The sequence below is a fragment of the Enterococcus sp. AZ048 genome, from assembly GCF_051715125.1.
Classification (GTDB): domain Bacteria; phylum Bacillota; class Bacilli; order Lactobacillales; family Enterococcaceae; genus Enterococcus_A; species Enterococcus_A gilvus.
Window position 1 is genome coordinate 173,015 of sequence record NZ_JBIOTD010000002.1, and the last position, 56,384, is coordinate 229,398.

Sequence of the window (56,384 nt, forward strand, 5' to 3'; positions counted from 1 at the left end):
AGCAGATGTAGCGAAGAAATTGAATGACTCAGACGTCACGATCAAGAAGGATCACACATGGATCTATATTCTGATTGGTATTTTATTACTATTGTTGATTCTTTTGTTCTTAGTATGGCGCAAGAAAAAAAATGACAAAAAAACTGAGGATTAGCTTAATACTGATTTATTGTCTAGCGATTAGTTTCTTATTTTTACCATTCATGAAACAGGCACTGCTTATTTACAGAACGCAAGAGGTGACCATCAAGACAACTTATACGAGTGAAAAGGCGGCTGAAGTTCCCTTAGAGGCAGTACAGCCGCCAGATCTGGCAGATGTACTCGCCTTTCAGCGAAACCAGACATTTCAAGCATCTGGACAGCTTATCATTCCGAAGGTTGACATAGGGCTCCCCGTCTTTTCAGGTGTAACGAATCAAGAAATTTTAGTTGGTGCAGGAACCTTGTTTCCAGAACGAACGCCTGAAAATCACAATGTGGTCTTGATTGGTCACCATTTGGGAAAAGAGAGCTTATTATTTGGTAAGCTGCTGAAGGTAGCAATTGGAGATTCTATTTTTTTTGAAGATGCAAGCGGCTTTTATCAATACATTGTAAGTGAAACGAAAATTATTGATCAAACAGACCTGCGTGTTTTAGATGATCATGGGACGTCCGAGATCACTCTGATTACTTGTGACAAGCCGACGCAGACGAAGCAACGGTTTATCGTAAAGGGGCAGTTGTTTAAAAAACCAGGTCAATTGACGAGACAAAAAATAGTTCATGATAAACAGGAAATTATTAGGAAAAAGAAACAAAATAATAGGTTATATTGTATAATTGTCGTAGTTTCATTTTTATTTTGTTTATTAGTTGGTATCAAAATAATCACTAAAGTCAGTGATTAAGTTTCGGAAAAGGAGAGTGACAGAATGAAAAAAATGGTCACGCGATCAATGGTGTTCGCGTTGGGTGCATCGATTTTTCTTTTTTCTGAACACGTATTTGGCAATACGGTCATCTATGATCCTTTAGACCCTCAAAATACGATCACTCCAATCACTGAGCAAGAGGTATCTAGCGAAACGAGCGAAAGCGCAAAGATAGATGGGCAAATTGAATTAGAGGAAACAGAGACTACTAGCGCCCAAACGACTTCGGAGACAAAAAATACTTCGGAAAAAGAACAAGAGGAGACACACCAAGAGTATCCAGATCACCTGCATGTTCCGACACCTGAGCGGAAAAAGGAAAATAGACAATCGACAGATTTTCCCCCTGACGATCCCTATCTTCCTATGAAAAAGAGACATCCTGAAAATCAAGTATTGATTCTTAATGAGGCGTTCTTTTCACAAGAACAGGTGGTCACACCTCCAAACGGGGGCGATGGAGGAAGCGGCGCACCAAATGATTTTCCTGATATCGCGCAGAGTGCTTATCTTTTGTCTGGAGTCGTATTGTATGGGGAAGCAAATGGTAAATTAGAGGCGAGAGTGAGTGATCGTTTTGCTAGATAATTTTTTGGCAAAGGAAGAATGGCGGAAGTATCAATTGTTGAAAAAGGTCGAACGAAGCCCTTACTTTGCCTTGACAAAGAAGGAACTGTCCGATGACCTGGAAATGTCAAATTACGTCTTGAAAAGTACGATCGATCAATTGGTTCTTGATTTGGAGCGATTTGGCTTGGCGAAGGAGATCCACCTTTTTGTAGAGGAGCCTTTTGTTCAAGTCGAAAGTACTGGGACGGCGAATTCAGATACCTTGTTGGAAAATTATGTCAAAGAATCGATAAGCTTCCATATTTTATTAGGGGCGAGTTTAGAGAAGTTTAAATCTCTGAATGAATTCTCAGAAAAAGAAACGATCAGTTATCCGATCGCCCACAGCACGTATAAAAAATTGAATCACTACCTTAAGGATTTTGAGCTTCAGATTGATAAAAAGTTTCGATTAACAGGCAAGAGTGAGAAAAATATTCGTCTCTTCTTAACAGAACTCTTTGCACGGATATACAGAGGGCAGGAGGATATTTTCACTTCGTCTGACAGAAGTTTGATTCAAGCCAAGCTGCAGATGTTCGATAGCGCTCATTTTACGGTCCATGAAAAAAACAATTTGATGTACTATTTATATGTAACCAATTTGCGAATTCAACAGAAAAAGTACATCAGTGAAAAACGAACGGCCAATCTACTAATTGAAAATTTCAGTCAAGAGCTTTCCGATACATTTTTTAGAAGGGTTCCTGACACATTTCGCGAAGCAGAGGTCTACGCGTTTTTTTGCTATTATGCGACCTGTTCGGAATCGTTGGATCAAGAGTTATCGCCAGCGGACGATTCTTTGGTTACCGCTTGGAGCCAAGATCTGTTAGTCAGTCTATCGAAAGTATTTCCTAAAATTGCGAATAGCCTAGAAAATCAGAAGGCGTTTATGGCACGTAGCCGCTTTTTGCATTTTCAATTACTTGAGACAAGTTTGGCTTATGAAGCCATTCAACCAGAGATCAACATCATTTATTTTCAACAAAATTATCCCGCACTTTTGGAATTTTGTGGAACCTACGTGAAAGAAATGCAGCAAACGAATCCTGAGTTATATAGAAAAAAGAAACAGGTACTCTTCCAGTACTTATTTCTAATTTTGGATGCTTTCCCAAAGAATGTGCTGTTAGAAACCATCAAAGTATACGTTGATTTTTCCTTCGGGCATTTGTATAACCAATTTATTATGGAAAATATCGGTTTTTTCCACCAAGTCGGTGCTGAGATCACGACAACTATTACCGAGGCGGACATCCTGCTAACGGACTCCAGAGATCTAGGGAGCCTTTACAAGAAAGAATGCATCGTTTGGTTAGCACCGCCTAGACCGCTGGATTGGGCTAATTTGGGTCAAAAAATTATTCAAAAAAGAGCAGATACTGAGAGAGATAAATAAGACTAAACGATGACGAACATTGGATTTCTTTTCAGCAAGTAAACGAAAAAACCGCGCAGCGATCGTAGAGTTACTACTACGAGGCTGAGCGGTTTTTTTGTGGGTCCGTCCATAAGGCTGCACAACTATTTATAAATCATATTCCAATAGGGATCTTGAACTGCTACTTCATTGATCTTTTCCCAGCCTTCTTTTTCATAGAAGGCAAGAGCGGGGGTGTTTCGTGATAAACACTTTAAGGTCATCGGCAGATGCAAGGACTGCTTGGCTTTTTCTAACAGGAGATGACCAGTACCTTGTCCTTTGAATCGAGGATCAATGAATAAACAATGGATAAAATTATCTGGAGGATACAAAGAAATAAACCCAATAATTCGTTGGTCGAGCGCAGCAATAAAGACATGTTCTTCTTTGGTATCATGGTCAAAATCTGCTAGATGCATTGATTCTGGATCGCTCCAATAAAAGGCCACTCGGCGACTGTCTAGGTAAATTTGGCGCAGCGACGGTTTATCTGTTTCCTTCATTTCGCGAATATGGATCATTGAATTCCTGCTTTCTTTTTTAGTTAGGAGTCTAATTGTCTGTCATTTTAAGTTCTAGCGGCTAAACTGTCAACTGTTTGGATAGGTAAGGAGCCTCCATGTGTGAGAATAACGAAAAACTACTACCAAATGCTAAATAAAAATACTCCTTTAGGCCTATGACGAAAAGAGAAAAAAACGGCATACTATAGTCATAAGAGAAAGAGACCTAGTGAGTGGAACCTAGTGAGTGGAACTCGCTACTATAAATCGGGCCCCATCTATTTGGGAGAAAAAAGGAGAACTGATTCAGATGAAAAAAATGACGAAATCAAAAGATAACAAGGTATTGACAGGAACATTGGCAGGGATTGCGGAGTACTTCGGGATTGATCCTACGATTGCACGTGTGGTCTTTGTGTTATCCATCTTCCTTTTAGAAGGTTCGCCAATTATATTGTATCTTCTATTTGCCTTCTTTATTCCTTCAGCAGACAACAGCGAAAGAGCATCATATAAGAAAGCATATGCTCGACCTGCTGAAAGTCAGCCAAAACAAGCGGATGCGGTGGCAGATGATACATGGAGCGATTTCTAACAACCGGCAGTTTTAAACGAGCAACGAATGAGTTGCTTCTATAATAAATACAAAAAAGAAGCGGACCTTCAGAAGGGTTCGCTTCTTTTTTGTTTGAAGGGGAAAGACTCTTTCTTTTTCGCTTGGGAAAAAAATGTCGTTTTATCAGACAAAAGTGGTTCTTTTGAAGGGGAGGAAATGCCGTATTATTTCCTTATCAGCTAAACGAGGTGATCAAAATTGCAGGAATAAAAAAAACAAGCACCTTCACAAAAGATACAGAAAATACAAATGATAGAAAGAAGACGGTCTTCATGAAAAGCTTACTTGAATTTTGGACAGATATGTTCAAGTGGCAGTACACGGCTTCAAGAAAACAATACTGGCTTCCAACAATCGTATACAGTGTGTTGTTCGACAGCTTATTCTATCGTACAGGCATCGCATTGACAGGCTTTTCTTATATCACATTAGAAAATGCAAACATGTTTGTACTCAGCCTTGGAGTGGTTTTGTTCATCGCACAACTTTCCCTTACGATTCGTCGGTTACATGACACCAATCATTCCGGTGCCTGGCTATTGATGGGATTGATCCCGATCGTTGGTTGGCTCCTCTTGATCTACATGTTATGCCAACCGACCAATGAAGCAGCTGGTGCCAATTATTCAACCTATTTAAATCAATCAACTCGATAAAAGAAGGAGTGGTCATTATGACAAACTATGAAAACAAAGAAATGAAAACTGTAGAAGAAGTAGCTCAAACACTAGAAAAAATGGATAAAAAAATAGCGGAATTGAATTCATTGGATCAACAGCCTAAAAAACACACATTAAAAAAATGGGTGTTAGAAAAAGAAACGCTGCACGAGATCAAACACATTTTGCACGAAGCCGATCGTTATGAAAAATACGACGAAAAAGAAATGGCTGAATTTGAAAAGGAAATGGATTCATTCACTTTTTAATCACTAAAAAAAGAAAGAAGATGACGGTATGAAAAAGAATTTATTAAAAGCAGGAATCAGTTTTGGATTAGTCACATTAGGCATTCTCTATGCGGGTAAAAAAACAGGATTACTCGAAGATGACAGCTCACTGTACGATGAATACGATTCAACAAAAGAAATGAACCACTGAGAGGAGAAGGAAAAATGCAAAAAAAGAAAGCAATTATGATCGGTGCGGGAATCGCCAACATGGCGGCAGCCGTTTACCTTATTCAAGAAGGAAAATGGAACGGAGAAGATATCACGTTCTATTCTTTAGACAATCATGGATCAAATGATGGTGCGCCTACAGACACTGTCACAGATGAATACTGGAATAAAAATCATCCTATGGAAAATAGAAAAGGGTATGTTGCCCGCGGCGGACGTATGTTGAACTACCGCACGTATGTAGATCTTATGGATTTGTTGAGCCGTATCCCTTCAGCGACCGAACCAGGAATGACAGCGGAAGAAGATACTCGGGATTTCGATTCGAAACATCCGACATTTGACAAAGCTCGTTTATTAGAAGGCGAACACGGCATTTTAGATGCTGGAAAATTAGGCTTTAATCATTTGGATCGTAAATTGTTGACCGCGTTGATCGCGATGCCTGATTCAGAAGAGGAAAAACTGGATAATTTAACAATCGAAGACTATTTCAAAGACGATCCCCATATGTTTGAAACGAATTTTTGGTATATGTGGGAAACGACCTTCGCTTTTCGGACAAAAAGCTCCGCGCAGGAATTCCGTCGCTACATGCATCAAATGATTTACGAATTTACGCAAATCGAGCATTTAGTAGGTGTCAATCGGACGCGTTACAACCAATTTGAAAGCATCATGCTGCCGTTGATCCAATATTTGGAAGCGCAAGGCTGTAAGATCGTACTGGATCGTCTTGTGACGGACTTTGATTTTAAACAAACAAAAATGCAGGATGAGATCACTGTAACAGGAATCAAAATGATCAATACCTTGGATGACACTGAACAATACATCTCAGTGGATGAAGACACAGCGGTTCTATTTACGAACGGTTCCATTACAGATTCAGCAACATTAGGCGATTATGATACGCCGGCTCCTGAAGATATGGACTATGGTGCTGCATCAAGCTTATGGAAGAATATTTCAAATGAATTTTATAATCTGGGAAATCCAGACAAATTCTTTGCGGACCGTGATGCCAGCGAATGGGTCAGCTTCACATTGACCTCAAAAGACCATGTATTGTTGAATGAGATCGTACGTATTACGACGCAGCAGCCGGGAAATGCCTTGAATTCATTTATTTCTACCGAGGCGATCACACCTTTAGGTCAGAAGGATGTTCGGATGTCGATCGTGGTCCATCATCAACCACATTTCACATCACAAAAAGAAAATGAAACTGTTATTTGGGGGTATTTCCTTTATCCTCGTCGCGAAGGTGAATTCATCAACAAACCCTACATTGATATGACTGGGAAAGAAATGGCGCAAGAATTGATCGGTCAATTGAGCAAAGTCGACCCTGGTCCAATCAATATTCGCGAAAAAGAAACGGAAATTTTGGAGGGGATCGTGAACTGTATTCCCGTATACATGCCGTATGCGTCTGCCCTGTTCAACAATCGTGCAAAAATCGATCGTCCGAAAGTGATCCCTGAACATTCAACAAACCTAGCCTTTACAGGTGAATTTGTGGAACAACCGTATCAAATGATCTTTACAGAACAAAGTGCAGTCCGTTCAGGTGAAATCGCCGCCTTCCACTTTGCTGGGGTACCGATGTCTAAGCTTGTAAAAACACCACGCTATGACAAGGACATTCCGACATTGTTAAGAGCCGGAAAAAAAATGTTTGATTAATAGAATGAGAAGGGGGGACTGCGTTCTTTCCCCCTTCGCTTTTTGTAAAGATATCACTTGATACATAGAATAGAGAGGAAATGAAGTCATGAAAAAACAACAGCGAAATAGAGAATACCACGTAGCATTAAATACAAAAGAGAATGAATTTATCGTTTACGATTCGTGTGATGCGTCTATCTACGCAACGGGCGTAACGATCGAAGAAGCCATCAAAAACTATACGCATTTAAAAAATCACACCCATTGACGCACGTTTGAAAGGAGTGTCCTATGAAAAATCATGTGAAAAAAACGCTAGAGAGAGTGACCATCCTCGTTATGCTGATTGTCTTTTTATTGGTATTTGGGCGAAAAGCGATCATTCGAGAAGATGTTCATCTGACTGCGGAGAGCTTTGTCAAAACCATAGAATTGGATCAAAACAACAAGCCGTCTGATTCGAGACCCAAGAAGGAAACAGCAGAGAAGATCCAACGTCTCTCATCCACTGCGTTGCCGCCGAAAGAGAATGAAGAAAATTACTATATTGATTGCACTTGGTCCGACAGCAACAATGAATCCGGAGATCGACCTAAGCAAGTGAGTCTAAACTTGGTCAATGAGGAAGAAACAGAAGTCTATTCTTATACCGTATCAGAAGGAGATGAATGGCTGAAGAAAACAGAGAAACCGCTGGCAACGAGCGATTACAAAGTTTCGGTTGATGTCCCGAAAGGATATGATTGTAGTTGTCAGAAGAAGCAGCGAAAAAATTATTGTCTGATCTCTCTTCTGTTAACACGCATTGAAGGGGAAAATCAGAACGTTGAAGCAGCGAATGCTGATCCAGAATACGAATGAAACGAGTAAAAACGTCAAGCGATGTTTTTACTCTTTTTTTTTGCTTTTTCTAAGAATAAAAAAATTGTCCAGTATTCCGACAAGATTCAGAAAAAAACATAAGGTGATTTGAACTAAACTATGTTTATAAAATAACTCGTTTGAGAGGGGAAAAGAAATGGATAAAAAACATATGATGTCTAAATTTGCCTTTTTTTCAATGACAGCTTCACTGTTTATTACGGTGTATGAATACCCGACATTTGCGACAGTTGGCAAGTCGTTGATATTTTTCTTATTGTTATGTGGATTAGGGTGGTTTTTACCGGTCGCGTTGTGTTCTGCGGAATTGGCGACGATCGAAGGGTATCAAGAAGGAGGAATCTACAGTTGGGTAGGAAAACCATTAGGAGAAAAGTATGGGTTTGCGGCCTTGTTTTTTCAATGGTTCCAAGTTACCGTCGGCTTTGTAACGATGATTTATTTTATCGTCGGAACGTTATCTTATGTATTGGAGATCCCAGCGATGAACGATGATCCCGTATTCAAATTTCTCTGTGTGGTAGGTATTTTTTGGCTGCTGACCTTGTTGCAGCTAAGAGGAACGGAAACGACGGCCAAGCTGGCGAAGTACGGCTTCAGTATCGGGATCGTTTTGCCCGTGCTTGTTTTATTTTTATGCTCGATTCATTACTTTGCGTCAGGGCATCAGGTTTCTCGAAGCTTTACGGAGTCCTCCTTTTTGCCAAGAGGAAAAGATATTGCAGCACTGACTTCTTTCGTGTTGGCCTATATGGGCGTGGAGGCTTCCGCGACACATTTCGCAGATTTGAAAGATGCGAAGCGCGCGTATCCTAAGCTGTTGATGGTCTTGGTCGTAGTAGGGATTCTAATGAGTACGATCGGCGGAAGCATCGTTTCGATGGTATTAAGCGGAAAAATTTCTTCAAACGAAGGTGTGATGGATACAGCGGCACAATTGATTTCTCCAGGACATATCGGATTAGGTGTAAAACTTATAGGCTTTTTGATTTCTTTTGGGATCTTAGCCCAGGTTAGTTCATGGATCGTTAGTCCTACTGAAGGGTTACAATTTGCTGCAACGAAAGGGTTGCTGCCAAAATCCTTGGCAGAAAAAAATAGAAACGATGTCCCTGTGAGAATTTTGATCATTCAAGCCATCGTTGTGACGCTTTGGGCGACCTTGTTAACATTAGGTTCAAGCAGCGGCGGCGGAAATGTCGGCTTTCAAACAGCCATTTCTTTAACAGTCGTGATCTATTTGAGTGCGTATATTTTGTTTTTTATTTCCTATTTTAAGGTACTGAAGAAAAAGAAAGCGTTGAAAAGAGAGTTTGAGATTCCTGGACCTGACTGGGTGAAACACCTCGTCGCAGGAGCCGGCTTAGTGATCTCGATCGCGGCTGTAGTCACAGCCTTTATCGTTCCGACAACGATCGATAAATCTGACAGCTCCATTTATTTAATGAGTTTGATTGTAGGTTTTGTTGTTACATTAGCAATTCCATTTCTCTTTTATCATTTTTACGCTGTACCAAACCGTCAGAAAGAAGAAAAAGTAAAGGAGGACTGGCTACGTGAAAATGGTAAAGAGAGAATTTAAAAACTTACTGAAGAATAAAATTTTATTGATCTCAGTGATCGCGATCACTTTTATTCCGATTATTTATACATCGATTTTCGACAAGTCTCTTTGGAATCCTTACGGCGGGATCAAAAACCTGCCAGTAGCGGTAGTAAATGAAGATGAGGACACCGAGCTAATGGGGCAGAAAGTCGCAATAGGCGATCAGGTCGTCGCGAATCTGAAAAAGAATCGGGCGCTGGATTGGCATTTTGTTTCTAAGAAAGAGGCAGAAAAAGGGATGAAAGAGATGGATTACTACATGATCATTACGCTTCCAAAGAACTTCTCCCAATCAGCAGCCAGCATCATCAACAATGATCCTGAAAAGATGGAGATCATTTATACTACCAATGATTCGTATAACTATATAGGAAAAGAAATTTCCGAAGTGGCCGCGAATGAACTGAAGATAAAAATTCGGGATCAAGTCGTCAAGGCCTACGCCAGTGCGGTGGATACAGAAGCCAATAAGATGCTGGCAGGGTTATCTCAGGCGGCGAATGGCTCAAATGAACTGTCCTCCGGGTCCGGTCAGTTGGCGACAGGGATCAAGGCCTACACGAATGGTGTCGGACAAGCCGAGGCGGGGGCTGGAAAGCTATCCAAAGGAACTGGCGAATTGGCGGAATCTGTGCAGCCTTTATCATCAGGTGTGGCACAATTGGATGCAGGTTCTCAGAAAATGAGTCAGGCATTAAACAAAGTGACCGACATGATCCAATCCAATCAGACAAAAATCTCTGAATTGGATGCTGGAGTGGCGACGTTATCGATCGCTGCCGATGACATGGCCAATGCACTGCAAAACTTTGAAAATCAGTTACCACCTAATGTCCGTACACAACTTTCTGGACAGATAGATGCGGTCTCTGCTCAGATGGAGGCGTTATTGACGAATGCCAGCGAGTTAAACAAATTGTCGATCGACTCTGCGCAATTAGAGAAAGAAGATCAAGAAATCTCACAAAAACTGATGCTTATGACCGAAGGATTGGCTGACGTCAACCAATCGATCGATACTCAAATCAGTGACTTGATCCGAAGCAACGAAGAAATCTCAGACAGCACGAAAGCGGCATTGATAAAAAATCTAAACGCGATCGTTGATGCAAATCTGACCAATTTAGAGAAGTCGATGACTGCGAAGGTCGAGGATATAAATAGAAATTTAGTTGTTTTATCAAAAACTGTCGCCGCCTTGGCGCAACAGGCGAATGAGATGAGCGCTGTCACCGAAGGGATGAGCAAGAATGCTGGAAATGTCCAGCAAACATTAAATGAAATAAAAAAAGGGAACCAGCAGGTCGAAGCAGCGTTGTCTGAAGTTCCAGCGTCTGAAAATGCTCAAACGATGGTTCGTCAATTAAAACAAGTCAGCGGCTCATTAAATACGGCAGCCAAAGACATTCCAACCGCGATCGCGGGAGTGGAAGAATTGGCATCCGGCAGCAATCAGTTGACCGGTGGGCTGAACGAGCTGCAAGGCAAGCTTCCAGAGCTAGACAGCGGTGTCGCGCAATTAAATTCGGGCGCAGGACAATTGTCTGACGGTCTCGATGAGCTGACGAGCAAATCACCTGAGCTTGTCTCGGGAATCAATCAATTAAAAGCCGGCGCGGCAGAATTATCCAGCGGATTAGATGCGGGTGTTGCGAAGGCAAAAGATGTAAAGGTGACCCACAAAACGATTGATCAATTCGTTGATCCTACAGGATTGAAGAACAAGCGCTACAGCAAAGTCAATAATTACGGTGAAGCCCTAGCTCCATACATCATGTCCTTGGCACTATTCGTAGGATGTATGCTGTTCAATTTCGTCTATCCAATCAGAAAAACAGCGATGGATGGCCAGTCCAGCAAAAATTGGTGGCTAAGCAAAGTAAGTTTGGGATTTGTCGTTTCTAGTTTGATGGCATTGATTCAAGTAACAGTGATGCTGTTGCTGGGATTGCCGGCCTACAGTATTGGCTTGCTTTACATTACGGCACTGATAACTGCATGGAGCTATATGTCGATCGTCATGTTCTTAGCGATGACATTTGATAACCCAGGACGGTTCGCAGCGATGATTCTATTGGTCTTGCAACTTGGTGGGGCTGCCGGAACATTCCCGATCCAAACACAAGGGGCCTTCTTCCAATTGATCCATCCGTACCTGCCGATGTCCTACTCGGTGTATGCCTTTAGAAATGCAATCGCAGGCGGGATCAGTCACCAATTAGTGACGAAGAGCTATACGATCCTACTTGTTTTAGCCGTGCTCTTTATCGCATTGCTGCGTGTCTCTATGAATTATCTGCAAAAAAATCATTTACACGATGTTTCGTTATTGAATGACAATCAAAGGCTGCTAGCGTTAGAACAAAATGATGAAGAACGTTTGTCTACTCAAGTTGCGCAAAATGTAGCGAAAGAAACGAAAGGAAAGGAGGAGAATCCATCATGAAAAAGATAAAAGACTGGGTAAAATCGTATCGGTTTTTGCAGATTTTGACAGGGATCATCTATTTGATCATGGCGTTATTGGCGATGCGTTATACAGATAATACGATCGTCGAGTCTATTCAATTAGTAGGGGGGTTCTCGTTGATAAAAGGCTTCTTCGAGATTATCAATCGCAATAAAATCTCTAAGCGCACGAAACACAATCAGTATTCGGCACTAGTGATCGGGTTTGTAGACTTGATGATCGGTATCGTACTAGTGGTGAATACGTCTCTCAATTTGACGATGCTTTCCATGTTGTTCGGCTTTTGGTTTATCTGCGATTCGGTTATTTCATTCTTTTTACTGGATCTGGCAAAATCGATCGCATTACCGTATTACTACCTTTCGTTGATCGTAGATTTGATTGGCTGTTTGATGGGGCTGTTGCTGCTGATTGGCGGCGGGTCGTTGATCGTCAATACACCATCTTTGATTGGAAATTACTTTTTACTATTTGGCTTTACAAAAATCATCGGCGGCGTTATCAATGTGGAAAATCTTCATTCCGTTCGCTGAGCCAATGGCACAAACGGACTACGATGTGTAAAAAACTGAATGAGGGAGCAAGGCGCATTTCTATAGGGATGCGTCTTGTTTTTTCATTCAAATCCAGTGAAAAGAGTTCCGTTATTTATAAAAATATTTTGTCGCGAAATACGACAAGATGCGTTAATTACTTAGGGGGTTTCTGCACTAGAATAAATAGTGTAATAAATAACCAAACAAGGAGAGATTCATTATGTGTACAAGTATTTTTATAACAACAAACGACAAGAAACATCTATTAGCTAGGACGATGGATTTTTCATATCCAATCGATGCGCAGCCTCTATATCTTCCAAGAGATTACAGTTGGGCATCTGCCAGCGATGGCAAAAAATGGACCAATCAGTTCGGCTTTTTAGGAACAGGTGCAGACCTTGGAGAAGATTACTTTGTGTGTGACGGCGTGAACGAAGCAGGGCTTTCGGTAGCGGAGCTTTACTTGCCGGGAGAGGCCGTTTATCAAGAAAAATCAAATCCTGAAAAGACAAACCTTTGTCCTCATGAATTCATCACATGGATTTTAGGAAACTTTTCTTCGATCGATGCATTAAGAGAGGCGATAGAAGATATCAATTTAGTAGATATTGCTGTACCTATCTTAGGATTCGTAACGCCGTTGCATTGGATCATCACAGATACAAACGGCAAGTCCGTTGTTATTGAACCAACCGAGGAAACACTTCATTTTAAAGAAGATCCCGTAAACGTTATGACGAATACGCCTCAATTGGAATGGCATTTAGAAAACTTGAGAAATTATTTGGATGTGCGTCCGAAGCAATATGAATCAAAAGAGTTTGATCATTTCCAAGCGACACCTTTTTCTCAAGGGACAGGAACTTCAGGCTTGCCAGGAGGGTATACACCGCCAGAACGATTCGTCCGGGCAACATTTTTCAAAGAACACATTGAAGATGCGAAGGATGAAGATGAAGGAGTCATGAACGCTTTAAATATCTTGGCCCCTGTGACGATTCCTAAAGGTGTCGTAATAAAAACAACAGGTGAGACCGATTATTCACAATTCATCAGCATTATGTGCAACGAAAGCAAAACGATCTATTACAAAGATTATGCGAGCAACGGTATTACAAAAGTAGTCATGTCCGACGAACTTTTGAATAACACAGAGGTTCAACGATTTGAGGTAGCGAAAGCACCTAAATATAACTAAACAAAGTGAAGAATTTAGAGGAGGAACGATCATGGATAACATTATTCCATTATTTGGATCAAAACAAGCAAGCGAGAACGTCATTATCGACAAGTTAAATAAGGAACCTGTATCACCAGACTGTGCCTATCGATTGGTGAAGGATCAGTTGATCGATGAAGGGAATGCGCGACAAAACATGGCAACCTTTTGCCAAACATATATGGAACCAGAAGCAACAAAACTGATGGCGGAGACGTTTGAAAAAAACGCGATCGACAAATCAGAATACCCCAGCACGGCAGAGGTCGAGCAAGCGTGTGTCAACATTATTGCGGATCTTTGGAACGCGCCGGATAAAGAAAAAATGATCGGCACATCTACCGTCGGCTCCAGCGAAGCATGCATGCTAGGCGGGATGGCGATGAAATTCAAATGGCGTGATGAAGCAGTGAAGCGCGGTGTTGATCTAACCAAACAACGTCCGAACTTGGTCATTTCTTCTGGCTATCAAGTCTGCTGGGAAAAATTCTGTGTCTACTGGGACATCGATTTGCGAACGGTACCGATGGATGAAGAACACATGAGTCTGGATGCAGAAAAAGTAATGGACTACGTGGATGAGTATACGATCGGTATCGTAGGGATCTTGGGCATCACTTATACAGGGAAATACGACGACATTCAAGCGTTAGATAAAAAGGTAGAAGCCTTTAATAAAGAAACGGGACGTGAACTCGGTATCCATGTGGATGCGGCAAGCGGCGGCATGTTCGCTCCCTTTGTCACACCAGAATTAGAATGGGATTTCCGATTGAAGAACGTGGTATCCATCAATACATCTGGACACAAGTATGGCTTGGTTTACCCCGGAATTGGTTGGATCATTTGGAAGGATCGAAAAGATTTACCGGAAAAGATGGTCTTCAATGTCAGCTACCTTGGTGGCGAAATGCCGACGATGGCGATCAATTTTTCTCGAAGCGCCAGTCAAATCATTGGGCAATACTATAATTTTTACCGATTTGGATTCGATGGCTATAAAGAGATCCATAAGCGGACCCGTAAAGTTGCGATGAAGGTGTCTGAAGCAATCGAACAAACAGACCTCTTTGACATTTACAACAACGGGGATAATATTCCGATTATTTGCTACAAGCTGAAGGAAGATGCGGACGTAAACTGGAACCTCTATGATTTAGCGGACAGATTACAAATGAGAGGTTGGCAGGTTCCGGCGTATCCGTTACCTGAAGATTTAGATAACATTATCATTCAACGATTTGTCTGTCGCGGCGATTTCGCGATGAATTCTGCCAATGCACTGATCAAAGATATCCATGCGGCGATCAAAGAGCTGAATGCAGCGAATGTCTCGATGCACGCGAATGAAGGAAAACACACACAAGGATTTACCCACTAAAACGTGAAGAAAGAAAGGAAGATTTACAATGAAAAAAATTGCATTGATCACTTATAAAAATAACTCAGATGCCTATGAAGCATTATCGAAATTAAAGACACTATCAAATGGGACCACAGTAGAAATCAAGCAGGCAGCGATCATTGAGAAAAGCTCTGACGAAAATGGTTTCTCCATCAAAGACAGCCTAGACTTTGAAAGCGGCAATCGAATTGCTACAGGCGGGTTGATCGGAGCGATCGTAGGGATTTTAGGCGGCCCATTAGGCGTATTGTGCGGCTGGGTCGTAGGTGATATTGCCGGTATCGGAACAAATTATGTAAAAACAAAAAGAAACAATACGATTTTCGACAAGGTCAGTCAACGTTTGAATCCAGGGGATCAAGGATTGCTTGTTTACATGGATGAAACCAATGAAGAGTTGGTCGACATCATGCTCGTTGATACCTTAGGCGGCGAGATTCGTCGTTACAGCTACCAAAATGTCAAAGAAGACATTCGCCATGCAACGAGCTGCTTGAAAGAAGAAGTCAATAACTAAGACGCGAAAAAAGTACACCTTACTAAGTGAATTTTGGTCACTTGATAGGGCGTACTTTTCTTTCATTTATTGAAGAAATCGGAAGGATCTGTACAGGCTAATCGTACAATCCTTCTAATGTCTCTTCAATCTTTCTTTCGACGACTAGAAAATCTTTTGGCCGCAAAGGCGGTTCAACAACACAAATATTTTCTGGATGATAGCCATTGATTGAAGGCATGTTGGTGATGACCAAACAATTGTCTTCAGAATTCCCGACCGATTCGACCATCTCTAAATTGTATTTTCCTTCAAAACGACGCTGAAGCATTTTTTTCAGGCGTTCTCTTACTAAAAAGGACATATCTGAATCAATCGCAACAGTTATTTTTGGCTCATAGGCGACCCAGTTTTCAAAAAAGGAAAAAAGCAAGAGGTATCGTTTTACTAAAAGCTCTTCTTCATCAAAAATATCACTATTCGTAGAGGCTTTCATTTCTTTGACGAAGGCGTTCAGTTTTCGAACGAGATTTTTAGGGACATTCGTATCCTCTAAAGAATCATAGCCGTCTAAATCAAAATAGACGCCGGGAAAAATCTTGCTTTGGAGATGGGTACAAAAAAAGTACGTGTAAAAGACATCTAATTTTTCTTCGGGAATACGGAAAAAGTCTTCTTGAAATTTTTCAAAGGCCAAATTTGTTGCCTGAAGAATGTCTGTATTGTTTTTTTTATGATAATTCAAGATACGATCTCTGATCTCGGAAGACCGGTACATGCGGTGTTTCATTTGCATGATGACTAAAAGGAACGTCAATTCGTTGTTCTCGAAAATCTGGTAATTGTTCATTCCCTTCACGATCAATTCTTCTTTTCGCAAGGCATGGATGTTGACGTAAGTATCCCAATTTTCGGTGCTGTCGATATAGAATTTTTTCTTGTTTCGAATAAGGCAAATCGCGATAAAATAAGCTATTTGCTTTTTTTGAATGTTGGAATAGGTATAGCCAAAGCCTGCTTCGATCGTAGCGATGGACTGGTATATTTTCTTTTCATCCACGTATTCGAAGGGCCATGGGCTGTTTTTGTACATTGCCCAGAGGAAAATATACGTAAAAAAGCGACTGGTTTTTTCTTCACCAGTAAAGGTCAACGAACGAGTATCCACTTTTAGTTTAAAAGAGGCTAAAAGCTGATTGATCGTTATAACAGAATTTTTAATCGAATAAGGGCTGATAAAATTTTTATCTGCGTATTTTTTTAAGGGCTCTGTTTTTAATAAACACAGATCAATCAGTAATTTTAGATTTTCATCGTTACTAACGATATAAAGCTTTAGTTGTTCTATAGAAGAATCTGAGAAATCCATTTTGATTCCTTTGAATTTCTCGTAGTGCATGTGGATGTGCGCATTTTTTTCTTGATTATAGTCTTCAATAATTTCTTCTAAGTAATGAATGTAACGCTGCACACTTCGATCACTGATCTCTAAATTTGTACTGACTTTTTTTACTTCCAGCCAATCATCTTCAACTTGGAATAACTCAATTAAAGAAAAACAAAATTTACTACGTCTCGCCAACAGTTCATACATTTCTCTCTGCAAGACTTTTCACCTCTCTGCCAATCATTCTTTTCTCTTTGATACTACCAGTTTTGAGCGATTGTTTGAATTGAAAACCATTCAGAGTGTTTATAAGAAGTTTTTTATCCGTTTTGATCAAGGGACGACTGTGGAAACTAGTCCTTTCGACCCATGACGAATGCGTAATAATCTTGCATAATAGACCTATAGAACAATTTGTTGAGGAGAGATCAGCATGAATGAACGAGAAAAAATTTTAGAATCCATAAAAAAAGGAATTCTGTCCCCAGAAGAAGGATTGGATTTACTTGAAAGTCTAGGACTATCAGAGGCAGATAAAGGCGCTGAAGAAACATCAGAAGCAGAAATTGACTGTGAGACGGAAGAGGTGTCAGAAGCTGAAAAAGTATCAGAGATCGAAGCGGATGCCAGTGAGGATTTGGAACAAATAGACACAGTAAAAGCTGAGGAAGCGGCTGAACAAGAAAAAAATGAATTGGATCAAAGCTCAGAGCAAGGGGAAGAACCTTCTCCGAATCCCCCGCATTATACGGACAGCGTGTCTAGTATGATCGACGAGTGGGAGAATTCTTCAGAGTCAGTTCAGGAGGAAGCGGACCCCGTGCGATCAAAAATCGACGAGTTCGATCACGCGCTGCAAACAAAAAAAGAGACACTTCGTGAGAAAAAAGACGTATTCAGAGAGCTGAACCTTGAAGCAGAGCTGGGGATTCTTTCAGCTGAAAATCAACCTATTTACGATCAAATGAAATCAGAATTAGCGGATCTTGAAGAAGAGATCGACTTATTGACTCGTGAGCGGTTAGCCGTTGATGAAGACTTGTTCGTTAATCTGGAAAGTCCTCATGTTTCAGATCGCTTCTTTGATGTTCCGGAGGATTTTGAAGAACAAAGGTACCAACCCTTCGACCGTCCCAAAGTACAACCAAAGGATTTTAGCAGCCGATTGGGCCAAATGGTCAATAAAGCTGCAAGAACGGTATCGGATACTGTTGCAAATGAATTTGATTGGAAGACAGGCAAACAAAACTATTACGGAACAACGAGAACTCATTTTAATCATCCATTTACATTTGAAGAGATTGATGCCCATTCGCTGGATATTAAATTGGCGAAAGGAAAAGTTATTTTAAAAATGTGGGAAGATGAGGAGATCAAGGATGTAAAAGTCGATGCTTCGGTTGATCTAATCGGTCAAATGGATGAAGTTGACCCCATCGATGCATTTTTGGAACGCAGCCAAATTGAAGCAAACGATTATCGTTTCTTATTCCATGTCCCCAATAAACGGGTTCATGCCACCTTGACCTTCTATTTACCAAAACGCGCTTACAACGATCTACGTGTCCAGTTATTGACGGGAGATTTGATGATCGAGGACCTTGCGGCGAAAAATGTATCCATCAAAGCAGTCGATGGGACCGTATTGATCAAGGATATTGATGCGTCCACGCTAGAAATCGAGGGCACAACGAATGAAATCGAAATTCGGGACGGTCGCCTTTTAGATACGGTAGTAGAGACGGTGACCGGAACGATCATTTCAAAAGCGGATGCGTCAAAAGCAGAGTACTCGCTGATCAACGGAGACATCAAATTGACGATGGGAAATGATGCCCTGAAGAAAATCAATGCACATACAATAAACGGAAATGTTAAAGTTTCCTTGCCTAAAACGATTGGTTTAAAAGGCGTTGCGAAAACCGGAACAGGAACGATCAATTATCGGTTTTCAAACTGTGAAACCCTTCAGGAAAGAAATGGGCATTCCCATAAAGTCCTGCGTTTTCAACGACTCGGAGATGAGCCTGCTCAAATCAATGTTTCTTCGAAGGCAGGCAACATTTTCTTGAAGGATTACGACAATTAGAAAGGAGTAATCAAAATGAAGAAAAGACTGGCGAAATCTCAAAAAAATAAAATGTTAACAGGGACGCTTGCGGGAATCGCGGAATATTATGATATTGATCCGACGATCGTGCGCGTACTCTATATCTTTATTAGTATCGTTTTGGTCGGCGCGCCGATCCTTCTCTATATTTTGCTGATGCTCATCATACCAAAAGCAGATACGAAGAAGGATCACGGTCAGAACTATAAAAAACAATCAAAGAAATCTCGGAAGCAGGCAAAAGCTTCTGAAGAGGATGTTTGGAGCGATTTCTGAATCTGTAAGTCAAACTAAAAGAAACAATTTGTATAGGTAGTCTCTGTTTTATAAAATAATCACGACATTTCTTGCTAAACAAGAAATGTCGTTTTTTTTAGTGTCTATAGCTTTCCGCTTCTGGTGAGAGTTAAGAGAGCGCTTTCGTATTTACTCAAGAAAGTTTAATGGCTAAATTCTAATAAATAAAGAACCGGCTTACCAAAAAGTTTATAAAATAAGAATATTATGGGATGTTTTCCTATTTTTATTCGTGGTTTATAGGAGAAAAGACCTACATAGATTAATAAAAAGATAGTAAAATAGAAGTGTAAAATCACACGTCAATAAAACAATGATAGTTATTTTATGTCTTAATAAAAGAAAAGCTCGTCATTTTATGGAGGTAGTTCGCGTTGGCTTGGTTCTAATCATAAAAAATCATCATCATTGGTTAAATTGGAGGAGATAATTATGGATTTTCGTCAGGTTTTAGGAACAAGTAACAGACGCAGGTTAGAACTGATCGAATTGCTTTATTATAATCGCGAAGGGTCGTCAAGTGAACAGTTGCTGAGTGAACTGGCGTGTTCGTTACCAATCTTATTAAATGACATCAGTCTCATTAATGATGAGCAGGACAATTTCATCATTGTAAAAGAGAAAGGATTGTATCATGTAGAGTTAAAGGATGATTTAAGTATCGGAAAACTCTATTCGGAGGCTTTGATAAATTCACCAGAATTTCAAATTGCGGAACAACTATTGTTTGAAAAATGCGACAACATTGAAGCGTTATCTAAAACATTATTCCTGAGTTTTTCCAATACACAACGCTATTTGAAAAAAATGGAAGCCGAATTGAACAAAGCAGGAATTGAATTGTTTTACAGGCCGTTGCGTCTGGAGGGCAAGGAGAGTGTGATCCGGCACTTTTATTATCGCTATTTTATTGAAAAGCAGTATACCTTAAGAACGGTGCTGCCAGATATGAAAGACTACCAGTTAAGGGCAATCGAAAAATTCGTAACGGAATTTACGGCGATCAATGGCCTTGAAAAAAAGTATATTTTTCAAAAACGGGTGACTTATAATGTATTTATTAGTTTATGGCGGATCAAAAATGGCCACCCATATCCTAATCATAAGCTTAGAAAGAGCGGGTTGCTGCTGCCTGATAAACGAACGATCCGAGGGTTTCGCGACACTGTTTCGGAGGCCTTTCACCTTGATCTTACAGAGGATGTGCTGCGTGATTGCCTGTGGCTTTCTTTTTCAGACTCAGTGGTCTTCAGCAAACAGCATAGAGATGCGGCCTTGATGGATAACGTGGATTATAGGCAAATGTTCAGAAAACACCTTGCTTTAGTTGAAACATTCACCGCTTTGATGGGCACCTCTTTTGAAAAAGAACGCTTGTTTGAACTAACCACAGTCTTGATGAATGATGTGTATCTTTATGAAGAAAGCGGTGAATTCTTAGCGATTCTCCGTAAAAGCCGCACCGTATTTTTGAAAATGGTCAGGATCATGCATAAGCACGCGGTGGAGAAGGTGACAAAGATCGTCCGTCAGTTTGTCCAGAGAAATCATTTCTACCAAAAAGAAGATTTTATCACGAATTATGTTTACCTGCTTTTGACGGAGGAGGCAGATAGCTTGGAGCTGCTGGCTTCTCAAGATAGGACGATTCATCTATTATTGATCTCGGATCTATCACCAACAGAAGAAACCTTCATTTCAAAGGTTATCACACAAATTGTCTATGGGAATTTTACGATCCATCATTTTGAAGATGCGTGGGATGGAAACGAAGATGTGTATAAAAAAATTATGGATTATGACGGATTGATCACTACTGGCGCACGGGAAGGATTGCCTAGAGAGTTTCCTCTGATCTCGATGGACCCTTATGTGACTCCGCAAGCAATCGTCGCCATCCAAAATCTCGTTAATGAATTATCAGAAAAAAAGTCTCTCATTAATCAGTAATTAATTACAGAACGAGCCGGTGCCTCTCTTGAAGAAAGGGAGGCACTTGCTAGTAGGTCAAATATAATTTCCTTGATAAGGAGAGGGAGGCAGCTTGTTGAAATCATAGTGTTCAATGCCTGAAATCTGTCTTGTAAAAGCATGGAGTGATTCAGTCAGCATAATGTTCACGGTGTCGCCATTGGTTAGCAGGCCGATAACAGGCTTGCTCAACATTTTGGCAATCCCAATTTCATAGGCGGTACCGGGATCGGTGATTCCATGTTCATAATCCAAAATAGCGACCAGACAATCGGCGGCCTTGATATGACGCATATCTTTCAAGTACGTTTCCCTTGCCCATTCGGGAGTAAAGGACTCATATTCGCATGCTTGGTCCAATCGTGGAGAATGGTATTCTTCCACCGTTGGATTATTTTTTAAGGCGTTTTCCACAGAGCGAATCAATGCCCGTTGTTCTTTAGAGAAGAAGGGACCAGCTAAATAGATATTCATGAAGCAACGACTCCTTCTCCAGCAACTTCGCAGCAAATTTTGTCAATCAAGGAGTGATAATCTGCGGAGATCAATAGGTGCTTAGTAGCCTCTGGATCAATAAAGGCTTCATTTGAAGCGTTGATCAGAAACTCAATGAATGAGTGGTAAAATCCGTCAATATCTAGTATTGCAACGGGTTTTGCGGGAATGAGTCCAATTGAACCAGCACTCAATACTTGGGACAGCTCTTCCAACGTTCCTAAGCCGCCAGGCAGGACCAAATAAGCATCTGACTTATTGATCAAAAGCTGTTTTCGTTCATCCAACGTATCCGTAAAAATAAATTCTGTTACATCCTCTCTAGGTACCTCATCCGCAAATAGTCCACGAGGGTAAATTCCAGTGACGTTTCCATTTTTCTTGATCACGCCATCACTTACTGCCCCCATCAATCCACTGATGGAACCTCCGTATACGAGTTCTGCCCCCACGTCTGCAATGTATTCTCCGACCTGTTCTGCAAGCTTCTTATATTTTTCTTCTTTTCCGTAGCGTGATCCGCAAAAGACTGCTAATTTCATAATATAACCACCTATCTTTTTCATCTGAGACTTATCTTAGCGCTAAAAAAAATGAAAAGAAAGACTAGATATTGTGTTTTCTTTGTGGTATTTTATCAAAATGGCACAATATATTGTATCTTCTTGTGAAAACAGTTTTCTTTTGCATAGTGAAAAGGATGAATAAATGCCTTTTTATTATTTAGAAAATATAAAAAACAATAAATTATAAATAATTAAAATAAACAAAGAAATTTCTAATTAAACAACAACTGTAATTGCAAATTGTGAAAAATATCTTATGATTAAAACATTGTAGGTCGCTGTAGGTTATATTAAAAGGGGAAATTTACCAATGAAAAAAAGAAACATTGCACTTATCATTATGCCGTTATTATTGATCGCTTTTGGAACGGTAGGAAAAAATTATGCAGATAGTTTGATTAATTGGGGTGGAGAAGACAATATCTCAACTATTAATACAAATTTGGATAAACTAAACACATCCTTGAGTAATAAAGAGCAACAGCTTTCTCAACTGTTATCGAGATCAACGGATGTGCAGAATCAATTGGCGCAAGCACAAAGAGAAGTAGACAATTATAAACAGCAAATCAATGAATCCAAAAATACTGAAAATCAATTGATTGGTGAAAAAAATAGTTTATTGTCGCAGTTAAATAGTAAAAATGGAGAAATCCAAGGTAAACAACAAGAAATTCAAGCAAAACAACAAGAAATAGCTGATAAGTTAAAAGAAATTGACCAGAAAAACCAAGAGATCAATCAAAAAAATCAAGAATGGGGCGCGAGATTGCAAGATGCTCAAAATCAAGTCAGCTCACTGCAATCAACGGCTAACAGCTTAAACAGTCAAGTGACGGCCTTGAATAATGAAAAAAGCTCATTGCAAGCAGAGCTAGACGCAACCAAGCAACAATTAGCGAATTCGAATAAAGAAAATTCTGATTTGAAGGACTATATCGACAAGCTGAAAAAAGCAAATGAAGATGTGAAAAATACTGCGGTAAAATCACAACAGATCGTCAATCAGCATCAGTGATAAAAATGCTTATCTTGTAAGTGATTCTTTAGATTAAAAACATACGCGCATTACTTAGTATTAGTGTCCTTCTAATAAGGTCGCAGCAGGTAAAAGCCCCTCGGAATTTTTGGATTTCGAAGGGCTTTTGTTCTAGTTTATTCGGTCAATGGGATTCTTCTTCAACGATTGAGGAAGTAAGCGCTAGTGACATCAAAAAAGAGAACTCGCTTTGAGTTCTCTTGGAGATCATCGATTGAATAAAAAAGCAGATAAGAGGTAAAGGATGGCAATGTGAGCCGGATAAAAAATATAAAAGAAGTATTTCATCCCTTTTCCCTTTTGTCCATTGTAAAGCAAAATCGGAATGATCGCAAACACCATGATCCATTGTGTTGTTCCTAAGAAGAAATAAATGGCTGCGGTGATCGCAATCAATAAGCATTGGATCTTCCGGTTGTTTCTTGATATATAAAGTAAAGGTATCAATAACACCATGATATTATTTTCTGCTAAAAGCAATGCCGGCAGAAGAGAGGTGATAATCAAAAAGCTGAATCGATGCTGCATCAAATCAGGACTCGAAAGAAGCACTGGCAGCAGCAATGAAAGAAGGATCGGCAATAAAAATAACAAGATGGATGCAATCATTTTTAGCCAATTAGTGTTCCTTTTTCCTTCCTTGAACAGGTCGATCGCATACATCATCAACGTTCCGACAAAAAGGTCCCGAAAAATGTTATTCATCAAAACGACTTGATCGTATCCTACGAGTTGCTCCAGTGAGTAAGTAAATAACGCCATAAGAACCATCGAAATATAAAGCCGCAGCATATAAGATTTCTTATTGCGGGTATGAGAAAATCCCACGACACTGACGAAAAAGAAAAGTGTCGCCACTGGTCGCCCGAACCAATCCAACCAATCGGGTGCACCGAATGGAACAAACATCTGGTGAACGTGATCAATAACCATTAAAATAATTCCTAAAATTTTTAAATCAAATGTAGAAAATCCTTTTTTTATTATACCCGTATTCAAAAATAGTTCCCCCTAATCCAATAATGATCTTACTTTATCAATTCAGCAGCTTTTCGACCATCCGTTTACATGAATAGAAACGAACGATTTTGTCACAAAAATGTAAAGGTGGCTCAAAGGCTGTCAGTAAGCGTCTTTTTGATAATGAAGAATATTGATAACAGAAAGGGATGAAATTTGTGGGGATTTCATGTACAATGTTCCTTACAATTAGTTATTTTATGGAACAAATTAAGTGAATTGACAGGAATCATACGTCATTTGAATAAATAGTAATGGAATTATCCGAAAAAAATAAAATAAAAACAGGAGTTATTTTATGAGAAAGTCATTTAAGTTGCGTTTGTTTAGTGCATCCTTGTCTCTATTAAGTGTTGTCGCGTTTGGGTCAACTGGAATCATGACTGTCAAGGCCGCAGATGAAGCGGCATCAACAACTAGCAGTTCTATTCTGAATTCTGAAAGTACGACAGAAGCAACACAAGATAGTGGAAACAAGGAGCCTCTCTCCAATTCTTCAGAAGACAAGGAAACCGTCGTTGAAGCACAGGATTCAGAAGAAAAGAAAGCGTTAGAAGCTGGTTTTACTAAAGAGCAGTATGATCAAATAATGAGTATTCCTGACGTAGAAGAGGCTGCTCAGCCGCGGATGAGCCGTTCAATGGGGCAGCAAAATTCGATTGTCTCCAGCGCCAGAGCGCAAATCGGAAAACCCTATGCATGGGGGGCAGCCGGGCCTAATGCTTTTGACTGCGGAGGGTTAGTGAAGTATGTCTATAAGCAGGCAACGAATACGGATCTTCCAATGGGGACGACCAATCAGGAAAAATACGGAACAGAGGCAAGTTTGGGTTCTTTACAGACAGGGGATTTGCTTTTTTACGGAAACCGCGGCGCTACTTACCACGTCGGAATCTATGTTGGAAATAATCAAATGATTCATTCACCTCAGCCTGGGCAAACAGTGAAGGCCGTGGATATTACTTATTTTTACCCGAATTTTGCTCGAAGAATCGTCAACTCTAACGGCACAGATCCAAATGTTGCACCAACAACTGATGGACAAGCGGCCAATGAGCGTTATATTTTTAGAATGTATAACAAAAATGACGGACAACACCATTACACTCAAATCATGAGTGAAGCGAATAACCTGATCAAGGTAGGTTGGAATTATGAAGGCGTTGGGTGGGTATCGCCAACATCGGGGACATCGGTATATAGAATGTACAATCCAAATAACGGCAGACACCACTACACACCGTATGTGTATGAACGGGACAACTTGGTCAAAGCAGGCTGGAAATCGGAAGGTGTTTCATGGTATTCAGGAGGAAGCGTTCCGGTGTATCGATTATACAATCCTCATGCGGCGCCAAGGGAAGACAGTCACCACTACACACCGCTGGCATCTGAGCGGGATAGCTTAGTCAAGGTGGGCTGGCGATCGGAGGGTACCGCCTGGTATGCGGCACGAACACTGAAATAAATAGATAAACACTTGCCGCGAATGATGTTGCAAGTGTTTTTTATGAGAGTAAAACATTTCTACACGTAGGATCGAAAAGCAATCGTTTAAGATGATTTGGTCCAACGGAAATAAAGTTCTTTTATACTATAGAAAAGAATATGTGTGAAAGCGGGGAATCACTGTTTGTCTAAAAGAGCCCATCAATTAAAAAGTATATTAGATCAACTAGACACCGGACTGTATAAGCTTTGGCGGCAGTTAAAAGCACTGACAATAAATCAGAAAAGGCTCGTCCTCGGTGCGGGGATCATTTGCAGTATCGGACTACTCATTTTTATTAATACACACACAGCGAATAATGCAGTCTGGCTGAAAGGTGCGTGGCTTGGGGAGCATGAGCAATATACTTTTAAAACAAACAATAAAAATTGTCGTTCTTGGACGATTACCTGCAATGATCGAATAGTATTAAAAAATGCGCAAATCGCCACGAACTCTTCTAAAAAGAACATCGTGTTGGCGAGCAGTGGAGAGGATCAAGAGTATCATTTGATCCGATCGGATAGCAAACATATTACAATGCAGCTTTTCGATCATCAAAAAAAGAGGAAAGAATTCACGTTGACCAAGGATGAATAAAAAAACAGCAACACCTTTTTGTTAAGAAAGAGGTGTTGCTGTTTTTTTGTCTGGTTAAAAATCATTTATTTATCTTTATTTCCAAAATCATATCCCGTTGTCTATAAAAACAGGATGTTATTTTCTTGCCTGAATACGCTCAAAATGCACATAACAGATATGATACTTCTGATCAGAAAGAATAACAAAAATATGCTAATCTTTAGAGGTTTGGGCAACAGCGATTTATGGGTGGTACGCGAAGTTTTTTATCTACAAAAATAGATGATTACTATAAAAGTGTTTAAACAGGGGAATTCACCTGCTTTTTTTTGTGGAAAAAGGTTCGTGAAATGTGATGCAAACTCATGTTGCACAAAACATGCATATTATTGGATAACAAAGTTTGTGGAAATGAAAACGTTTTTAAAGTAATTTGAGAGTGTAAGGGTGATGAAGATGAACTTAGAAGATAGAAATAACCAAATATTAATGGAACTAATCAATAATCCGCGAATTACCAGTAAAGTTATATATGAAAGGTTCGATCTATCGAGAAGTCAGTTAAATTACGCTTTAAAAAAAATCAATGATTTTCTGGAAGATGGAAAGCTGCCCCAGATCAAGCGAACAAAGAATGGTCATTTTTTAGTTCCTCAGGCAGTGGTATCCATGTTTGGAGGGGGGAAAGAGAAGGAGCACGAAAAAACAGGTCGTTACATTTTTTCAGGTCAAGAGAGGATCTGGGTCATTGAATTGATGATTTTGGCGAAAGAGGAATACCTTTCCCTGGATCATTTTATCGTGGAACTAGAGGTGAGTCGAAATACGATTTTACGAGATTTGAAGAGAATCAATGAAAAAGTAAAAAAAGACCATCTTGAGTTGAAATACAACCGGCAAACGGGGTATTACTTTCACGGCGATGAATGGAACAAGCGGGATCTCTTGTCTCGAGTTTTGATGAATGTAGCGGAGATTTACGACGGCGTGAATTGCATCATTCAATTTTCAAAAATCGATACGACGCTGGTGGAAGTTTTCAAACGCCGTATCAGTCTAGTAGAAGAAAAACTGAACATTCAATTTACGGATGATCGATTAAAGGTATTGCCCCTCTTGATTATTTTAATCATTCGCAGAGCAAAACGAGGGAAACAAATTATCTACAATTTCAAGATCAATGATTTTGAATTGGCGGATACAAAAGAATTTTTAGCTGCGGAACACATTATTTGGGATGTGGAGGAGATAAGCAGAAATGAACGCGTCTATCTCGCGTTGTTGCTGCTTACGACGAATTTATCTCAGGCCAACATCTTATCTGTGAGCGAGATGGACAACTTAAAAGAAGCGTTGCTTGATGTCTTGAACAATTTCGAAAAAGTTTCGGGTCTTACGGTTGATCGAAAAGAAATCTTGCTGGAACGGCTGCTGATTCATATGAGACCGGCATATTACCGCATTAAATATCATTTAAATCTACAAACACGCTTTTATCAAGAAAACAAGGACGCTGATTTATTCTCATTGTTCTATTTAGTAAAAGAATCCAGTGAGCCGTTAATCCAGTTTTTCGGAGAACCCATTCCAGACCCGGAGCTCTTCCTGATCTCCTTGTTTATTGGGAGTCATATCGTGGAGAGTACGGAGATCATTCGGGATGAGAACCGAAAGCGGGCGATCATTGTTTGTCCCAATGGCATTTCGATTTCTTTATTGCTAAGAAATACGTTGCAGAATTTACTGCCGGAAATCGAGTTTGTTGAGCTAGTCTCCGAACGAACATTTTACCGTGAAGAATACGACGTGGACTTTATCTTCTCAGCAATCCCTCTAGAGACTGAAAAATCTGTTTTTGTTGTGAATAATTTCTTGACGGACGAGGAAAAAAGGCAGTTGCGCGCACGGGTTTTACGTTCAGTGACGCTCTCTCAAAATACATTAGTCAACCCTGAGAAAATCATGTCTTTGATCAAAAAGTACACGGTAATCTCCGATGAAGAGAATTTGTATCATGAATTGTTGACTTTGTTTACACCGAAAGGCTTTGAGGTGGTGGAGAAAAAAAGGCTGCACTTGGTCGATGCGTTGAATGAAGACACGATCCAAGTGTTCGATGAGGAAATCGCTTGGCTTGATCTTTTAGACAAACTAGCAAAACCGCTAAATGATCAACAGGTCATCAGCAAAAATTTTGTGAAGGTATTAAAAGAAGAAATGCCTGTATTGCCACAATACACGGTACTGCGGAATACGATCGGACTGCCTCATACCATGAGTGAAGCTGGGGCATTGGGGGTAGGGCTCAGTATGGGAATCGTCAAAAAAGGGATCGTGACTGAGGATGGATCGAGGATACACACGGTGATCTTACTTGCTTCGAATGACAAAGACAAACACGTGGATCTGATTTTTGAATTAATGAATTTGGCGGGCTCAGAGCAATTAAAAAAAATAGAAACAGCAGAATCAATCAATGAAATAAAGCAGCGATTAGTAGATTTTAGTGAAAAATATTGGAGGAACTAGGGAATGGAGAATAATGAGAAACTAAGTTTTTATGTAAAAACTCCTTTGATTTTTGTTCAAGAGTCTTTTTCAACAAGTGATGAGATTTTTAAACACGTTTATGAAAAGGCTTTAGAAATGGGGTGGGTCAGACAAGACTTCCTTGAGCGAATAGAGCAGCGGGAAGCGACATTTCCAACAGGACTCCAACTGGAGACTTTCGGAGCGGCTATCCCCCATACGGATGCGGAATGTATACTGACGGAATTTGTGGCGGTGGTGACCAACAAACAGCCAGTCACATTCACCAGTATGGAGGACATCAATCAAAAAGTCCCTGCCGATATCGTGTTCATCTTGGGGTTGAATCAACCTCATGCGCAACTAGAGATGCTGCAATCATTAATGAAATTATTACAAGATAACACGATTTTAGAGGAAGTTCTATCAGCATCAAATTCGGAACAATTGCTTCATGCAATCAAAAAAAACGAGAAATAAAAGGGGAAGATTATTATGAGAAAAGTTAAAGTATTGGTCGCTTGCGGCGCAGGAATCGCCACTTCAACAGTGGTCATGAAACGAATTGAAGATTTAATGAAAGACAACGATATCGACGCGGATGTTCAACAAATCAAAATCGCCGAGGCAGTTTCTAAGCAGGAAGGCGCCGACATGTTGATCTCAACCACTATTCTACCAACGCAATATAAAATTCCGGCGATCACAGCGTTGGGTTACATCAGTGGTGTAGGTGCCGATAAGCTGGATGAAAAAATTCTCGAGATGGTCCGTTCTGTCGGAGAATAACTTACGTTAAAAATAGTGGCCGCTATTTGTAATAACTATTATAGGAGGAATTATTTGAATGAAAGCTATTAATGATGTTGTACAGTACATCCTGAATTTAGGACCTACTGTCATGCTGCCCATTATGATCCTAATCATCGCACTTATTTTTAGAGTTCCATTTGGGAAAGCATTAAGATCTGGGTTAACGATAGGAATTGGTTTTGTCGGTATCAATTTGGTTATTGGACTGTTATCAGATAACTTGGGACCAGCCGCTCAAGCAATGGTCGAACGCTTTGGGTTCCACTTAACAGTAATCGATACAGGCTGGCCTTCTGCTGCCTCTGCGGCGTGGGCGTCACCAGTATCTGCTGTGCTGATCCCTATCTGTTTGGTTGTAAACGTTATCTTATTGCTTCTTAAAGTAACAAAAACACTAGATATCGATTTATGGAACTATTGGCATTTCATCGCTGCTGGTGCAACAGGATACATCGTAACGAATGGAAATTGGTGGTTTGCTATCCTATGTGCCGTGTTATATGAAGTTGCTTGTTTGATCATTGCAGATAAGACGGCGCCATTAGTGGCTAAGTTTTATGGCTTAGAAGGAGTGAGCTTGCCGACAGGTTCTACCGCTGCGTTTGGTTTGATTGGGATTCCGATCGGTATTGTGATCAGTAAAATACCTGGAATCAACAAATTGCAAGCAGATCCCGATTCGATCCAAAAACGGTTTGGCATTTTTGGTGAACCAATGATGATGGGGATCATTATCGGTGCGGCGATTGCTGCATTGGGCGGCTATGACATCGGCGGTATTTTAAAAATGGGAATCAATATGGGCGCAGTGATGTTCTTGATGCCACGGATGGTAAAAATTCTGATGGAAGGCTTGATCCCTATTTCGGAATCTGTCCGAGACTTCTTACAAGAGCATTATGGAGACAGAGAAATCTATCTTGGGCTAGACGCGGCAGTGACTACTGGACATCCAGCCAACTTGGCAACAGGATTGCTCTTAGTACCGATCACGTTGTTTATCGCTGTTATTTTACCTGGGAATAAGGTTCTGCCATTTGGGGACTTGGCAACAATCCCATTTTATGTGTCATTGATCGTTGCACATCGTAAAGGAAACATTATCCAATCTGTGTTGACAGGAACGGTTGTTATTGCTTTGGCATTGTTCATGGCAACGAACTTTGCGCCAGTCCATACTGAAATGATGCGCGGCGTGTATGAATTCCCTAAAGGAGCGACGCAAGTATCGACACTTGATATGGGTGGGAACTTCTTGAACTGGGTTATTTTAAAATTCTCTCAATTAGTTTCTGGAATCCTTTAATTTTTATAGTTTGTACGAATTAAGGGACTCTAAAAGAGTTCCTTAATTTTTTGAAAGGAAGGACATTTGTATGAAAGCTGCGTTGTTAAAAGGATTAAATCAATTTGAAATCGAAGAAATCAAAAAGCCAGTACCGTTGGATCATGAGGTCTTGGTAAAGGTAAAGGCCGCTGGAATCTGCGGATCAGACATCCATAAAATGCAAAATGAGTGGAAATATGGCTTGCCGATGGTTATGGGACATGAATTTGCAGGCGTGATCGAAGCCGTAGGGTCTGGGGTAAAACAAGTCTCCATAGGGGATCGTGTAGCTATTGCTCCTTTAATCCCTTGCCATGAATGTACCTATTGTAAATCAGGGAAGTATCAATTATGTGAACATTACACCATGATCGGTTCGCATCATTATGGCGGGTTTGAAGAATACGTAGCTGTTCCTGAAGAGAATGTCATCAATATTGGAGAAATCCTTTCGTTCGAGGAAGCAGCGATGATCGAACCGCTGGCAGTGGCGGCCCATGGCGTGATGGGGCTGGAGCCAAAAATTGGGGATACCGTAGCAGTATTCGGGCTAGGAACGATTGGAATATTGACTGTTCAATGGCTCCGTTTAACGGGAGTTAAAAAAATCATCGGGATTGATATCGATCCGAATAAGCTTGCCGAAGCGAAGAAATATGGCGTTACCGATACTATCAATTCTTTGGAAGAACCGTTGGAAGAACGGATCGCTGAATGGACAGATGAGATGGGTGTCGATATTGCGATCGAATGTGCCGGTTCTAAAATTACAGAAGAACAGTGTTTGTTGATTACCAAAAAAGGCGGAAAAATCGGCTATCAGGGAATCGCCTATTCAGATGTGCTGCTGCATCAACGGGCCTTTGAAAACATTTTTAGACGGGAATATACGATACAAGGATTTTGGAATTCTTATTCCGCCCCATTTCCTGGGAAAGAATGGCTACATTCGGCAACCTTTATCGAACAAGGAAAAATTCAATTAAAGGACTTGATCTCACATCGCTTTGAGCTGGAAGACATTCAAAAAGCTTTTGACCTCACAGTGAACCGTGAAGAATCCTACAATAAAGTAATGATTTTTCCTGAAAGCAGAGAGGAGGAAACAAAATGATGAAGGGCGTCTCAAAACAAGCACCCGGTTATGACCAAATGGCATTTATCGACGTGCCAGTACCTGAAGCGACAGCGGACAAGGTACTCATTAAAGTCGCGTACACTGGAATTTGCGGGTCGGATATCCATACGTTTAAAGGGGAATACAAAAATCCCACCACGCCCGTTGTATTGGGCCATGAATTTTCTGGAGAGGTCGTTGCAGTCGGCGAGCAGGTGACCAAGGTCAACGTGGGCGATCGTGTCACCAGCGAAACGACGTTTTATGTCTGCAACGAATGCGACTACTGCAAAGAAAAACAATACAATCTTTGTCCTCACCGCAAAGGCATCGGCACCCAGCAAAACGGCTCGATGGCGAATTATGTTTTGGCTCGGGAAGAAAGCATCCATGTTTTACCGGATCACTTGAGCTACGAAGGTGCGGCGATGAGTGAACCGTTGGCGTGCTGTGTGCATGCGATGTACCAAAAGAGCCAGCTAGAATTGAAGGACACGATCATTATTATGGGGCCTGGACCTATTGGTCTGTTCCTATTACAAATCGCCAAAGAAATTGGCGCATTCGTCATCATGACGGGGATCACCAAAGATGCCCATCGCCTAGAATTGGCGAAAAAATTGGGCGCGGATGTGATCGTGGATACGATGAAAGAAGACCTGGCTACTATCGTCATGGACCTAACAAATGGCTACGGTGTCGACAAAGTCTACGATGCCTCTGGAGCGGTGCCGGCAGTCAATGCCAGCTTGCCGTTGATTCGCAAACAAGGAGAATTCATCCAAGTGGGCTTGTTCGCCAATAAAATGGTGGAGCTGGATACCGAATCGATCATTCAGCGAGAGATCGAATACATCGGCAGCCGTTCGCAAAATCCGTACGATTGGCCGATCGCGATCCATCTGCTTGCCAAAGGCGCCATCAACATCGACGAGATGATCACGAAGAAATTCCCACTGACCGAATGGCGTGACGCCTTCGACAAGGTCATGGAGGGCAACGAGATCAAAGTGATGATCGAGTCCAATCCGGGAGAATTTTAGAACGAGATTTCAAGGAGGACAGTATGGAAAATTGGTTGCATTTGGACGATAAGGTCATGATAGTCACAGGCGGTTCTTCAGGGATCGGGAAAAGTATCGTAAATTCTTTGTTAGAAAAAAATGCACGAGTGATCAATTTTGATCTCAAGACTACCGATTCCTTTGATAATGAAAACTATTTCTTCTATAAAGTAGATGTATCTAAAAAAACTGAAGTGGAGGATCAGGTCGCTAAAGTTTATCGCACGTTTGGAAAAATCGACGGTCTTGTGAACAACGCGGGAATCGCTTTGCCCGGAATGTTAGTGAATCCAGATGGGTCAGGAAACTATGAGCTAACGGAGGAATTGTTTGATCGAACGATTGCCGTCAATCAAAAGAGTGTCTTTTTATTAAGTCAAGCAGCGGCACGTGTCATGATCCCTCAGCGATCAGGAGTCATCGTGAACCTGTCTACTGAAAGCGCCAGAGAAGGGTCCATTGGTCAAGGCTTTTATGTAGGGACCAAAGGGGCGATCAATAGTATGACGTGTACGTGGGCAAAGGAATTAGGTCCATACAATATTCGTGTGTTGGGCGTGGCCCCCGGAATCATGGAAGAAACAGATCTGCGCTCAGAGAGTTACGAAGAAACACTCGCATTCATTCGTGGGATAACTGTCGAAGAATTAAGACAGGGCTATGAGCAGGCAGCAGCTATTCCAATGGGCAGAGCAGGAAGACTTAGCGAAGTTGCGGATGTCGTTGCATTTTATTTATCGGATCATGCAAGCTACTTAAGTGGTATCATCACAAATGTGGCTGGCGGAAAATCAAGAGGGTGAGGGTGGAAAATGGAGTACATGTTGGATACCGTTTGCTTAGAAAGTATTGAAAAATATCTGGATATCGTCCCTATAAAGGGAGTGACCTCAACACCAAGTATCATAAAGAGAGAGGGGAAAATTGACTTTTTCTCTCATATGAAAAGAACATTAGATGTGATTGGCGGTGATCGCACCTTGCATATGCAGGTGGTAGCAAAGGACACTGTGGGAATGATGGAGGATGCTAAAAAGATTTGGCGCATTATCGGGGAGGACGTTTTTGTTAAAATCCCTGCATCTAAAGCTGGGTTGAGTGTATTGACACGCTTGAAAAAAGACAATGCTGAATGTCGGATCACGACCTCAGCGGTGTATACAAAATTACACGCATTTATGGCGTTGGAGGCGGGAGCCGATTATGTCGCTATTTATACCAATCGTTCTGAAGCGCTCGGAATCGATCCGTTTGAGACGATTCATTCTGCGAAGAGGTATGCGACAAGCCAATCCCTGCAAGGGAAAATAATGGCCTCTAGTATCAAAAGTACAACACAAATCATAGACGCGATAGAAGCAGGCGCGGATGCAGTCACATTTTCTCCGACGATTTTAGAAGAGTTTTTTCATTTTGCGGCGACAAAAAAAGCGATCGATGATTTCACCGATGATTGGATAAGCCTGTATCAAACAAAATCGATTTGACCTGATTTTTAAGGCGCTATTTCGAACATTCGAAATAGCGCCTTTTTGTCATGAGCGGGTATAAAAGAGGAGCTGCGTACTCCTCGCATCTTTATTCTCAACTAATTTAGAGCAGCTTGAATAAGGAGTGCGTGTGGAAAACAAGAAATCAAGTTCTTTCGATAATTGCAAATAAACGGGAATGTCTTTGCTGAAGGGATTCATGGGGCTTTTTCCCAAAATACTGTCGCTTATGAAGGCTCAAAAAAATGATTTTTCCTTCTTTCTATGGTAGTTTCAAAGAAAGAACCGTTAGTTTATAAGGAGGGGTTTGGATGCAAGCTGTGGTATGGTTTCGCCGCGATTTGAGAATACAAGACAATAAAGCGCTCTATCACGCATTTCAGGATTTATCAGAGGAAGATGAATTGGTGTTGCTGTTTCAAGTGAATCCAAAACAATTCCTAGAGGACAGCTCAAACCATGAAGCTTTTTTCGCTAGTGTGGCGCATTTTAAGAAAACGATCGACAAGAAAGCTCATTTGCACATCCAATATGGGGAACCATTGGACTTATTTAAGCGATTGAAGGAGACATTGCCAGAATGGCGAAGGATTTATTTTAATGAAGATACCTCTGGATATGGAGCGGAAAGAGACGAGCAGGCAAAGAAATTTTTCAAAGAAAACGGCATTGACTATTACCGTTTTCAAGATCATTACCTGCACGGTGCTAAAGAAATCAAAAACCAACAGGGAAATGCCTATAAGGTTTTTACACCCTATTACAATCAATGGAAGGAACGTGCCAAAGAGACACCCGTCAATGTTCGTTTCAAGGCAGATGCGGTCTATTCAAAAACGCTTTTTCAAGAGGATGAAAAGAAATTTGAAAAGCTGATCGGAAAATTAAAAAAACAAACTAAAGTTGGCGAAGAAGCAGCAAAACGGCAATTGAAGAAGTTTGTGACGGAATTTGTTTCAAATTACGAAAACGCGCGAGATATTCCGAGTTTGGATCAAACCAGCCATCTGTCACGTTATCTGCGAACAGGAGAACTAGGAATTCGCACGGTGTGGCAGGCATTACAAGAGGAGAAGCCTTCTCAAAGTCGAAAAACGTTTGAAAAAGAATTATGCTGGCGTGAATTTTATAACATGATCTATACAAATTCTCCCCGTCAAAAAAAGGAGCCCATTCAAGAACAATTTCGTTTTATCAAGTGGCAAAATAACAAGGAATTGTTTGAAAAATGGCAAACAGGAAAGACAGGCTTTCCAATCGTGGATGCCGCGATGCGCCAGTTGAATGAAACAGGCTGGATGCACAACCGTCTGCGAATGATCACAGCCTCCTTCTTGACTAAAGATTTATTGATCGATTGGCGTTGGGGAGAGAAGTACTTCCAGCAAAAGCTGATCGATTATGATCCTGCCAGCAACATCGGCGGTTGGCAGTGGGCGGCCTCCACAGGAACAGACGCGGTGCCGTATTTCCGAATTTTTAATCCAACAACACAATCGCAAAAATTTGATTCTAAAGGTGCGTTTATTCGAGAGTTTATCCCAGAGTTAAAAAATGTGCCGGATAAGCTGATCCATCAACCCGAAAAAATGACGAAAGAGGAACAGGAACAATATGGAGTTATTTTGGATAAGGACTATCCGAGTCCGTTGGTGAATCATAAAGAACGTCGGAAAAAAGCACTCTCCTTATACGAATCCAGTAAGGAGTACGCGCGAGAGGTAGAACAATACGAAGAGAGAGATTGAGAAAAGTCGTATTCAGTAACGGAAATGCCAAGATAATAGGATGAGTCTGCTCCTTGCTATCAGTTTTTTTAAGACTGATAGCAAGGGAGTGGATTTTTTGTTGTGGATTTGGAAATCAGAAGTGCAGGCTCGACTGCGAATCAAAATAAAAGTTAAAAAAAATTCAAGCATCTGAATTTTTTTGTGAATTTAAGGTTATTTATTATTATGTCAGTCGTTCTTTTATATTTTCCTTTTGATTATAGGAATAGTCATTTTATTCAGTTCAAATAACTAAATAGCAACAAGCCAGAGTTGTCTAAATTATAAGTACAATTGTTAAAACCTCCAATCATAAAGGGATTCAGACTGAAAGGAATACTTGATTAAAAAAATAAAATATTTTCATGCGAAGGAATTTGTGATATGATTAGCAAAAAATAAAAATAGTGCAATAAATGGATAGAGTTGTATTAAGTATATCTATTTGTTTTTTATAGTAAGGTGAGCGCATGAGAGAAGAAATTAAACAAGCCGACGTTATAGTTGTAAAGGTCGGAACAAGTTTGTTGGTGTCTCCAGAAACGGGAATCATCGAAACCGCCATTGAACAGTTATCTAATGTATTGACTGAGCTGATGGCGATGGGGAAAAAACCTATTTTGGTCTCTTCGGGTGCTGTGGGGATCGGTCTTACACAGTTGGGAAATGTTTCGAAGCAGACGGCTGCCGCTGTTGGACAAGGGATACTGACAGGCCTTTATGAGGAAGCCTTTAGAAATCAAGATCAGAAAATCGCGCAATTGCTGCTGGATCGGAAGGTCTTTGAAGGGGACGAAAGTCAACAGGCCTTTGCTCGAACGATAGAAGAGCTGCTGGCAGGACAAATTTTGCCTATTATTAATGAGAATGATGCAGTAACGATCGACGGGCCAGAGTATAAAACGAAATTTGAAGACAATGATGAATTGTCACTGCTTGTTGCAGAAGCTGTCCAAGCCGATTTGTTGGTTATGTTGACGGATGTGAATGGGTTATACGCAGAAAATCCTGCTGTTAATGAAGAGGCAAAAATGTTTCGTCATTTGTGCGAGATCGATGAACGATTTATCGCGGAAACAGACGAACTTCCGACTGGAAAGCTCAGTCGCGGAGGGATTCGCAGTAAATTAAAGACTGCAACAGGGGCTTTGGCCGCGAATATCTCAATGGTCTTAGCGAACGGGCAAAGTCCGTATGTCTTGTTTGATATATTGGCTGGACGAGAAGTCGGCACGCTATTCAAGAAATAGCGTGAGAAGTGTCTGGTGGAAAAAGGAAGCATAGAGAGAAATATCAGAAAATTGCAAAATTTGCGTTGACGCACTCTTTCTGATTTTTTCGAACGAATAATGGCTACATTCAGCTTCGGCTGGTTAATAGATAGAGGGAGGAAGAGTTTTACATGGAATTAGTTAAATTAATAGGTATTTTGATCGTTATTATTGGTTTTGCATTGAAATTGGACTCTATTTTAATTATTTTAGTCGCGGCAGTCGTGACGGCAATTACGGGTGGTCTGGGCGTGGACGGCTTGTTGAACACACTGGGAACCAGCTTTGTCTCGAACCGTTCGATGGCGATCTTTATTTTGATCATGTTGGTAACCGGTACATTAGAACGAAATGGCTTGAAAGAGTCAGCAGCCAAATTGATCGGGAAAATAAAAAATGCGTCGGCAGGGGCGGTTATTGGGGCATACGGTATCATGCGCTCGATCTTTGCGGCCTTCAACATCAGTTTCGGCGGCGTGGCGGGGTTTGTTCGTCCGATCATTATGCCAATGATGATCGGTTCCATCGAAGCAAAAGGACAAGAACCGGATGAAGAATACGTGGAAGAGCTGAAGGGAATGTCTTCAGGAATGGAGAATATCGCCTGGTTCTTCTGCCAAGTGTTATTTGTCGGCGGCCCGGGAGCGTTGCTGGTTCAAGCGACACTGAAAGATTTAGGGTACGAAACGAGCTTGCTTGATCTTGCAAAAGTAGAGATTCCAGTCGCGTTGTTTGCGGTTATCGTAGCGATCGTTTATTACTTCTTAAAGGATCGCAAGCTTTACAAAAAATACTACGGCAGCAAGAAATAGGGAGGAAAAAGGATGTCATTTTTTCTAAATCAAGACGTATTATTATCTGAAAAATTACTCGAGATCATCTATATGGTCATGGGCGCAGTAGCGATTTATACAGGAATCAAAAACGCCCGCGATAAAGACAATGCGACCCCCATCGGCACCGCAATTTTCTGGTGTGCGTTAGGGATCGTAATGATGTTCGGTCGCTGGATTCCACCGATGATCAACGGCGTGTTGGTGATCATCATGACCTTGCCGCCAATTTTCAAAAAGGTGAGCAAGGGCAAGGAAAGTGCACCAACAGAAGCAGTCACGAAGAAAATGGCTGATAAGATCGGCATGAAAATCTTCATTCCAGCGTTATCAATGGGGATCTTCGCCATTATTTTCGCGGTATTCACACAACTAGGTGCCTTAGTCGGCGTCGGTGTTGGGGTATTGGTCGCGATCGTTATTTTGATGGTGTATTCACGATCGTCTGCTTGTCATTGACAGAATGGTAGGCGCTGATCAACTCACCAATCTGTTGTTTGCAGTACCAATAATCAGATGGGCGCAATGATAGTTGTTTGTTCGTCATGATTTTCCTCGTTTCTTGTCTTTGAGGAAAAGAGCTTTCCATCAAAGAACGAATAATTAAATACAGGGTCGTCGTTCTTTGTGCGTACGATACAAGATGATTCTGTCATCAAGACCGCCTCCTAGCTTCTAAATAGTGTTGGGTGTTCGTCATGCATTATAGTAGGAAATGACTTCCTTCGCAAGAATTCACGAAGAACACTTTTGATAGAATAAAGCATTCCATACGTTTCTACAAGTCTTTTTACTCTCAACGAAACTTAGTTGATAAAGTAAACTAAATTGTGTATACTTCAACTAGTTGATAAAGTAAACTAGTTGAAGAGAATAGGAGGACGGGATGGATACGCAGGAAGTAAGGAAATTCAATCGTTATTACACGAGAATCTTAGGCGTCTTCGATCAAAAAGTCTTTGATCTGGATTATTCCATGATCGAAATGCGGATTTTGGGAGAGATCGGTCGTCATCCTAATGTCACGGCCAATGATCTGACGAAATGTCTAAATATTAAAAAGAGCTATTTGAGTCGGAAATTGAGTAAATTAGAACGAAACAGCTATATTTATAAAGAGAAGAGTTCTGAAGATAGCCGAAGCTTGCATCTTTTCCTCACGGAAGAGGGCACGGCGTTGAATCGTTATGTCGAAGCGCAGTCGGATCAAAAAATGCAGGAGCTGTTAGCACCTCTAAATAATGAGGAGCAGCAGCAATTGGTTCAGGCTATGAAAACGATCGAAAAAATTTTGTATCAAGTCGTTCCTAATGAGTTAGAAGAATAAAAAGGAGTTGTCCAACATGTCAGAAGTAAAAATCGTACCGTTTGAAGAAAAATACACAGAAGAGATCGTGGATCTGATCATTCCTATTCAGCGAGAAGAGTTTAACATCAAGCTTACCGTTGAGGATCAGCCAGATCTGTTAACGATCCAAGAAGAATATATCAATACGGGAGGCAACTTTTGGGTCGCGCTGTTTGATGATAAGGTGATCGGGACGATCGCGCTTGTGCGATTAGAAAATCACTGCGGAGCAATCAAAAAGATGTTTGTCACAAAAGATTTCCGAGGAGAAAAACAGATCGGTCGAAAATTATTGGATACTTTGGTGAACTGCTGTAAAGAACAAGGCTATGAGCGGCTTTATTTAGGGACGGTAGAGGTGTTGAAGGCGGCTCAAAAATTTTATAAAAAGAACGGCTTTGAGTTGATCGATAAAACAGAGATGCCAAAAGATTATCATTTGATGGATGTCGATACCGTTTTTTTCATGAGAAAATTAACTGAAAACTAATACTGCAAAGACCTAATCCCTTCGATTTGTTGATTGGGTCTTTGTTTTTATATGGAATTAAGTGATAAAAATATCGCAAAAGAAATATGTGCTATGAATCGTAACTCAGCTTCAAAAGCAACTAACGGTCTCTGATAATTAAAGCTACCTTTATATAGTAGAAAAAAGAATAGTTAGTCTCGGAATTCAATTGAAAAAGGGGAGTCTCTCTTATATTCCCTCCGAGAAACTGCTACACTTAAAAAAGCAGGACAGGGAGAGATGGAAAAAGGAGGAGCAGGAATGAGTGTACTGGCATCGTCCATTAGGGTAGGGAATCTTGAAATCAACAATCGATTGGTGTTACCGCCAATGGCCACAGCAAAATCTACCGAGAATGGAGAAGTGACAGATGCACTTTGCGCGTACTATGCTGAAAAAAGTGCAGGAGGGTCACTCGGATTGATCATCACGGAGCATAGCTTTGTCCATCCCCGCGGACAAGCGAGTGCCGGACAATTATCTATTGCGAAAGACAGTGATATTACGGGCTTGAAGAAAGTGACCACGGTCATTCATCAAAATCAGACAAAAGCATTCGCGCAAATCAGTCATGCAGGGGGATTAGCCAAACAGGCGATTATCGGAGCAGAACCCTTAAGCGCAAGTGCAACCGTGTTTCCTAAAGTCTCGCGGGCGGAAGGAATTCCGAAGCAAATGACAGTGAAGGAGATCCAACACGTAATCAGTGCATTTATTGCAGCAGCAGTAAGAGCAAAAGAAGCAGGTTTCGATGGCGTGGAGCTTCACTCGGCACAAGGCTACCTGCTAAATCAGTTTTATTCTCCATTGATCAACAAACGAAGAGATGCGTATCGCGGCGACCAGATTAGCGGTAGGATCAAGCTTCATTTAGAAATTATCCGCGGGATTCAAAAACAGGTCGGCATGGACTTTCCTATTGCTGTTCGATTGGGTGCGAGTGATTATTTACCTGGTGGAACTACGATTGAAGACAGTGTGATTGCCGCAAAGGCGTTTGAGGAAGCGGGTGTTTGCTTGATAGATGTTTCCGGCGGGTTTAGTTTTTATACGCACCCCCACACGAAAAAAGAAGGCTACTTTTGTGATCTATCAGAAGTCCTAAAGAAAAGTGTACACATTCCTGTTATACTTACTGGGGGCGTGGTGACGGCTTCCGCTGCAGAAGATCTTCTAGTGAGTAATAAAGCAGATATGATCGGCGTTGGGCGCGCGATATTGAAGGATTCAAATTGGGCGAGAGAAGCACTCGCGGCATTGGAGTAGTCACGATTGTTTTTTTATCTGAAAAGAAATGAGCATAGAAAGAAGCGTTTAAATGAAAGAGTACAGTGTGCGGTTAATCAAGTTGGTAGTTGGGTTGTTCTTATTTGCGTTGGGGTCCTTTTTGACCATTCAGGCCAATATCGGGCTGGCATCTTGGGAGGCCTTCAGTATTGGGATTGCTAATCTGACGAATCAAACCTATGGAAATATTCTGATCATCAGTGGGTTTGCTATTTTAGTCATCGATGTTGCATTAAAGGAAAAAATTGGGGTCGGTACGATTTTAAATACCATTTTGATCGGTACCTTTGCGGATATGATTCAAGCCACGGGGATCATCCCGCAAATGACTCATTTTTTACCGGGTGTCATGATGCTGCTGTTGGGGCAAATCGCCATTTGTGTAGGCAGTTATTTTTACATTGGTGCTTCCCTTGGCTGCGGCCCCAGAGATGCCTTGATGGTAGCTTTTGGAAAACGAATGCCCAATGTTCCCATCGGTCTCGTTCGAGGAATCATCGAAGGAACGGTCTTGATGATCGGCTGGCTATTAGGAGCGAAGGTCGGGATCGGGACTGTTATTTCAGTCTTCGGTATCGGCTTTATCCTGGAAACCACATTCAAGATTTTTCATTTTGACGTGACAAATGTCGCCCATGAGAGTGTTGTAGATACGGTGAAGGGACTGCATGGACAGGAATTTTAACTTAAATAAACGGTTTTCCGACACACTCAGCAGTGATTTGCTGAGTGTTTTTTTGTTCTCTTAATTTTTACAAAAAGTTATTTAAAGATTGTGAGAGAGAAAGAGAGAGTGTGAGGAGATAATTACTTTTGAGGGGTTTATAGTCATAAGAATCGATAATTGCGCTTTTTTTATTCAAAATCTCTATTTATTTTTTTATATACCGTTTGGTTGTAAGCAAATTATTGTTAAAAAAAAATAAAGTAAGTTATGCTTATTTATGAAAGCGAGGAAGAAAAGTGGTGCGACCATTTTTAAAAAATACGAGATAGTTATTTTATAATGATTGCCCAAGAACAATTCATATCAACTCTTTAAGGAGGCGCATTATGAATCGTGGAATAAAAGCAATCGGTATTCTTTTCTCTGTGTTGTTGATGTCAGTATTATTGATGGTAATCGCAATCAGTTCTCCCTATTTGACTCTTCCTTTCGGTATCCGACGAAACAATTTCTTAATGACAACGTTGTCCAACGATTATTTTCGTCAGTATCTCTTTTGGTTAGCTTTAGTATTCACTGTAGTAGTACTGATTTTTATCTTGTTCCTTATTTTTTATCCAAAGGGAAAACAGACGTTTGTTTTGAAAGAAAACAAAGGCCGCCTATCCTTTAGCAAACAAGCGATAGAAGGATTTGTCCGTTCCAAGATCGAAGGAGTTGGGTTCGTGGACTCACCGCAAGTCAAGGTTCGTGCAAACAAGAACAAGATCAAGGTCAAAGTAAAAGGCAATTTAAATCGAACGTCTGCCCACATCGGAAAAACAGGAACGTTGATGGAAGACATTCAAAAGGAATTGCAGGAAATTTTAGGTAGCCGTGAACAGGTCAAAGTAGATGTCGCTTATACATCATTTGAAGAACATCAGGCGACTGAAAATCAGTCACGCGTGAAATAGGAGGGAGCATATGAAAGATTTATTTAATAACTACAAACTCCCAATTATTTTTGGCGGATTGGGACTCATTTTAGCGATTCTGTTTGTATCCATTGGTTTTTTTAAAACGTTGGTGATTATTGTGCTAACAGGATTAGGTGTAGCGCTAGGCTATTACTTTGAACAAACGGGTCTACTTGATGAATTTATGTATAAAAGAAAGAACAAATGAAGCTATCTATGCTTTTCTAAGTGTACTTGGAAGGCATGAAAGATAAATATAGTTATATTATAGGAGGAATTGTACATGGTAGAAAATTTTGAAAAGAAAAATTTAAACGAGAAGGCAGGAGCTTCGACACCGACTCATTCAAATCCCACACATAACAATCATGAGTCTGATGAAGTCAAAGGGGAAGTTTCGTACGACGACAAAGTGATTCAAAAAATCATTGGTGTCGCAATCGAACAAATCGATGGCTTGTTAACAGTTGATGGCGGCTTTTTCTCAAACGTTGCGGGCAAATTAGTAAACACAGATAACGTGACTGCAGGTATCGAAACAGAAGTCGGCAAGAAGCAAGTAGCTGTGGATATGGACGTTGTGGTGGAATATGGAAAAGATATCACTGAAGTAGCCAACAAAATCAAACGAGTGGTTCGTGATGAAGTCGGCAAAATGACACATTTAGATGTTATTGAAGTGAATATCCACGTTGTTGATATCAAGACAAAAGAAGAGTTTGAACAAGATAGTGAAACAGTACAGGACAAAGTAACAAGTGCTGCTAAAACAACAGGCGAATTCGCCTCAGAACAAACAGAAAAAGCAAAAGACGCAGCAGGACGCGGAACAGAAAAAGCAAAAGAAAAAATCGATGAAAACCGCGAACCGCGTGTCGAGTAATAAATAAAAAATAGTCACTAAAAATAGGAGGAATTAATCATGGGTTTATTATGGTCATTAATTATTGGAGCAGTTATCGGAGCGATCGCCGGAGCAATTACAGGTAGAGGAAACAGCATGGGCTGGATCGCCAACATTATCGCAGGTTTAGTAGGTTCTGCTTTAGGACAAGCATTATTAGGTTCTTGGGGCCCTTCATTAGCCGGCATGGCTCTAGTCCCATCGATCATTGGTGCGGTCATTTTAGTACTGATCGTGTCATTCTTCTTAGGCAGATCAAAATAACGAATCGTTCTAATCAATAGAAAAAACTTTTTAAGTATTCGACTCCAGTCTCGTAATGAGAGTGGAGTTTTTTTCTTTGCTTTAAAAAAATACTCAAATCATTTATTTATTTTCATTAAATAGTTTTTTTTCGTTGGAATACCGCTAGTCAACGGACTAAGTATCTTTTATACTATGAATGAAAGCGGTTGAGTCGAGCGGCTTGCAAAACGTAGTGTTAGGGGGGAACTGATGACAATCAATTATGAAAAAATACAACAGAGCTATGGGAATTACCGAACGGCACGCGTGATTTGGATCACGACATTAAAGGAAGAACACCTTCTCAAATGTGATGTTCTCGATAAAGATGGAACGTTACTCTATCGCGTCATTGAACCGCCAGAAAGTGACAATTATGAACTTGCGGACGAAGGAAAATTAACAAAGGATCAAGTGCTGGAGATCGGAAGGCTCATGGAGACAAATAATCCTCTCTATGAATGGGATCAAGAGGATATGGAGGACACGATCCTGATGCTGGGGAGCTTTGGAAAAGAAATGTCGATACAACAATGGATGGCAAAGACCAGCTTTAAAAATCAAGAAACGATGCTGACCTATGTTGTTTATTCTGGTGAATCCCTTGAGGAAAGTCAGCCCTACATTGAGCATTTAGATAAGAAGTTAACAGAAGACGAGATTATCGAGCAACACCTGCTTCAAAAAATACAGCAAGACGAAGAAATCGGCAGCATGGAGGTGACCATTGCCAGATCAGGGATGGTCAGCAGTTACTTTCTTACATTTGAGACGGAACGTGGATAACAAAAGAGCCCGCTTATGCGCGCTCTTTTTTTGTCGATTTTTTTAAACGATAGTGAAATTCATTTTCATAATTGCAAGGTAATCTTGAAAGCGTTAACCTTTTTTCTCTATTGCAATCCTATAGGGATATTAAGGTGGTATGGTTTACCTGTACCAATCAGCTGATGGTCTTTGCTGGATTGTTTTTGCAAAAACAACCAGCTCAAGAATATGTTTTTTAAAATAGGAGGGAACATGTATGTTAGTCATTGCTTATATTGGTTTTGGCAATAGCGTTTGCCAATATCATTTACCCTATGTGGAAGCACGAAAAAAAAGAATGAAAGTTAAGTATATCTATCGACGCGAAGAAGATCGAATAGGAGATTTAGAGCGGGAGAAATGGTACCCTGCGATTCAATTTACTTCAACGATTGAAGAGGTAATGCAAGACCCAGAAGTGAACTTGATCGTTGTCAATACCCCCGATCAGTTTCACGTCGCCTATACTAAAATGGCTCTTGAGTGCGGAAAGAACGTTCTGACTGAAAAACCTTTTGCCATTACTAGCGATGAAGCAAAAGAAGTCTTTGCCTTAGCCAAAGAAAAAGGTCTTCTGGCAATGGCGAATCAAAATCGTCGTTTCGATGCCGATATGCGAACGGTTCGCAAAGTGATTGAGTCAGGTGTTTTAGGTGAATTGATTGAAGTAGAGTCTCATTATGATTACTATCGGCCAGGTATTGCTGAGCACAAAGGAATGGGCGTACTTTATGGCTTAGCCGTCCATCCTGTTGACCAGATCATCGGAGAATTTGGAATTCCTAAAAAACTTGTTTATGACGTGCGAAGTATCGATAATCCGGGAATTTCGGATGATTATTATGATATCGATTTTTTCTATCCAAATGGGCTGAAAGTAATTGTGAAAACAAGCTATTATGTAAAAATTAACTATCCTAGTTTCACGGTTCATGGAAAAAAAGGGAGCTTCCTAATGCCTTCACTGGGGCATAATTCTTCCAAGGAAAAACCCAATGGGCCTTATCCGTTGCCAACAGAGGAGTATCCAGAAGAGCTATGGGGAACTTTGTCTTACTTGGATGAAGAAGGACAAGAAGTCGATATGAAGGTCCCTGTAGAAAAAGGCGATTACGGACTCATCTATGATAACATTGCTGAAGTTTTGGCTGGAAAAGCCGAGAAAATCGTTAAGGATGAAGAAGTGGTAGCCGTCTTGGAAATTATCGAAGCAGCAATGAACGTTGCCAAGGAGGCAAAACTATGAAAGTAGGATTACTAGGAGCAGGAATGATTGTCCATGATCTGTTGAGCTTTGCTAATGATGTTAAAGGGATGGAGCTTGAAGCAATCTGCGCGACGCCTGCTGAAGAAACGGTTATTCAGAAGCTAGCTGAAGAGCACGGAATAAAAAAAAGCTACACTGATTTCGATGAGATGCTGGGAAATCCTGCTATTGACACAATCTATGTAGGCGTTCCAAATCATCTCCATTATATATTTACTAAAAAATCGCTAATGGCAAATAAAAATGTGATTTGTGAGAAGCCGTTTACATCAAATTATCTTGAAGCAGTCGAATTAGCCAATTTGGCGGAAGAACGCAATTTAATCACCTTGGAGGCTGTATCGACGCGCTTTTTACCCAATGTTTTGAAAATCAAAGAGTTATTACCAAGTTTAGGAGAGATCAAAATTGTTTCGGCCAATTATTCTCAGTATTCCTCAAGATACGATGGTTTCAAACAGGGAGTTATTCAGCCAGCATTTGATCCAGAGAAATCAGGCGGGGCCTTGATGGATTTAAATATCTACAATATCAATCTGATGGTGACCTTATTTGGCGCGACGAATAAAGTTAATTATCAAGCGAATATTCAAAGAGGTATTGATACTTCGGGCATTTTAAATATGGATTACGGTGATTTCAAAGCCGTTTGTATTGCAGCGAAGGATTGTAAAGCACCGATCGTCACCTCAATTCAAGGGGACAAGGGATGCATCGTGATTAGAGACTCTGCAAATGTGGTCGCTAAGTTTAAAGTGTTAATGAATGATTCGGCGACTGAGCAAGTTTTTGAGCTAAATCAAGATAAGCACAGAATGTATCATGAATTTATAGCTTTTTGTGACATTATCGATAATCGAAAGGTTTCAGTAGCGAGAGATTTAATGGAGATTACGCTGGAAACAATGAAAATTCAGACTCAAGCTAGGAAAACGGTCGATGTGGTTTTCCCAGCTGATGTCAGTATGAGCAACCGATAGTTTCTAGAATGTACTGTAGTTATACAGGGATTACTAGAAGTGAAAAATGTAATCCCTGAGATCAACTACTAAAATAGGAGGTTCTAAAAAATGGCTAAACAAAAGAAAAAGTTAATGGATCGAATTACGGATTTTACGACGAAAATTTCCGGACCGCTTGGTAAATTTGCAAACACTGATATCATTTCTTCCGTCGTTGCCGGCTTGGTTTCTGTTACTCCAATTATTATGATTGGTTCGATCTTTTTAATATTGTATGTATTGGGTTCTCCGGATGTAGGGACGAGCGGCAAACCATTGATTGCCTTTTTGGCACCGTTTGCTGGAAAATTTGCTTGGATGAATAGCTTAACGATGAACATGATGTCTTTGTACTGTTCGGTGGCGATTCCCTATCATTACGCTCAAAAGAAAAAAATGAACACCTTGACGTGTAGTTTGTTAGGGTTGGCAACATTTTTGATCTTTACCATCAATGGTTATGATGAGGCTGGGGGGATATCAGTTACTTCATTTAGTGCAAGTGGTTTATTCGTTTGTATCATAACGAGTATTATTGGTGTTCAAATTTTGAAATTCTTCTTGGATAGGAATATTACGATAAAGATGCCTGATTCTGTACCGCCGAATATCGGGAATGCCTTCGGAGCACTACTTCCTTTCGCAACAATTTTTTCACTGGCTTGGTTAGTTCGAACGATTATGAATTTTGACATGGTAGCTTGGTTAAATACGCTATTAGAGCCAATTATAACTTCATCTGATAGTGTTTGGATGGCGATGTTTGTGACCTTTGTCTGTCTGTTGCTTTGGAGTGTCGGACTTCACGGAGATAATATGTTTTTGGCTTTATTCACACCATTCGGTTTGATGTGGGTTGATCAAAATGCAAGCGCTTTATCTAATGGTGCATCAAATTATGATTTACCGAATGTATTAGCCGGATTAGGTAGCACTGGGCTTATTCGATTAACAGTTTGGACCGCCGCGGTTTGGCCGCTTCTTTTTCTAATGATTATTTCTAAAAGAAAACAATTTCGAACGATTGGTCTAACTGCTTTGGCACCTGGAATTTTCACGATTGTAGAACCAGTAATCTACGGTTTGCCGATTGCTCTTAATCCGTATTTAATGATTCCTTTCATCTTGAGTGGGACGATTTCTTCGGGAGTAGGGTATCTTTTGATGTCGACTAGCTTTTTTGGGAAATTTTATGCCGTTGTTCCTTGGGCAACGCCGCCATTTCTATTAGGGCCATTAGGAACAGGAGATGTTAAGACAGCGTTGATACCAATCATTTCCTTTGCAATCGGATTCGTAATCTATCTACCATTTTGGAAAGTTTATAATCAGAGTCTTGATATGGTAGAGCAGTAAGAGATCGAAGAAAATGCATTGATTGAATTCATTCAAACGAATGAAGCATAATCCAATCTTTTATGGAACAATCAAAGAAGGTAAATTTATCAGCAAGTCTAATTTCTCAGATAAGGATGCTATAATTAACGAAATTGGATTCGTTTACAGAGTATAGATATTGTTTTATACTACCGTTCTTCAAACGTTAAGTGTCGTTATCTTGGACCATCCTAAACTGAGGAGTGAGCAAATGATTATTCAACAACTGCAAAAGGGCACTGCATTTACACATCAGGAAAAAGCAATTGTTCAGTTTATTTTAGAAAATCAAGAATTCATTTTAGATAAAACAGCGAAAGAATTAGCGGTATTAACATTAACTAGTTCAGCGACAATTAATCGTTTGTGCAAGAAGCTGGGGTTTACAAGCTATCATGAGTTTCAATTGCAATATGTCAGTGAACATGCACAAAATAAGAAAAATGATCGCATAAAGCTTGATGTTACGGCTTCGAATATAGAATTGTCTTCAACAGTTGAGGGGCTATATCAAGAGACAGTCCGCCATACACAGCAAATGATCAAAAAGGACTCTTTGAATCGTATCATCAATCGTTTAGTTCATTCAAAAAGAATCGATTTTTATGCTAGCGATATGAATTATACACGTGCTCAAGGAATTTGTTTAAAGTTGAGCAGTTTAGGAATCAATACTCAAGTATTCAATACCTATAACGATTTTTATATTGGGACATTATCGGATAATGACAGTGTTGCAATCATTATAAGCCATACAGGAAAAAATCCTGTAATGGTCAATGCGGCGATGGAATTACGGCGAAAAAATATTTATACGATCGCTTTAACAGGGAATTTAGATCGAAAGTTAGATTTATTATGTAACGAAAGTCTCTATATTTATTCTGGAACGTATGAGTTAACCTCGCTGCAATATGGTGTTTCAGTTGATTATCTTTTGGATGTGATTTTCACTTGTCTGGTCGCCCGTAAACGAAAAGACCCCTTCGATTATGTTTAATAAATTAGGAAGACTTACTTAAGAAAGGAAAAAATAGAATGAAAACGATTATGTTAGTTTGTGCTGCTGGAATGAGTACCAGCTTGTTAGTCACAAAAATGGAAAAAGCTGCGGAGGCTCAAAGTTTGGAAACGAGGATTTTTGCACTATCCGCTTCAGAAGCTGATCCTGAAATTGAAAAGGGAGACATCGATGTGATTCTGTTAGGCCCGCAAGTCCGTTTCATGCTGAAGCAGTTTGAAGAAAAAGCCGCAGCAATCAATGTGCCAGTCGAAGTCATCAATATGCAGGATTATGGAATGATGAACGGTGAAAAAGTCTTTGCGACAGCCCTTAAATTGATTGAAGAAGGGGTATGATCGAGTGGATAACCAAAACTTAGAAGTGATTATGGGTTTGATCGTTCATGGCGGCAATGCTAAAAGTCATGCGATGGAAGCTATTCAATTGGCGAAAGCTCAACAATTTGACGAAGCAGATAAAAAGATTGTCTTAGCAAAAGAATCATTGGTAGAAGCGCATCATACTCAGACAGGGCTACTGACGGCTGAAGCCTCTGGAAGGAATACAGAAATTTCATTATTGATGGTCCATAGTAAAGACCATTTAATGACAGCTATTGCTTTTACTGATCTAGCGGAGGAGATCATTGCGATATATAAGAAGATTGCGCAAAATTAGTTTACAATTATGAAAATGAATTTTACTATCGTTTAAAAAAATCGACAAAAAAAGAGCCCGCTTATGCGCGCTCTTTTTTTGTCGAGTAGAGGGAGTTAGGTGGGCTCATTTATCTAACTATTATTACGAATCAGAAACAATTGCTAGCAACTCGTCTGTCACGCCTTCAATAGATTCTGGGATCGATCGCGGTTGGACTAACTAAAAAATCTGATTTCGTGAGGGGCAGCTCATCAATGATCAGCGCCTCCAACGCCTCGGCAGAAAGCGTAGTGTTCACTCTGTAGATTTTAGTGCCGTAATTCGTCCACTCTGCCTCGTAAAGCAAGCCGCCGACACCGCGAATATCGGGCTTGCCGTTATAAAAAAGAACCATGAAATCAAAAATATAGTGCCCTTCACGTGTAATCCTAAAATTCTTCTCGCTTCGATCTATTTTTCGTCCGACCTGTTCATATAAGGCGAGGGGTTCTCGCCCCCACACATCAGGTTCCTTTTCATCGATGTTATTACTGAGAGCTTTTTTCTTGAAAAACATAACGATTACTCCATTCTTAGAATAACTAATTGATGATGCCTTTTTTTAAATACTGTGTTTGGATATTATCAATTATACTGAAAAAAAAGCCTTCAGATAGTGAAATTCGTCTTTTTGAAACAAATGATGGTTAAAAGAACAAGTGTGCTTTCTGATAACTAAGGAGAATAATTAATCGTAAAAAAATAGATTTTCCTCTTGCCTTGAAGTCAACTCCAAGGTGTATGCTTGATTCATCAGGAGGGATTTAGAATGAGAGAAAGCAAAGTAATCGTAATTACAGGAGCTTCCAGCGGCATCGGAGAAGCGAGTGCCAAGCTGCTTGCAGCACATGGGAATCGCGTCGTTCTGGGTGCTCGCCGGGAATCTAAACTAAGGGAAATCGTTGAGGATATACGAAATAATGCTGGAAAGGCCATTTATCAGGAAACAGATGTCACGGATAATCGGCAGGTCGAGTCCCTTGTTCAGTTTGCGGTGGATACCTTTGGAAGGGTCGATGTATTGATCAACAGTGCAGGGATCATGCCCCATTCCCCATTAAAGGATAAGCGGATCAAGGATTGGGATCAGATGATCGATAGTAATATTAAAGGAACGCTTTATGGGATCGGAGCGGTGCTGCCTTTTATGAATGCACAAAAAAGCGGCCAGATCATCAACATTTCTTCGGTGGCTGGTCATTATGCTCATGCTGGCGGTGCCGTGTATTCTGCGACAAAATGGGCCGTTCGTGCTATCAGTGAGTCTTTGCGGGAGGAAGTGGCGCAGGATGGATCGAATATTCGGGTCACGATCGTTTCGCCAGGCGCAATCAATACCGATTTATTATCTTCGGTCACTGATCCGACTTTGAAGAAAAACTACGAAACATTTTATGATCATTTTGGCATCTCTGTGGATCGTGTAGCGACAACGATCCAACAAGCCATCGACTTGCCTGACGACGCGGCGTGGAACGAAATTATTATTCGCCCGACAAAACAGGTACAATAGAGGAGGAGCAGCAATGGAAAACGTTACATTAAATAACGGCGTGAAGATGCCGATTTTAGGATTTGGTGTTTATCAGATCTCCGACCTTGAAGAATGTGAAGAGATCGTCTATCAAGCAATCACTCAGGGGTATCGTTTGATCGATACCGCGGCAGCTTATGGAAACGAAGAAGCCGTCGGAAAAGCGATCAAACGCAGTGGGGTTCCTCGTGAAGAATTGTTTCTCACGACGAAATTATGGATCAGTGATGCGACGTATGAGGGAACGAAAAAAGCGTTTCAGCGATCGTTGGAACGATTAGACTTGGAGTATGTGGACCTTTATTTGATTCACCAACCATTGAATGATGTCTATGGTGCCTGGCGTGCGATGGAGGAGCTATATAAAGAAGGAAAAATCAAAGCGATTGGTGTAGCGAACTTTTATCCAGATCGTTTGATTGATTTAGCAGCCTTCAACGAGGTCACTCCGGCGGTCAATCAAATCGAAATCAATCCTTTCTTTCAAAGAACAGCCGATCAAAAGGCAATGGTCGAAAAGGGTGTGCAGGTAGAAGGTTGGGCACCTTTTGCGGAAGGTAAAAATAACTTGTTTCAAAATGAGCTGCTGCAACAAATCGGGGATCAATATGGCAAATCTGTCGCACAAGTCATCTTGCGCTGGCATATTCAACGAGGCATCGTGGCAATTCCAAAATCTGCGAATGTCGCTCGGATGCAGCAAAATTTTGACGTGTTTGATTTTGAATTATCAGCAGAGGACATGGATAAAATAACGACATTGGATCAGCAGAAATCCAGTTTCTTTGATCATCGTGAGCCGGAAGCTGTGGAGAATTTGATAAGTTTGGTGAGAACCACTGAGTGAGAAAGGAGAGAAGACATGAATATCAAAGAAGTCAGTGAAAAGTATGAGCTTTCGGCAGACACCTTGCGTTATTACGAACGAATCGGGGTGATCCCTCCGATTACTCGTGATAAAAATGGGTATCGGGATTTTTCTGAGAAGGATTTGAACTGGGTGTATTTCGCCAAAGTTTTACGCAATGCGGGGGTGTCGATCGAAGGATTGATCGATTATGCCAGTCTTTCTCGCGAAGGCGGCGAAACCTTGGGTGCAAGAAAGGCGATTTTGCAGGAGCATTTGGATGAAGCGGAAGCGAAAATCAGTGCATTAGAAGAAGCGCGGGATTATTTGAAATACAAACTAGATAATTTTGATACTCATATGGTCACTTATGAAAAGGAAAAACTCCAAATCAATAACGAGTTGAAGGAAGAGTGAGGATGCAGCCAACCTGGGAAGGTGGAAAATAAATGAAAAAACGATTCGGGCTTTTAGCAGCGATAGTTGCGATTGCCGCGTTGTCAGCTTGCGGCAATACGGAGAATCAGTCTCAAGATTCAAGTTCTACTGGAAATAAGTCAGAAGATTCGGCTCCTGTTGCTCCAGCGCCAGAGAAATTTAGGAAGTCATTGGTGGTTTATTTTTCAGTGCCGGAAACAGATGATCCTGAAAATATGACCCAAGAAGAGGAAAACAGCGCGGTCGTGATCGATGGGGAAGTTCTAGGCAATACACAATATGTGGCGCAAACGATCCAAGAACGAGTTGGAGGGGACATTTTCCGAATTGAACCTGACAAAGCGTATCCTACAGATCATGAAGAATTAGTGGATCTGGCTAGTAAGGAACAAGAGGAGGGGGCACGACCAGCATTAAAAGAAAAAATCGAAACGATGGATCAGTACGAAACAATTTTTCTCGGCTATCCAAACTGGTGGGGGGACATGCCCATGATCATTTACAGTTTCTTGGACGAAACAGATCTCGCTGGGAAGACCATCATCCCTTTTAATACCCATGGCGGCAGTGGTTTTTCCGATACGATCGATTCGATCAAGAAAGAAGAGCCCGGCGCCAAAGTAATCGAAGACGGCTATTCCGTCAATCGTGATGAGGCCACCGACAGTAAAGAAGCGGTGATTAAATGGTTGAATGACTTAAACATCTAAAGAGGCTAGGGCGCTGCGAATAACACTTGCAGCAGTCAGCTATTAAGGAAATGGAGTGAAAAAATGAAAACGATCTATTTGATGCGTCACGGGGAGACGTTATTTAATCAACAGAAAAAAATACAAGGGTGGTGTGACTCGCCTTTAACAGAGCTTGGCAAGAAGCAGGCGCTGATCGCGCGGGATTATTTTGTCAGAAACAAGATTGAGCTGGATAGTGCCTATGCCTCTACCTCGGAAAGAGCCTGTGATACGTTGGAGCTGGTAACAGATTTGCCTTATAAACGAGTCAAAGGATTGAAGGAATGGCATTTTGGTGATTTAGAGGCGGAGCATGAATACTTGAATCCACCCTTGCACTACGGTGATTTTTTCACTAAATTTGGCGGGGAAGGGGAAAAGGACTTTCGTGCACGAGTGGCACAGACGGTTCTTGAACTGGCTCGGGAAGATCAGGGGAAAACGATTTTGATGGTTTCTCACGGAGCATCTTGTCGGCAATTTATGCGGGAATGGGAACACAAAACCAAGATAGATCTACAAGGGAGAATCGCAAATTGCTGTATTCTGAAATTTGCCTTTGAAGAGGATCAGTTTGAGTTGCTGGAAATAATCAATCACGATTTTTCACTCATTGTGTAAAGCCAAAAGTGCTTCTACTTTACGTTCGTTAAGTAGAAGCATTTTTTTCTTTCCTATTTCAACATTTTCTTTTTGAATGCGCCTCTGGCTAAAGCGTAGAAAAGCACCATCAATGCGAGGCACCACACAAGCGATAAAATGAGATCATTCATCTCTAATGTTTGACCTAAAAGTAAAGCTCGAACGGTTTCGATAATCGGAGTCATCGGTTGATTTTCCGCAAAGACCTGCAACCACTCGGGCATTGTTTCGATCGGCACAAAACCAGAGCTTAGGTAGGGAAGTGTAATCGTAAAAATCGAAAAAGCGCTGGCGCCTTCTGGACTATTAGCTAAAATGCCAAAGAGAACCGCAATCCAAGAAAGAGAGGCAACAAACAATAAAATGATGCCGATTGCCAGCAGCCATTCATGAAACTGCGCTTCCGGGCGAAAACCAACGACTAAACCGACAATAACTAAAGTGACGATCGTCAGCAAATTGCGGAGTATCGCTTCTAGAACGTGACCAGTTAGAATCGATGATTTTTTGATCGGCATCGTAAGGAAGCGATCAATAATCCCTTGCTTGATGTCGCTGCTTACGCTAATGACTGTCGTAGCGGCACACTGTCCAATGCATTGTAGGATGATGCCGGGGAAAATGTAGTTGATGTAAGAGATTCCGCCAACATCAATCGCGCCGCCGAATAAGGAAACAAAAAGCAGCAGCAGCAGTAAAGGCGAGACTAGACTTGTCAAAACAGTGTCAATATTACGCATAGATAAGGTGAGGCATCTTTTCGACATGATGAAGGTATCGGTAAATAATGGAAGACTTTTATTCATTTATGACACGCTCCTTTTCTCCGATTAGGGTTAGAAAAACATCCTCTAAGGAGGGATCTTTTTGCAGAAAATGCCGAATTTGAATGTCATTTGATCGAAGTAACTCCAAGATTTCAATAAAGGTATCAGCCGTACCATCAGTATAAATGGTCACTAAATGCTGTTCGTCATCAAGAGTAAAGTTATAAGAAGAAAGAAGTGCCTGAGTTTTTTGATAATTCCCCTCATCTGCAAATGAAAATTCAATCAAGCCTTGTGGAACGGCCTGCTTCAGATCAGCAAGAGTACCATCCACAATGATCAACCCCCGATCCAAAATCGCAATATGACCCGCTAATTCCTCCGCTTCATCCAAATATTGAGTGGTTAAAAAGATTGTTGTTCCGGCTTTTTTCAGCTTCTTAATGATCTGCCACATGCTTCGACGGCTTTGGGGATCAAGTCCGGTCGTCGGCTCATCCAAGAATAGGACAGCTGGATCGTTGACCAGACTCATGGCGATATCGATCTTTCTGCGCATGCCGCCAGAATAGGTAGCGACCAGTCGATCGCCAGCCGTCGTCAAATCAAAATACTCCAGCAATCCTCTGGCTTTTTCCTTCGCATCTTTTAACCCGTTCAAT

Annotated in this window: 64 protein-coding genes (2 of these 64 running past the window's edge); 55 read left to right on the forward strand and 9 right to left on the reverse strand. The window is 40.8% G+C overall.

Features of this window, described 5'->3' with window-relative positions:
• From IGI66_RS14670 to IGI66_RS14685, 4 genes are all read left to right on the forward strand, one after another.
• Positions 1-154 carry the 3' portion of a DUF916 and DUF3324 domain-containing protein gene (locus IGI66_RS14670; RefSeq protein ID WP_438849398.1) on the forward strand. 932 nt of this gene lie to the left of the window's left edge, so only the last 154 of its 1,086 coding nucleotides appear in the window; its start codon lies off the left edge, out of view; its stop codon occupies positions 152-154.
• A gap of 85 nt (positions 155-239) precedes the next feature.
• Entirely contained in the window at positions 240-893 is a 654-nt protein-coding gene (locus IGI66_RS14675; protein ID WP_438849399.1) for a class A sortase, read from the forward strand.
• Positions 894-917: 24 nt separating this feature from the next.
• A complete protein-coding gene (locus IGI66_RS14680) occupies positions 918-1,505 on the forward strand; it encodes a hypothetical protein (protein ID WP_114525654.1) in 588 nt (195 codons plus the stop codon).
• The gene (locus IGI66_RS14685; protein ID WP_438849400.1) at positions 1,486-2,928 is read left to right on the forward strand and encodes a helix-turn-helix domain-containing protein; all 1,443 of its coding nucleotides are present in this window, start codon (positions 1,486-1,488) and stop codon (positions 2,926-2,928) included. Before IGI66_RS14680 ends, IGI66_RS14685 begins: the two co-directional genes overlap by 20 nt.
• Before the next feature lie 125 nt (positions 2,929-3,053).
• On the opposite strand, the gene IGI66_RS14690 is transcribed toward IGI66_RS14685, so the two are convergent.
• Entirely contained in the window at positions 3,054-3,473 is a 420-nt protein-coding gene (locus tag IGI66_RS14690; protein WP_316405972.1) for a GNAT family N-acetyltransferase, read from the reverse strand.
• A gap of 292 nt (positions 3,474-3,765) precedes the next feature.
• On the opposite strand from IGI66_RS14690, the gene IGI66_RS14695 reads away from it, so the two are divergent.
• From IGI66_RS14695 to IGI66_RS14755, 13 genes are all read left to right on the forward strand, one after another.
• Positions 3,766-4,050, forward strand: a complete 285-nt coding sequence (locus IGI66_RS14695; RefSeq protein WP_114525651.1) for a PspC domain-containing protein — start codon at positions 3,766-3,768, stop codon at positions 4,048-4,050.
• 293 nt (positions 4,051-4,343) lie between these two features.
• Positions 4,344-4,727, forward strand: a complete 384-nt coding sequence (locus tag IGI66_RS14700) for a DUF805 domain-containing protein (protein ID WP_316405971.1) — start codon at positions 4,344-4,346, stop codon at positions 4,725-4,727.
• Between the two features lie 17 nt (positions 4,728-4,744).
• On the forward strand, positions 4,745-4,999 hold the full coding sequence (locus IGI66_RS14705) for a hypothetical protein (protein ID WP_086305090.1): 255 nt from the start codon (positions 4,745-4,747) through the stop codon (positions 4,997-4,999).
• A gap of 28 nt (positions 5,000-5,027) precedes the next feature.
• Positions 5,028-5,171 (forward strand): hypothetical protein, encoded by a 144-nt coding sequence (locus IGI66_RS14710; protein WP_010779080.1) that lies wholly within the window; start codon positions 5,028-5,030, stop codon positions 5,169-5,171.
• Positions 5,172-5,185: 14 nt separating this feature from the next.
• A complete protein-coding gene (locus tag IGI66_RS14715; RefSeq protein WP_316405970.1) occupies positions 5,186-6,880 on the forward strand; it encodes an oleate hydratase in 1,695 nt (564 codons plus the stop codon).
• A gap of 88 nt (positions 6,881-6,968) precedes the next feature.
• Positions 6,969-7,130: a hypothetical protein gene (locus IGI66_RS14720; RefSeq protein ID WP_010779082.1), complete on the forward strand. Its 162-nt coding sequence runs from the start codon at positions 6,969-6,971 to the stop codon at positions 7,128-7,130.
• 23 nt (positions 7,131-7,153) lie between these two features.
• On the forward strand, positions 7,154-7,723 hold the full coding sequence (locus IGI66_RS14725) for a hypothetical protein (RefSeq protein WP_431379953.1): 570 nt from the start codon (positions 7,154-7,156) through the stop codon (positions 7,721-7,723).
• Positions 7,724-7,880: 157 nt separating this feature from the next.
• Positions 7,881-9,326 carry an amino acid permease gene (locus IGI66_RS14730; RefSeq protein ID WP_438849403.1) on the forward strand — a complete coding sequence of 482 codons (1,446 nt, stop codon included), beginning with the start codon at positions 7,881-7,883 and terminating at the stop codon, positions 9,324-9,326.
• The gene (locus IGI66_RS14735) at positions 9,307-11,796 is read left to right on the forward strand and encodes a YhgE/Pip family protein (protein WP_438849887.1); all 2,490 of its coding nucleotides are present in this window, start codon (positions 9,307-9,309) and stop codon (positions 11,794-11,796) included. The genes IGI66_RS14730 and IGI66_RS14735 overlap by 20 nt, the downstream gene beginning before the upstream one ends.
• Positions 11,793-12,353 (forward strand): DUF308 domain-containing protein, encoded by a 561-nt coding sequence (locus IGI66_RS14740; RefSeq protein WP_438849404.1) that lies wholly within the window; start codon positions 11,793-11,795, stop codon positions 12,351-12,353. Before IGI66_RS14735 ends, IGI66_RS14740 begins: the two co-directional genes overlap by 4 nt.
• A 223-nt stretch (positions 12,354-12,576) precedes the next feature.
• Positions 12,577-13,557, forward strand: a complete 981-nt coding sequence (locus IGI66_RS14745) for a choloylglycine hydrolase family protein (RefSeq protein ID WP_086305084.1) — start codon at positions 12,577-12,579, stop codon at positions 13,555-13,557.
• A gap of 31 nt (positions 13,558-13,588) precedes the next feature.
• Positions 13,589-14,959, forward strand: coding sequence for a glutamate decarboxylase (locus tag IGI66_RS14750; protein ID WP_010779088.1), 1,371 nt, complete (start codon positions 13,589-13,591; stop codon positions 14,957-14,959).
• 28 nt (positions 14,960-14,987) lie between these two features.
• The gene (locus tag IGI66_RS14755) at positions 14,988-15,500 is read left to right on the forward strand and encodes a hypothetical protein (protein ID WP_114525644.1); all 513 of its coding nucleotides are present in this window, start codon (positions 14,988-14,990) and stop codon (positions 15,498-15,500) included.
• A gap of 97 nt (positions 15,501-15,597) precedes the next feature.
• Here IGI66_RS14755 and IGI66_RS14760 read toward each other — a convergent pair whose 3' ends face one another.
• The gene (locus IGI66_RS14760; RefSeq protein WP_288226740.1) at positions 15,598-17,085 is read right to left on the reverse strand and encodes a helix-turn-helix domain-containing protein; all 1,488 of its coding nucleotides are present in this window, start codon (positions 17,083-17,085) and stop codon (positions 15,598-15,600) included.
• A 214-nt stretch (positions 17,086-17,299) separates the two neighbouring features.
• Here IGI66_RS14760 and liaX point away from each other — a divergent pair, with 214 nt between their 5' ends.
• The 3 genes from liaX to IGI66_RS14775 all read left to right on the forward strand — a co-directional run bounded on the left by liaX (position 17,300) and on the right by IGI66_RS14775 (position 21,223).
• Complete coding sequence (gene liaX, locus IGI66_RS14765; RefSeq protein WP_438849405.1) at positions 17,300-18,955, forward strand: daptomycin-sensing surface protein LiaX; 1,656 nt, start codon at positions 17,300-17,302, stop codon at positions 18,953-18,955.
• Between the two features lie 15 nt (positions 18,956-18,970).
• On the forward strand, positions 18,971-19,252 hold the full coding sequence (locus IGI66_RS14770) for a PspC domain-containing protein (RefSeq protein ID WP_010779092.1): 282 nt from the start codon (positions 18,971-18,973) through the stop codon (positions 19,250-19,252).
• Positions 19,253-19,705: 453 nt separating this feature from the next.
• The gene (locus tag IGI66_RS14775) at positions 19,706-21,223 is read left to right on the forward strand and encodes a helix-turn-helix domain-containing protein (RefSeq protein WP_438849406.1); all 1,518 of its coding nucleotides are present in this window, start codon (positions 19,706-19,708) and stop codon (positions 21,221-21,223) included.
• 57 nt (positions 21,224-21,280) lie between these two features.
• Here the strand turns inward: IGI66_RS14775 and IGI66_RS14780 are convergent, their stop codons facing one another.
• Entirely contained in the window at positions 21,281-21,718 is a 438-nt protein-coding gene (locus IGI66_RS14780; protein ID WP_010779094.1) for a nucleoside 2-deoxyribosyltransferase, read from the reverse strand.
• Positions 21,715-22,281, reverse strand: coding sequence for a TIGR00730 family Rossman fold protein (locus tag IGI66_RS14785; RefSeq protein WP_086305078.1), 567 nt, complete (start codon positions 22,279-22,281; stop codon positions 21,715-21,717). Before IGI66_RS14785 ends, IGI66_RS14780 begins: the two co-directional genes overlap by 4 nt.
• Positions 22,282-22,615: 334 nt before the next feature.
• On the opposite strand from IGI66_RS14785, the gene IGI66_RS14790 reads away from it, so the two are divergent.
• Positions 22,616-23,323, forward strand: coding sequence for a DNA-directed RNA polymerase subunit omega (locus IGI66_RS14790; RefSeq protein ID WP_086305077.1), 708 nt, complete (start codon positions 22,616-22,618; stop codon positions 23,321-23,323).
• A gap of 228 nt (positions 23,324-23,551) precedes the next feature.
• Here IGI66_RS14790 and IGI66_RS14795 read toward each other — a convergent pair whose 3' ends face one another.
• On the reverse strand, positions 23,552-24,343 hold the full coding sequence (locus IGI66_RS14795) for a TraX family protein (protein WP_438849407.1): 792 nt from the start codon (positions 24,341-24,343) through the stop codon (positions 23,552-23,554).
• A gap of 319 nt (positions 24,344-24,662) precedes the next feature.
• Between IGI66_RS14795 and IGI66_RS14800 the strand changes: the two genes are divergently transcribed.
• From IGI66_RS14800 to IGI66_RS14865, 14 genes are all read left to right on the forward strand, one after another.
• Positions 24,663-25,832 (forward strand): NlpC/P60 family protein, encoded by a 1,170-nt coding sequence (locus IGI66_RS14800; RefSeq protein WP_438849408.1) that lies wholly within the window; start codon positions 24,663-24,665, stop codon positions 25,830-25,832.
• A gap of 165 nt (positions 25,833-25,997) precedes the next feature.
• Positions 25,998-26,453 (forward strand): hypothetical protein, encoded by a 456-nt coding sequence (locus IGI66_RS14805; protein WP_438849410.1) that lies wholly within the window; start codon positions 25,998-26,000, stop codon positions 26,451-26,453.
• A 432-nt stretch (positions 26,454-26,885) separates the two neighbouring features.
• Complete coding sequence (locus tag IGI66_RS14810; protein ID WP_438849411.1) at positions 26,886-28,964, forward strand: BglG family transcription antiterminator; 2,079 nt, start codon at positions 26,886-26,888, stop codon at positions 28,962-28,964.
• Between the two features lie 3 nt (positions 28,965-28,967).
• On the forward strand, positions 28,968-29,444 hold the full coding sequence (locus IGI66_RS14815; protein ID WP_010779101.1) for a PTS sugar transporter subunit IIA: 477 nt from the start codon (positions 28,968-28,970) through the stop codon (positions 29,442-29,444).
• A 15-nt stretch (positions 29,445-29,459) separates the two neighbouring features.
• Positions 29,460-29,753 carry a PTS sugar transporter subunit IIB gene (locus tag IGI66_RS14820; protein WP_086305072.1) on the forward strand — a complete coding sequence of 98 codons (294 nt, stop codon included), beginning with the start codon at positions 29,460-29,462 and terminating at the stop codon, positions 29,751-29,753.
• 58 nt (positions 29,754-29,811) lie between these two features.
• On the forward strand, positions 29,812-31,083 hold the full coding sequence (locus tag IGI66_RS14825) for a PTS galactitol transporter subunit IIC (protein ID WP_010779103.1): 1,272 nt from the start codon (positions 29,812-29,814) through the stop codon (positions 31,081-31,083).
• Between the two features lie 70 nt (positions 31,084-31,153).
• The gene (locus IGI66_RS14830; protein ID WP_316405960.1) at positions 31,154-32,218 is read left to right on the forward strand and encodes a galactitol-1-phosphate 5-dehydrogenase; all 1,065 of its coding nucleotides are present in this window, start codon (positions 31,154-31,156) and stop codon (positions 32,216-32,218) included.
• The gene (locus IGI66_RS14835; protein WP_438849413.1) at positions 32,215-33,264 is read left to right on the forward strand and encodes a zinc-binding dehydrogenase; all 1,050 of its coding nucleotides are present in this window, start codon (positions 32,215-32,217) and stop codon (positions 33,262-33,264) included. Before IGI66_RS14830 ends, IGI66_RS14835 begins: the two co-directional genes overlap by 4 nt.
• Before the next feature lie 23 nt (positions 33,265-33,287).
• Positions 33,288-34,088: a sorbitol-6-phosphate dehydrogenase subunit gene (locus IGI66_RS14840; protein ID WP_438849414.1), complete on the forward strand. Its 801-nt coding sequence runs from the start codon at positions 33,288-33,290 to the stop codon at positions 34,086-34,088.
• A 9-nt stretch (positions 34,089-34,097) separates the two neighbouring features.
• Positions 34,098-34,772, forward strand: coding sequence for a fructose-6-phosphate aldolase (locus tag IGI66_RS14845; protein WP_438849415.1), 675 nt, complete (start codon positions 34,098-34,100; stop codon positions 34,770-34,772).
• Between the two features lie 314 nt (positions 34,773-35,086).
• Complete coding sequence (locus tag IGI66_RS14850; RefSeq protein WP_438849416.1) at positions 35,087-36,523, forward strand: cryptochrome/photolyase family protein; 1,437 nt, start codon at positions 35,087-35,089, stop codon at positions 36,521-36,523.
• A 491-nt stretch (positions 36,524-37,014) separates the two neighbouring features.
• On the forward strand, positions 37,015-37,794 hold the full coding sequence (proB, locus tag IGI66_RS14855; RefSeq protein ID WP_301517285.1) for a glutamate 5-kinase: 780 nt from the start codon (positions 37,015-37,017) through the stop codon (positions 37,792-37,794).
• Between the two features lie 152 nt (positions 37,795-37,946).
• Positions 37,947-38,627, forward strand: a complete 681-nt coding sequence (locus tag IGI66_RS14860) for a 5-oxoproline transporter, DUF969 family subunit (RefSeq protein WP_086306440.1) — start codon at positions 37,947-37,949, stop codon at positions 38,625-38,627.
• Between the two features lie 12 nt (positions 38,628-38,639).
• Entirely contained in the window at positions 38,640-39,107 is a 468-nt protein-coding gene (locus IGI66_RS14865) for a 5-oxoproline transporter, DUF979 family subunit (protein WP_438849417.1), read from the forward strand.
• On the opposite strand, the gene IGI66_RS14870 is transcribed toward IGI66_RS14865, so the two are convergent.
• Positions 39,067-39,195, reverse strand: coding sequence for a hypothetical protein (locus IGI66_RS14870; RefSeq protein WP_438849418.1), 129 nt, complete (start codon positions 39,193-39,195; stop codon positions 39,067-39,069). The two genes, IGI66_RS14865 and IGI66_RS14870, sit on opposite strands and share 41 nt — an antisense overlap.
• A gap of 339 nt (positions 39,196-39,534) precedes the next feature.
• Here IGI66_RS14870 and IGI66_RS14875 point away from each other — a divergent pair, with 339 nt between their 5' ends.
• The 15 genes from IGI66_RS14875 to IGI66_RS14945 all read left to right on the forward strand — a co-directional run bounded on the left by IGI66_RS14875 (position 39,535) and on the right by IGI66_RS14945 (position 50,742).
• Entirely contained in the window at positions 39,535-39,975 is a 441-nt protein-coding gene (locus IGI66_RS14875; RefSeq protein ID WP_438849419.1) for a MarR family winged helix-turn-helix transcriptional regulator, read from the forward strand.
• Between the two features lie 16 nt (positions 39,976-39,991).
• Positions 39,992-40,486: a GNAT family N-acetyltransferase gene (locus IGI66_RS14880; RefSeq protein WP_438849420.1), complete on the forward strand. Its 495-nt coding sequence runs from the start codon at positions 39,992-39,994 to the stop codon at positions 40,484-40,486.
• A 282-nt stretch (positions 40,487-40,768) separates the two neighbouring features.
• Positions 40,769-41,773: an NADH:flavin oxidoreductase gene (locus IGI66_RS14885; RefSeq protein ID WP_438849421.1), complete on the forward strand. Its 1,005-nt coding sequence runs from the start codon at positions 40,769-40,771 to the stop codon at positions 41,771-41,773.
• Positions 41,774-41,825: 52 nt separating this feature from the next.
• The gene (locus IGI66_RS14890; protein WP_438849422.1) at positions 41,826-42,479 is read left to right on the forward strand and encodes a YczE/YyaS/YitT family protein; all 654 of its coding nucleotides are present in this window, start codon (positions 41,826-41,828) and stop codon (positions 42,477-42,479) included.
• A 368-nt stretch (positions 42,480-42,847) separates the two neighbouring features.
• Positions 42,848-43,417 carry an alkaline shock response membrane anchor protein AmaP gene (gene amaP / locus IGI66_RS14895; RefSeq protein WP_438849423.1) on the forward strand — a complete coding sequence of 190 codons (570 nt, stop codon included), beginning with the start codon at positions 42,848-42,850 and terminating at the stop codon, positions 43,415-43,417.
• Between the two features lie 10 nt (positions 43,418-43,427).
• Positions 43,428-43,628, forward strand: a complete 201-nt coding sequence (locus IGI66_RS14900; RefSeq protein WP_010779119.1) for a DUF2273 domain-containing protein — start codon at positions 43,428-43,430, stop codon at positions 43,626-43,628.
• 75 nt (positions 43,629-43,703) lie between these two features.
• Complete coding sequence (locus IGI66_RS14905) at positions 43,704-44,303, forward strand: Asp23/Gls24 family envelope stress response protein (RefSeq protein WP_438849424.1); 600 nt, start codon at positions 43,704-43,706, stop codon at positions 44,301-44,303.
• Between the two features lie 39 nt (positions 44,304-44,342).
• The gene (locus IGI66_RS14910; protein WP_010779121.1) at positions 44,343-44,588 is read left to right on the forward strand and encodes a GlsB/YeaQ/YmgE family stress response membrane protein; all 246 of its coding nucleotides are present in this window, start codon (positions 44,343-44,345) and stop codon (positions 44,586-44,588) included.
• A gap of 231 nt (positions 44,589-44,819) precedes the next feature.
• Complete coding sequence (locus tag IGI66_RS14915; RefSeq protein ID WP_086305064.1) at positions 44,820-45,395, forward strand: hypothetical protein; 576 nt, start codon at positions 44,820-44,822, stop codon at positions 45,393-45,395.
• A 238-nt stretch (positions 45,396-45,633) separates the two neighbouring features.
• Positions 45,634-46,662, forward strand: coding sequence for a Gfo/Idh/MocA family oxidoreductase (locus IGI66_RS14920; protein WP_367378723.1), 1,029 nt, complete (start codon positions 45,634-45,636; stop codon positions 46,660-46,662).
• Positions 46,659-47,663 carry a Gfo/Idh/MocA family protein gene (locus IGI66_RS14925; protein ID WP_367378724.1) on the forward strand — a complete coding sequence of 335 codons (1,005 nt, stop codon included), beginning with the start codon at positions 46,659-46,661 and terminating at the stop codon, positions 47,661-47,663. Before IGI66_RS14920 ends, IGI66_RS14925 begins: the two co-directional genes overlap by 4 nt.
• Before the next feature lie 90 nt (positions 47,664-47,753).
• Positions 47,754-49,040, forward strand: a complete 1,287-nt coding sequence (locus IGI66_RS14930; RefSeq protein ID WP_301516424.1) for a PTS sugar transporter subunit IIC — start codon at positions 47,754-47,756, stop codon at positions 49,038-49,040.
• A 232-nt stretch (positions 49,041-49,272) separates the two neighbouring features.
• A complete protein-coding gene (locus IGI66_RS14935) occupies positions 49,273-50,061 on the forward strand; it encodes a MurR/RpiR family transcriptional regulator (RefSeq protein ID WP_301516425.1) in 789 nt (262 codons plus the stop codon).
• Between the two features lie 38 nt (positions 50,062-50,099).
• Positions 50,100-50,420, forward strand: a complete 321-nt coding sequence (locus IGI66_RS14940; protein ID WP_367378726.1) for a PTS sugar transporter subunit IIB — start codon at positions 50,100-50,102, stop codon at positions 50,418-50,420.
• 31 nt (positions 50,421-50,451) lie between these two features.
• Complete coding sequence (locus IGI66_RS14945) at positions 50,452-50,742, forward strand: PTS lactose/cellobiose transporter subunit IIA (RefSeq protein ID WP_438849888.1); 291 nt, start codon at positions 50,452-50,454, stop codon at positions 50,740-50,742.
• Positions 50,743-50,908: 166 nt separating this feature from the next.
• Here IGI66_RS14945 and IGI66_RS14950 read toward each other — a convergent pair whose 3' ends face one another.
• A complete protein-coding gene (locus tag IGI66_RS14950; RefSeq protein WP_438849427.1) occupies positions 50,909-51,280 on the reverse strand; it encodes a hypothetical protein in 372 nt (123 codons plus the stop codon).
• A gap of 252 nt (positions 51,281-51,532) precedes the next feature.
• On the opposite strand from IGI66_RS14950, the gene IGI66_RS14955 reads away from it, so the two are divergent.
• The 5 genes from IGI66_RS14955 (at position 51,533) to IGI66_RS14975 (ending at position 54,934) form a co-directional block, all read left to right on the forward strand.
• Positions 51,533-52,276 (forward strand): SDR family oxidoreductase, encoded by a 744-nt coding sequence (locus IGI66_RS14955; RefSeq protein ID WP_438849428.1) that lies wholly within the window; start codon positions 51,533-51,535, stop codon positions 52,274-52,276.
• Positions 52,277-52,289: 13 nt separating this feature from the next.
• Positions 52,290-53,144: an aldo/keto reductase gene (locus IGI66_RS14960; protein ID WP_438849429.1), complete on the forward strand. Its 855-nt coding sequence runs from the start codon at positions 52,290-52,292 to the stop codon at positions 53,142-53,144.
• Positions 53,145-53,159: 15 nt separating this feature from the next.
• Positions 53,160-53,561, forward strand: coding sequence for a MerR family transcriptional regulator (locus IGI66_RS14965; RefSeq protein ID WP_010779126.1), 402 nt, complete (start codon positions 53,160-53,162; stop codon positions 53,559-53,561).
• Between the two features lie 32 nt (positions 53,562-53,593).
• Positions 53,594-54,292, forward strand: a complete 699-nt coding sequence (locus IGI66_RS14970; protein WP_438849430.1) for a flavodoxin — start codon at positions 53,594-53,596, stop codon at positions 54,290-54,292.
• A 63-nt stretch (positions 54,293-54,355) separates the two neighbouring features.
• On the forward strand, positions 54,356-54,934 hold the full coding sequence (locus IGI66_RS14975) for a histidine phosphatase family protein (RefSeq protein ID WP_438849431.1): 579 nt from the start codon (positions 54,356-54,358) through the stop codon (positions 54,932-54,934).
• Between the two features lie 53 nt (positions 54,935-54,987).
• Here the strand turns inward: IGI66_RS14975 and IGI66_RS14980 are convergent, their stop codons facing one another.
• Positions 54,988-55,761: an ABC transporter permease gene (locus IGI66_RS14980; RefSeq protein ID WP_438849432.1), complete on the reverse strand. Its 774-nt coding sequence runs from the start codon at positions 55,759-55,761 to the stop codon at positions 54,988-54,990.
• A protein-coding gene (locus IGI66_RS14985) for an ATP-binding cassette domain-containing protein (RefSeq protein WP_438849433.1) crosses the window boundary here: on the reverse strand, positions 55,754-56,384 show its 3' portion. 317 nt of this gene lie beyond the right edge of the window; 631 of the gene's 948 nt are visible here — the last part of the coding sequence; its start codon lies beyond the right edge, outside the window; its stop codon occupies positions 55,754-55,756. The genes IGI66_RS14980 and IGI66_RS14985 overlap by 8 nt, the downstream gene beginning before the upstream one ends.

What these genes read in the sequence shown, in the direction of transcription:
- amaP (WP_438849423.1), top strand. Translation starts at nt 42,848, where the DNA reads ATGAATCGTGGAATAAAAGCAATCGGTATTCTTTTCTCTGTGTTGTTG.
- IGI66_RS14785 (WP_086305078.1), bottom strand. Translation starts at nt 22,281, where the DNA reads ATGAAATTAGCAGTCTTTTGCGGATCACGCTACGGAAAAGAAGAAAAA.
- IGI66_RS14740 (WP_438849404.1), top strand. Translation starts at nt 11,793, where the DNA reads ATGAAAAAGATAAAAGACTGGGTAAAATCGTATCGGTTTTTGCAGATT.
- IGI66_RS14950 (WP_438849427.1), bottom strand. Translation starts at nt 51,280, where the DNA reads ATGTTTTTCAAGAAAAAAGCTCTCAGTAATAACATCGATGAAAAGGAA.
- IGI66_RS14955 (WP_438849428.1), top strand. Translation starts at nt 51,533, where the DNA reads ATGAGAGAAAGCAAAGTAATCGTAATTACAGGAGCTTCCAGCGGCATC.
- IGI66_RS14870 (WP_438849418.1), bottom strand. Translation starts at nt 39,195, where the DNA reads ATGACGAACAAACAACTATCATTGCGCCCATCTGATTATTGGTACTGC.
- IGI66_RS14790 (WP_086305077.1), top strand. Translation starts at nt 22,616, where the DNA reads ATGAAAAAAAGAAACATTGCACTTATCATTATGCCGTTATTATTGATC.
- IGI66_RS14905 (WP_438849424.1), top strand. Translation starts at nt 43,704, where the DNA reads ATGGTAGAAAATTTTGAAAAGAAAAATTTAAACGAGAAGGCAGGAGCT.
- IGI66_RS14930 (WP_301516424.1), top strand. Translation starts at nt 47,754, where the DNA reads ATGGCTAAACAAAAGAAAAAGTTAATGGATCGAATTACGGATTTTACG.
- IGI66_RS14730 (WP_438849403.1), top strand. Translation starts at nt 7,881, where the DNA reads ATGGATAAAAAACATATGATGTCTAAATTTGCCTTTTTTTCAATGACA.
- IGI66_RS14770 (WP_010779092.1), top strand. Translation starts at nt 18,971, where the DNA reads ATGAAGAAAAGACTGGCGAAATCTCAAAAAAATAAAATGTTAACAGGG.
- IGI66_RS14975 (WP_438849431.1), top strand. Translation starts at nt 54,356, where the DNA reads ATGAAAACGATCTATTTGATGCGTCACGGGGAGACGTTATTTAATCAA.
- IGI66_RS14775 (WP_438849406.1), top strand. Translation starts at nt 19,706, where the DNA reads ATGGATTTTCGTCAGGTTTTAGGAACAAGTAACAGACGCAGGTTAGAA.
- IGI66_RS14865 (WP_438849417.1), top strand. Translation starts at nt 38,640, where the DNA reads ATGTCATTTTTTCTAAATCAAGACGTATTATTATCTGAAAAATTACTC.
- IGI66_RS14715 (WP_316405970.1), top strand. Translation starts at nt 5,186, where the DNA reads ATGCAAAAAAAGAAAGCAATTATGATCGGTGCGGGAATCGCCAACATG.
- IGI66_RS14705 (WP_086305090.1), top strand. Translation starts at nt 4,745, where the DNA reads ATGACAAACTATGAAAACAAAGAAATGAAAACTGTAGAAGAAGTAGCT.
- IGI66_RS14680 (WP_114525654.1), top strand. Translation starts at nt 918, where the DNA reads ATGAAAAAAATGGTCACGCGATCAATGGTGTTCGCGTTGGGTGCATCG.
- IGI66_RS14850 (WP_438849416.1), top strand. Translation starts at nt 35,087, where the DNA reads ATGCAAGCTGTGGTATGGTTTCGCCGCGATTTGAGAATACAAGACAAT.
- IGI66_RS14800 (WP_438849408.1), top strand. Translation starts at nt 24,663, where the DNA reads ATGAGAAAGTCATTTAAGTTGCGTTTGTTTAGTGCATCCTTGTCTCTA.
- IGI66_RS14810 (WP_438849411.1), top strand. Translation starts at nt 26,886, where the DNA reads ATGAAGATGAACTTAGAAGATAGAAATAACCAAATATTAATGGAACTA.
- IGI66_RS14880 (WP_438849420.1), top strand. Translation starts at nt 39,992, where the DNA reads ATGTCAGAAGTAAAAATCGTACCGTTTGAAGAAAAATACACAGAAGAG.
- IGI66_RS14710 (WP_010779080.1), top strand. Translation starts at nt 5,028, where the DNA reads ATGAAAAAGAATTTATTAAAAGCAGGAATCAGTTTTGGATTAGTCACA.
- IGI66_RS14820 (WP_086305072.1), top strand. Translation starts at nt 29,460, where the DNA reads ATGAGAAAAGTTAAAGTATTGGTCGCTTGCGGCGCAGGAATCGCCACT.
- IGI66_RS14835 (WP_438849413.1), top strand. Translation starts at nt 32,215, where the DNA reads ATGATGAAGGGCGTCTCAAAACAAGCACCCGGTTATGACCAAATGGCA.
- IGI66_RS14890 (WP_438849422.1), top strand. Translation starts at nt 41,826, where the DNA reads ATGAAAGAGTACAGTGTGCGGTTAATCAAGTTGGTAGTTGGGTTGTTC.
- IGI66_RS14980 (WP_438849432.1), bottom strand. Translation starts at nt 55,761, where the DNA reads ATGAATAAAAGTCTTCCATTATTTACCGATACCTTCATCATGTCGAAA.
- IGI66_RS14940 (WP_367378726.1), top strand. Translation starts at nt 50,100, where the DNA reads ATGAAAACGATTATGTTAGTTTGTGCTGCTGGAATGAGTACCAGCTTG.
- IGI66_RS14860 (WP_086306440.1), top strand. Translation starts at nt 37,947, where the DNA reads ATGGAATTAGTTAAATTAATAGGTATTTTGATCGTTATTATTGGTTTT.
- IGI66_RS14910 (WP_010779121.1), top strand. Translation starts at nt 44,343, where the DNA reads ATGGGTTTATTATGGTCATTAATTATTGGAGCAGTTATCGGAGCGATC.
- liaX (WP_438849405.1), top strand. Translation starts at nt 17,300, where the DNA reads ATGAATGAACGAGAAAAAATTTTAGAATCCATAAAAAAAGGAATTCTG.
- IGI66_RS14825 (WP_010779103.1), top strand. Translation starts at nt 29,812, where the DNA reads ATGAAAGCTATTAATGATGTTGTACAGTACATCCTGAATTTAGGACCT.
- IGI66_RS14725 (WP_431379953.1), top strand. Translation starts at nt 7,154, where the DNA reads ATGAAAAATCATGTGAAAAAAACGCTAGAGAGAGTGACCATCCTCGTT.
- IGI66_RS14780 (WP_010779094.1), bottom strand. Translation starts at nt 21,718, where the DNA reads ATGAATATCTATTTAGCTGGTCCCTTCTTCTCTAAAGAACAACGGGCA.
- IGI66_RS14745 (WP_086305084.1), top strand. Translation starts at nt 12,577, where the DNA reads ATGTGTACAAGTATTTTTATAACAACAAACGACAAGAAACATCTATTA.
- IGI66_RS14720 (WP_010779082.1), top strand. Translation starts at nt 6,969, where the DNA reads ATGAAAAAACAACAGCGAAATAGAGAATACCACGTAGCATTAAATACA.
- proB (WP_301517285.1), top strand. Translation starts at nt 37,015, where the DNA reads ATGAGAGAAGAAATTAAACAAGCCGACGTTATAGTTGTAAAGGTCGGA.
- IGI66_RS14840 (WP_438849414.1), top strand. Translation starts at nt 33,288, where the DNA reads ATGGAAAATTGGTTGCATTTGGACGATAAGGTCATGATAGTCACAGGC.
- IGI66_RS14875 (WP_438849419.1), top strand. Translation starts at nt 39,535, where the DNA reads ATGGATACGCAGGAAGTAAGGAAATTCAATCGTTATTACACGAGAATC.
- IGI66_RS14690 (WP_316405972.1), bottom strand. Translation starts at nt 3,473, where the DNA reads ATGATCCATATTCGCGAAATGAAGGAAACAGATAAACCGTCGCTGCGC.
- IGI66_RS14945 (WP_438849888.1), top strand. Translation starts at nt 50,452, where the DNA reads ATGGGTTTGATCGTTCATGGCGGCAATGCTAAAAGTCATGCGATGGAA.
- IGI66_RS14960 (WP_438849429.1), top strand. Translation starts at nt 52,290, where the DNA reads ATGGAAAACGTTACATTAAATAACGGCGTGAAGATGCCGATTTTAGGA.
- IGI66_RS14755 (WP_114525644.1), top strand. Translation starts at nt 14,988, where the DNA reads ATGAAAAAAATTGCATTGATCACTTATAAAAATAACTCAGATGCCTAT.
- IGI66_RS14900 (WP_010779119.1), top strand. Translation starts at nt 43,428, where the DNA reads ATGAAAGATTTATTTAATAACTACAAACTCCCAATTATTTTTGGCGGA.
- IGI66_RS14970 (WP_438849430.1), top strand. Translation starts at nt 53,594, where the DNA reads ATGAAAAAACGATTCGGGCTTTTAGCAGCGATAGTTGCGATTGCCGCG.
- IGI66_RS14920 (WP_367378723.1), top strand. Translation starts at nt 45,634, where the DNA reads ATGTTAGTCATTGCTTATATTGGTTTTGGCAATAGCGTTTGCCAATAT.
- IGI66_RS14815 (WP_010779101.1), top strand. Translation starts at nt 28,968, where the DNA reads ATGGAGAATAATGAGAAACTAAGTTTTTATGTAAAAACTCCTTTGATT.
- IGI66_RS14830 (WP_316405960.1), top strand. Translation starts at nt 31,154, where the DNA reads ATGAAAGCTGCGTTGTTAAAAGGATTAAATCAATTTGAAATCGAAGAA.
- IGI66_RS14695 (WP_114525651.1), top strand. Translation starts at nt 3,766, where the DNA reads ATGAAAAAAATGACGAAATCAAAAGATAACAAGGTATTGACAGGAACA.
- IGI66_RS14965 (WP_010779126.1), top strand. Translation starts at nt 53,160, where the DNA reads ATGAATATCAAAGAAGTCAGTGAAAAGTATGAGCTTTCGGCAGACACC.
- IGI66_RS14845 (WP_438849415.1), top strand. Translation starts at nt 34,098, where the DNA reads ATGGAGTACATGTTGGATACCGTTTGCTTAGAAAGTATTGAAAAATAT.
- IGI66_RS14750 (WP_010779088.1), top strand. Translation starts at nt 13,589, where the DNA reads ATGGATAACATTATTCCATTATTTGGATCAAAACAAGCAAGCGAGAAC.
- IGI66_RS14935 (WP_301516425.1), top strand. Translation starts at nt 49,273, where the DNA reads ATGATTATTCAACAACTGCAAAAGGGCACTGCATTTACACATCAGGAA.
- IGI66_RS14885 (WP_438849421.1), top strand. Translation starts at nt 40,769, where the DNA reads ATGAGTGTACTGGCATCGTCCATTAGGGTAGGGAATCTTGAAATCAAC.
- IGI66_RS14925 (WP_367378724.1), top strand. Translation starts at nt 46,659, where the DNA reads ATGAAAGTAGGATTACTAGGAGCAGGAATGATTGTCCATGATCTGTTG.
- IGI66_RS14915 (WP_086305064.1), top strand. Translation starts at nt 44,820, where the DNA reads ATGACAATCAATTATGAAAAAATACAACAGAGCTATGGGAATTACCGA.
- IGI66_RS14700 (WP_316405971.1), top strand. Translation starts at nt 4,344, where the DNA reads ATGAAAAGCTTACTTGAATTTTGGACAGATATGTTCAAGTGGCAGTAC.
- IGI66_RS14735 (WP_438849887.1), top strand. Translation starts at nt 9,307, where the DNA reads ATGGTAAAGAGAGAATTTAAAAACTTACTGAAGAATAAAATTTTATTG.